The sequence below is a fragment of the Bradyrhizobium liaoningense genome (assembly GCF_018130825.1).
GTDB lineage: Bacteria > Pseudomonadota > Alphaproteobacteria > Rhizobiales > Xanthobacteraceae > Bradyrhizobium > Bradyrhizobium liaoningense_B.
Genome location: NZ_JAFCJS010000001.1, coordinates 1 through 54,528, shown reverse-complemented (window position 1 = coordinate 54,528; position 54,528 = coordinate 1). Strand labels below are relative to the sequence as shown.

Below are 54,528 nucleotides of genomic sequence, written 5' to 3'. Positions count from 1 at the left end.
TCGCGCGCGAGGACGAATGGAAGCTGCTCGCCGAGCACGGCTTCCTCCAGCGCACCGACCAGCAGTTCCACTGGCACAACCAGGGTTTTGCGAGCTTCGACGACTTCCTCGCAACGATGAACTCGCGCCATCGCAAGTCGATCAAGCGCGAGCGGCGCGACGCGCTGGCGGCCGGGATCACGATCCACTGGCTGACCGGCAAGGACATCACTGAGGGCGCCTGGGACGCCTTCTTCGAATTCTACATGGAGACCGGCTCGCGCAAATGGGGCCGGCCCTATCTCACGCGCGAGTTCTTCTCGCTGATCGGCGAGACGATGAGCGAAGACGTGCTGCTGGTGATGGCCCGCCGCAACGGCCGCTGGATTGCGGGCGCGATCAACTTCATCGGCTCCGACACGCTGTTCGGCCGCAACTGGGGCGCGGTCGAGCATCATCCCTTCCTGCATTTCGAGGTCTGCTACTATCAGGCGATCGATTTCGCCATCAAGCGCGGCCTCACCCATGTCGAGGCCGGCGCGCAGGGCGAGCACAAGATCGCGCGCGGCTACCTGCCGCGCACGACCCATTCCGCTCACTTCATCGCCGATCCCGGCCTACGCCGTGCCATCGACGATTACCTCAAGCGCGAGCGCGCCTATGTCGCCGAGGCCGGCCGCGAGCTTGCCGAGCTCGGCCCATTCCGCAAAGGCATCGACGAGGCGCCTTGACGCCTCGCCGTCGCTGGTGACAGTAAGCGGAAAATTCCAAGCTTGAAATTCTCGGGAGCCGCCGCCATGACCGCCTACGACACCAACAACATCTTCGCAAAGATCCTGCGCGGCGAGTTTCCCTGCCACAAGGTCTATGAGGACGAGCACGTCTTCGCTTTCCTCGACATCATGCCGCGCGTGCCCGGCCACACGCTGGTGATCCCGAAGGCCCCTGCCCGCAACATCCTCGACATCAAGCCGGACGACTACGCCCATGTCGCCCGCGGCGCGCACAGGATCGCCGCCGCTGCGATGAAGGCGTTCAACGCCGATGGCATCACGGTGCAGCAATTCAACGAGCCCGCCGGCGGACAGGTGGTGTTCCACCTCCACATGCACGTGATGCCGCGCCACGACGGCGTTGCGATGCTGCCGCCCGCGAGCCGCAAGGAAGACGTTAAGGTGCTGGAGGAGAACGCGACCAAGCTGATCGCGGTGTTGAAGGCGGGCTGAGATCCGTAGCCCGGATGGAGCGAAGCGCAATCCGGGACTTTCCCCGCATTCCGCTGCGCTCCATGCGGGCTACGATCCCGGCCCCTCACTCCGTCTCGAAATCGCCCTTCTGCGGCGCGGCCAGCGGGGTGAACTCGCAGCGATCGGGCTTGATGTCGATCAGCGGCGTGTTGTCGATGCAATCGAGGCCGCGCACCAGAATGGCATTGCCCTCGATGCCAACCAGCTTGACGATCGAGGTGCCGATCGGATTGGGCCGCACCGGCGAGCGCAGCGAAAACGTGCCGCGGGTCTTCTCGTTGTTCTTCGGGCTCTGCAGGATGATGTCGCGGCGCGACTTGTCGAGCCAGTACAGCACTTCGAGATTGCTGTAGAAATCGACGCCCTTGATGGCCGGCACGAACGGCTCGAAGATCTCGAGGCGGCAGATCGGGCCGTCCTGGCGCCCCTGTCGCGGCGTTTCCAGCCGCGAGGTCCAGGGCGTGCGGATGCGGCCGATGAAGACGAGGCCGGCATCCTCGGTGGATGGCAGCTCGATGGCGACCTCGCCTTCGCGGAGCTCGTTTTCGCGAACCATAATTCCTGTTCCTTGGCTGTTCGCCGGTGGTTTTAGCCCAACCACCACTTGCCGGCCAGCATGAAGACTTCGCCGGTGACGACGCCGGCGAAGATCGAGCGGCGGGTCAGCAGAAAGACGACGAGACCGGCCGCCACCGCGCCATAGCGCAGGACATCAGGTACGCTCGCAAGCGCCCCGGGCGGCTCGACCACGATCTGGGCGATGACGCCGGCCAGGATCGCGGTGGCAACCGCCCTCACCCAGACCAGCAGCTCGGAGCCCTCGTCGATGCCGCCGCCGAACCACAGGCCCAGCATGCGCCAGATCTGGTTGGGAACAACGCCGGCGACGAACAGGACGGCCAGCGCATGCCAGTCGCCGATGAGTTGCGCAAGGCTCATGCGGGCACCTCCCGCCACCAATGCACGCCATAGGCGATCGTGCCGGCCACCACGCCGCTCACGAGGATGTCGAGACCCGAGTTCATCTTGGCCGCCAGCGGATAAAGCAATATTCCGAGCGTCAGCGCGACGACGTCGGCGACCTCGCGGCTGTTGCGCGCGGTCGAGAACAGGAACGACAGCGGCGTCAGCAGCAGGATCGCCGCGCCAAGCGTCTGCGTCAGGTTGGCGGCGAGGAGATATCCGACCGTGTTGGCGGTGAGGCACACCGAGACCAGGCCGCAGCCGAGCCCATGCACGAAGGCGATGCGCCGCTCGCGCGGCACCTGCGGCAGGAAGCGGTGGCATTCGACCCACAGCGTCACCGCCGTGAGGTGCGCGGCGAAGATAAGCTCGCGCCGTTTCGTCGTCGGCGTGCGCATCAGCGGCAGCACCGAGACCACCATCGGAAACAGCCGGATAGCGCTGACCGTCACCGCGATCGCCGACTGGATGATCGTGGCGCCCGAGCCGAGCGTGGTGATCAGGATGATCTGCGCCGGACCTGCCCAGACGAACAGCGTCGAGCACAGCGCCCAGAGCAGGCTGAAATGGGTGTCATGGGCGAGCGCGCCGATGCCGAGATAGGTCACGAACAGCACGATGGTGAGGATCGTCTGCGTGATCGAGCGCAGCCCCCACGCAAAGGCGCGCCACGGACTTTGCCATTGAGGTGAATCGAGCGGAGGGAGCGCCACGGGAGTGTTGGCCGAGGTTGCGGAATCGTGGCTGCATAACGGGCAATGCGGCGCCTCGCGTCAAGGAAGCGCGCGGCGGGGCTGGCATGCGCACGAGAGACGCCTCCTACCCCGCCACACCCCGATTCCTTAGTACGAAGCAGGCGCCGCCGGCCTTGCGGATGCGGTTGCACAGATCATCCGCCTCGGCTCGCGTATCGGCCCCGATGCGCACCTGGTAGAACGCACGCGTGCCACGGCTGCGCATCACCGAGCTCAGCAGGCTCGGATCGCGCTCGCCGATCACCGCGCTCAGTCGCGTGACCGCGCGGGAATACATCGCCAGCGCCCTGTTGCGGTCGAAGCCGGCGGCGAGCTGCACGCCCCAGATCTTTGCCGCGGCAAGCTCGACATGCTGCTCGAGCTCGGCGACGAACGGATTTGGCGCGCGCTTCAACAGGGCCATGAGGTCGCGGCAGCTCGTCGGCGGCGAACTCGGCGGGCCCTTGCCGGTGCTGCCCGCCTTGGCCCAGGCGTCAACGCTCGTGCCTGTGATAGCGTAGACGTAGTTGCGGGTCTGCTCCGGCATCGGCCCGGTGCCGGCAAGCCACTCCTGCACGCGGCGCGGGCCGGCGTTGTAGGCGGCTGCGGCAAGGCCGAGATTGCCGAACTGGTTGCGCAGCTCGTTCAGGAATTCGGCCGACTTCGGTAGCGCCTGCACCGGGTTGAAAGGATTGAGCAGCCCGCGCTCGCTTGCAGTCCCCGGCATGAACTGCGCGATGCCCTGCGCGTGCTCGCCGCTGCGCGTCATCGGCCCCACCGCATCGGCCTGGAAGCGGCTTTCCTGCCAGATCACGCGGGCGAAGAATTCCAGCGGCAGATTGGCATCGCGCGCAGCAGCCTCGACGATCAGGCAGATCGACTCCCGCGTGTCGCTCTCGCGCCCAGCCGCCGGCTTCTGCGGCGGCATCGCAAGCTCCTCGACGCTGGGGACGGCGATATCAGTTTTCGCGGGCGAGCTGTCCCATGCTGCAGCCTGCGTCGCCGACGCGACCAGTGCGACAACGGCAAGTGCTGCAATTCGCGCCAACGCTGCCCAAGCATCGCTGTGGCGCGTGCCGGCGCGGCATGCGACAAGTTGTTCTGCCATGTGGCATCGTGCCATGGTTCGACGAGTTGCCAATATATGCTGCCTGACCTGCTTCTCCCAATGCGTTCCCCCGCCAGACGGATCCGCGCGATCCTGGCCCTCGCCGCCCTCGTCCTGTCCGCCGCGCCGGCCCTGGCGCAGGTCAGCTGGCGGATGACCACGGAATACCCGCAAAACAACATTTCCGGGATCGGCCTCACCACTTTCGCCGATCGCGTCGCGGCGCGCACAAACGGTTTCGTGACCGTGACGGGCGCCTTCGACAACGAGCTCAAGATCAATTCGGGCGAGATGCCGCGCGCGGCGCTGGATGGCCGCATCGCCGGCGGCGATGCCTTTGCCGGCGCGCTGTCCGGCCTCGACCCGGTGCTCGGCCTCTCCACCCTGCCCTTCCTGGTGCAATCGGTCGACGTCGCCCGCGCCACCAGTGCGCGGGCGCGCCCGCTCTACGAGAAGGCGTTCGCCGCCCGCGGCCTGAAGCTGCTCTATCTGACGATCTGGCCGGCGACCGGCCTCTGGTCCGATCATGCGCTCGCAGGCGCCGACGATCTGCCGAAGCTGAATTTGCGCGCCTACGACGCCAATTCGAGCGCGGTGATGCGGACCGCCGGAGCCAACGCGCAGTTCCTGCCGATGGACAAGGCGCTTGCCGGGCTGAAGGAGCACCAGCTGAACGCATTCCTCACCTCCGGCGATGGCGGCGCAGGACGCAAGCTCTGGGACTTCCTGCCGCATTTCACGGCCATCAATTATGCGATGCCGATCTCGATCGCCTTCGTCCGCAGCGAGGCCTTTGCTGCGCTGTCCGAACCGATGCAGCGCGAAGTGATGGCGGCTGCAGCCGAGACCGAGCAGAGCCAGTTCGCGCTGCTCGCCCATCGTACCGCCGAGAATTATGCGCGCATGCGCGACAACGGTGTCACCATCGCCGAGCCGGCGCCGCCGTCCCTCGTCGCAGTGCTCCGCAACGCCGCGACCAGTACGATCGCCGCCTGGGAGGTCCAGGCCGGCCCGGACGCCGCAGCGATCGTCGCATGGGCCCGGCAGCAATGACGCGACGGGCCTTGACTTGACGCCTGATCCGACTAGCAACGGGCGGCAGTCTCAACGCGGGTTCCGCCCTGATGGCCACAATCTATTTTGACCTCGACGGCACGCTGACCAACCCGAAGCCCGGGATCACCCGCTCGATCCAGTATGCGCTGGAGCGGCTGAACGTGGCGGTGCCGAGCGAGGACGAGCTGACCTGGTGCATCGGGCCGCCGCTACTTGCCAGCCTGAAGAAGCTCACGGGAAGCGACGAGCTCGCCGACCGGGCGCTACTGCTCTATCGCGAACGCTTCTCAGATATCGGCCTGTTCGAGAACGAGGCCTATGCCGGCATCGTGGACACGCTGACAACGCTCGCCGAGACGACGCCGCGCATGTTCGTGGCCACCAGCAAGCCCGCGGTCTACGCCACCCGCATCGTCGATCATTTCGGCCTGAAGCCTTATTTCGAGCGCGTGTTCGGCTCCGAGCTCGACGGCACCCGCGTCGACAAGCGCGACCTGCTGCGCTACGCGCTCGACGAGGCCAAGGTCGATCCCGCCAGCGCCATCATGATCGGCGACCGCAGCCATGACGTGGTCGGCGCCCGCACCAATGGCATGACAGCGATCGGCGTGCTCTACGGCTATGGCAGCGAGGCCGAGCTGCGGGACGCCGGCGCGCATCACATCTGCGCCGCGCATCCGGAGCTGCTCGGCCATTGCGTGGGCATGTCGTGACCGAACTTGAATTGGACGCTTACGCCAAGCTGGTTCACGCTCTGACGTTGACAGTGCGCCAATTCGAAACGTCAGACGAACTTCCAACCGTAAACGAGTCGAACCTGCAGCCGCCTTACGTTTTCACATGGCACACGTCGCTGCTGGAACGAAGCGCAATCTTCTTGTGGAATCTCAAGATCCTCAAGTCCTTGGATAAGGACAACAAAGGACTCGGCGTATTTTTCAAATTCGACTGCAATGTTGACGACGTTCCCGCCCTCGCCAAAGAACATGCTGCAAACGGTCCAACGTTGGACAGTCTGGTGTGGCTTTACATTGAACTAAGATCAGAATTTAGCCGAATGCACCTTGATCAGTCGACACTGTTCTTCGTCAATGGAGTGCCAACTTTTTCAATTTGCGAAGAAGAGATGGCGTCGTTCATAGCCATGAAAGGCCTTGGCTACGTGGAGGCCGTCCCAGGCGGGTACGCCTCCACTTCTAAGACGGACACACTCCTATCCAAGCCTTGGTGGGATGAATGAGTCGTATGTTAGTCTACGAAACTTCCATTCAGTGATCAGCTTGCAGCCGCGGCAATATCCGTGGGCCCGACGGTGTCCACCGGCAGCGCGAACTGCTCGACGCGCTGGTATCGCTTCTTGTTGAGCAGCAGCCGCGTCACGTCGGGCCGCGAATAATGCCCGGCGGGATCGGCCGCGTTCTTGGCGACGCCGATGGCGCCGAGGTCGATCTCGGCAATCAGCAGCCCCTCCTGGTCCGGCGCCAGCTTGTCGCCGATCTGGCTGCCGTCGGGGCCGTAGATCGCGGCAAAGCCGCCGCCGGCATGGAGCAGCGCGTGCTTGTCCGGCCGGTCGCAGAGCTCGTCGATCATCGCCTGCGACACCGTCGCGCAAGGCGCGAGCACGAAGCATGAGCCCTCGACCGCATAGACGCGCGAGGCGGCGTTGTTGACCTCCGCGCCGAGCGCCGGCGCGAAGGGATCGTACAGCGAGAAGCTCGGCCAGGCCGCGACATGCACCTGCTCGTTCTGGGCGTACATCGCGTATTTCGACAGCGGCTGGAGATGCTCCCAGCAGCACAGCGCACCGAGGCGGCCGATATCGGGCCTCGCGTGCACGGCGAGATCGCTGCCGTCGCCCTCGCCATAGACGGTGCGCTCGGCATGGGTCGGACGCAGCTTGCGGCGCTTGGCGATGGTTTCGCCATCGGCGCCGATCAGCCATTGCGCCAGGTATAGGCTGCCGCCGTCGCGTTCGGAGAGGCCGATCACCGCCGTCAGCTTCGCCTTGCGCACGGCCTCGCGCAGACGCTCGGCCTGCGGGCTGTCGTAAGACAGCGAATTGTCGAAATAGCGCTGCACGAAGCCACGGCCGATCGCCCAGGCCGGCGAGTCCATCCAGATGTGCCAGGGGTAGCCGGGGATGAAGGCCTCCGGGAAGGCGATCAGCTTGGCGCCCTTCTCGGCTGCCTCCTTGATCAGCGCGATCGACTTGTCGATCGAGGCGTCGAGGTCGAGCCAGGCAGGGGCCGCCTGCACCACCGCCACCTTGTATCTGGGATGTTCGATGCCCATGGCCGCCTCCATTGCCGGTTGATCGCGGACCTCGTCCGATGCAGTCTATTTGGCCGAGCCCGGCGACCGGGCGCTCGACCATGGCGGCACAAAAACTCGACCGGACTGGATCGCCGCCCCGGTATGGGATTTGCCTGCGGTCAGGCTGGATTTGGCCGATTTGCAGTTTTGCGGGATGTGAAAGGGAGGCTGTCCAAAATGCCAATCCAGTTCACGACGGACGGCAGCCCCGGCTACCGGCGGCTCGCCCTCTGGCAGGACATCGTCTGCGACGTCTTCGTCGGGCTGGACTGCAAGTCCGACCTCGGCAGTGCCTTCCATGGCTCGGTGACGCAAGCCTCGCTAGGCAAAGCCGTGTGCTCCGACGTCTGTTCCGACCGCCAGCACGTATTCCGCACGCCCTCGCGCATCGCGCGCTCGGACCAGGATTTTGTGCTGGTCGCGCTCGGCAATCGCGGCGACGGCGGCGTGATCCAGGATGGGCGCGAGACCGTGATCCATCCCGGCGAGTTCGCGCTCTATGACACCACGCGGCCCTACGAGCTGAAATTCAACGACAGTTTTACCCAGACCATCTTCAAAGTGCCCCGCGAGATGCTGCAGCGGCGGCTCGGCGGCACCGAGACGCTCACCGCGATCTCGTTCGGCGCAGACGCACCGCTCGAGCGGCTCGCCTACGACTTCATCTTCAGGCTCTGCCAGAGCGCGGACCGGCTCGCGCCGAACAATGCGGCCGCCCTGTCGGAGCAAGCCGTCGATCTCCTGGCGATGGCGCTGAGCGAACGGCTCGGCAAGACCTCGCTGCCATCCTCGACCCATCGCTCCGCCCTGCTCTACCGGCTCAAGGCGCACATTCGCGCGCATCTCGCCGATCCCGATCTGTCGCTGGCGGAGACCGCAGCTGCGCTCGGCATCTCGCCGCGCTACGTGAACGATCTCCTCGCCGACGAGGACACCTCGTTTCAGCGCTACGTGCTTGCGGAGCGCCTCGCCCAATGCCGGCGTGACCTCGCTTCGCCCGTGCTGGCCCACCGTCACATCAGCGAGATCGCGTTTGCCTGGGGTTTCAACGACCTCTCGCATTTCGGCCGTGTCTTCCGCGAGCACTTTGGAATGTCGCCGCGGGATTTCAGACAAAGCCAATTGCGGCATTGAGCCATCTTCGCGAGCCTTCGCCCTGAACGAAGGCAGCGCTCGCCAATTCCAGATTGTCTAGTCACGCCGCGTGCATCAGGCTGACACGCATGAGGACTCACACGACGATCAGCGGATCGGAGCTGTTGCTGAGCATGATCGCGATCCGGCTTGCGATGCTGGTCGTGGTGGGATGGGGTTTGACTCTGCTGCCGCAGCAGACTCGCAATAGTGACCTCGCCTGCGTTCCCTCACCCGTTGCAAGGAGCGAGGCTCGGGCCGCAACGAAGCCAGTCGGCTCGCGCATTGCCGATGCGGCATTCGATGACATGCTCCGGCACGACTAGCCCGTTCCGAAGCAAGGCCGGTATGTGAGCGCGTCGTAGGACAACGAGCGTGCTTGCACTAACATTCGGCACCAAGGCCGCACCGATCAATCAGCGGTCAGCCGAGGAGCAGATTGATGGAATACCGACGCTTGGGCCGGTCCGGCCTCATGGTGCCTGCTTTGAGCCTGGGAACGGGCACGTTCGGCGGCGTCGGCCGCCTCGCTGCGTGGGGCACGACGGACGCGACCGAAGCGCGACGCCTTCTCGACATCTGCCTCGAGGCCGGCGTGTCGATGTTCGACACCGCAAACGTCTATTCGCTCGGCGAGTCCGAGCGCGTTCTGGGTGAGGCCATCAAGGGCCGCCGCGACAAGGTGCTGATCTCGACCAAGGCAACCTTCCGCTTCGGAGACGGTCCCAACGACCTCGGCTCGTCGCGCCAGCACCTGCTCGCGGCCATCGACGGTTCGCTGAGCCGGCTCGGCACCGATTACATCGACCTGTTCCAGCTCCATGGCTTCGATGCATTCACGCCGCCCGAAGAAGTGCTTTCAACGCTCGACGTGCTCGTGCGGGCCGGCAAGATCCGTTATGTCGGCGTTTCGAATTTTTCGGGCTGGCATCTGATGAAGTCGCTCGGTGTTGCCGACAAGCACGGCTTCCCGCGCTACGTCGCCAACCAGACCTACTATTCGCTGATCGGGCGCGACTACGAATGGGAGCTGATGCCGCTCGGCCTCGACCAGGGTCTCGGCGCGGTGGTCTGGTCGCCGCTTGGTTGGGGACGCCTCACCGGCAAGATCCGGCGCGGCCAGCCGAAGCCGGAAGTCAGCCGCCTGCCAAAGACTGCCGAGTTCGGCCCGCCCGTGCCGGACGAGCACGTCTATCGCGTGGTCGACGCGATCGACGAGGTTGCAAAGGAGACCGGCAAGAGCGTGTCGCAGATCGCGCTGAACTGGCTGCTGCAGCGCCCCACCGTCTCGACGCTGATCATCGGCGCGCGCAACGAGACGCAGCTGCGCGAAAATCTCGGCGCGGTGGGCTGGTCCCTCACCAAGGACCAGGTCGCAAAGCTCGACGCCGCCAGCAAGGTGACGCTGCCCTATCCCTACTGGCACCAGCGCACGACCTTCACCGACCGCAATCCGCCGGCGGTGTAGCGACCGCCTTGAGCTGCATCAAGCCCGCTTGCGTCGGCCGTGACATCCTGCGGCCTTCGCGAGGCCGCCGATGCGCCGCGGGCTCGCCTCGCTCGCGATGCTGCCGGAATGCCCGGCGCCTTCGACATCGCCTGGCGCATGGCCCTCGCCGGCTTCGGTTTCGGTCTGTTCCAGACGCCGAACAACCGCACCATGATCGCCGCCGCCCCGCGTGAGCGCTCCGTCGGCGCCAGCGGCATACTGGGCACCGCCCGCCTGCTCGGCCAGACCGCCGGCGCCGCGCTGGTCGCGCTGTTCCTCAGCCGCTACCCGCAGGAGGGCACCAGGATCGCGCTGCTCGCCGGCGTCGGCTTTGCCCTGTGCGGCGCGCTGCTCAGCATGCTGCGCCTGGCACCTACGGGCGCGCGGGGCGCCGAGCATGTCCGCATTCAGGACGGGCAGCGGATGAAGGGGGATTAACTCTCCGCCCGGCTGCAATCCGTAGTTTTACGATGCCACGCAAGGAGTATTGCACACGCGCCCTGGTTGCGCTTCTTTGCAACCAAGGCTGGGGGATTCTTTATGAATTATTTTAAGGTTGTGGCGCTTTGCGCAGTGGCGACTACTGCGTCCGGTTGTGCAGGTCGTGCACCGGCCCCGGTTGCAGTAGTGCAGCCTCAAGATCGGTACATGGACTGCGCCGCGATCAACATCGAGGTCCAGACCAACAACGCCAAAGTTCAGCAGCTTGCATCGGACAAGGGATTAAAAGTAGCCCAAAACGTCGCGGCAGGTGTTGCTGGCCTAGTGGTGCCCGTACTTTGGTTCGGCATGGACTTCCAAGGGACAGCGGACACGGAGATACAGGCACTGCAGGCTCGTCAGCAATATTTGGGCGCGCTTGCAGAGCAGCGTCGCTGCGGAGAAGACAACGGAGCACCGCAGAAGGCCGTCGCGGAGTCCTCGAAAAAACCCAAGGCCAAGCCGAAGGCAGCGGCAGCCGCTCCAGATACTACTGACGTGCAGCCCCAGGCCACGGAGCAACAGTAGTTGCCGCCAGAAGGTTCAGCGCACTTATTGCGATGCAAACAAAAAGGCCGGCTTCGCAGCCGGCCTTTTCGATTTCATCATATGCCAATCAAGCCTTGACCAGCGGACCCTTGGAGGTCGGCCCCTTCGAGCCGCCGGGGCCGCCCGGCTTGTTGGACTTGCCCGGCGGACGCTTGCGGGTGCCGGGCAGCTTTTCCTGCTTCGGCGTGACCGGGCCCTCGACGAACTCGAAGCCGATCTTGTCCTTGGTCTCGTCGGCCTCGTCCTTGACGAGAACGACGCGGACGTGGCCGCCGCCCTTGAGCTTGCCGAACAGCACCTCGTCGGCCAGCGGCTTCTTGATGTGCTCCTGGATCACGCGGGCCATCGGCCGCGCGCCCATCTGCTCGTCATAGCCGTGCTGCACCAGCCAGGCCTTGGCAGGCTCGGACAGCTCGATGGTGACGTCGCGGTCGCCGAGTTGCGCCTCGAGCTGAAGCACGAACTTCTCGACGACGGTGCCGATCACCTCGACGCTGAGATGGCTGAACGAGACGATGGCATCGAGACGGTTGCGGAATTCCGGCGCGAACTGCCGGTTGATCGCCTCGTGGTCGTCGCCTTCCCGCTTCGAGCGCGTGAAGCCGAACGCCTGCTTGGCGAGATCCGCTGCGCCCGCATTCGTGGTCATGATCAGGATCACGTTGCGGAAGTTGACCTGCTTGCCGTTGTGATCGGTGAGCCGGCCGTGATCCATGATCTGGAGCAGCACGTTGTAGAGGTCAGGATGCGCCTTCTCGATCTCGTCGAGCAGCACCACGCAATGCGGATGCTGGTCGACGCCGTCGGTGAGCAGGCCGCCCTGGTCGAAGCCGACATAGCCGGGAGGCGCGCCGATCAGGCGCGACACGGTGTGCCGCTCCATATATTCTGACATGTCGAAGCGCAGCAGCTCGACGCCGAGCGTCGCCGCGAGCTGCTTGGCAACCTCGGTCTTGCCGACGCCGGTGGGCCCTGAGAACAGGTAGCAGCCGATCGGCTTCTCCGGCTCGCGCAAACCGGCACGCGCCAGCTTGATCGAGGCGGCGAGCGATTCGATCGCCTTGTCCTGGCCGAACACGGTGCGCTTCAGGGTCTGCTCGAGATGCTTGAGCACCTCGGCATCATCCTTCGACACGCTCTTCGGCGGGATCCGCGCCATCGAGGCGATCGTGGTCTCGATCTCCTTGATGCCGATGGTCTTCTTGCGCTTGTTCTCGGCGACCAGCATCTGCGCCGCACCGGACTCGTCGATCACGTCGATCGCCTTGTCGGGCAGCTTGCGGTCGTGGATGTAGCGCGAGGAGAGCTGCACCGCAGCCTCGATCGCCTCATTGGTGTACTTCAGCCGGTGATAGTCCTCGAAATACGGCTTGAGGCCCTTGAGGATCGCGATCGCGTCCTCGACGGTCGGCTCGTTGATGTCGATCTTCTGGAAGCGCCGCACCAGCGCGCGGTCCTTCTCGAAGTGCTGGCGGTATTCCTTGTAGGTGGTCGAGCCCATGCAGCGGATCGTGCCCGAGGCGAGCGCCGGCTTGAGCAGGTTCGAGGCATCCATCGCTCCGCCCGACGTCGCGCCCGCACCGATCACGGTGTGGATCTCGTCGATGAACAGGATGGCGTTGGGATGCGCCTCGAGCTCCTTCAGCACCTGCTTCAAGCGCTCCTCGAAATCGCCGCGGTAGCGCGTGCCGGCAAGCAGCGTGCCCATGTCCAGCGAGAACACGGTCGCGGCCGCCAGAACTTCCGGCACCTCGCTGTCGACGATGCGCTTGGCGAGGCCTTCGGCGATCGCGGTCTTGCCGACGCCGGCTTCACCGACGAACAGCGGATTGTTCTTCTGCCGGCGGCACAGCACCTGGATCGCGCGGTTGATCTCGGAATTGCGTCCGATCACCGGGTCGATCTTGCCGTCGCGCGCCTTCTTGTTGAGATTGACGCAATAGGTCTCGAGCGCCTCGCCCTTCTTCTTGGCGTCCTCGCTGCCCTTGGTCTCGGTCTCCTCGTCGACGCCGCGCACGGGGCGCGCTTCGGAGACACCCGGCCGCTTGGCGATGCCGTGGCTGATGTAGTTGACCGCGTCATAGCGCGTCATGTCCTGCTCTTGCAGGAAGTAAGCGGCATGACTCTCGCGTTCGGCGAAGATCGCGATCAACACGTTGGCGCCGGTCACCTCTTCGCGACCCGACGACTGCACATGGATCACCGCGCGCTGGATCACGCGCTGGAAACCGGCGGTCGGCTTGGCGTCATCGGCGCCATCCGTCACCAGGTTCTCGAATTCAGTCTCAAGATAATTGACGAGGCTCGTGCGGAGCTTGTCGAGGTCGACGCTACAGGCGCGCATGACCGCGGCTGCATCGGAGTCGTCGATCAGAGAGAGCAAGAGATGCTCGAGCGTCGCGTATTGGTGATGACGCTCGTTTGCGATCGCCAGCGCACGATGCAGGGATTGTTCAAGGCTTTGGGAAAAAGTCGGCATTCGCGTCCTCTATGGCCCCCACCATCATGGTCGTGATCGCCCGGTCAGGCAACAACAACCTTTGTCACATATAGTTATACAAGATCGCGGCGAAAGACCGGTTCCGCGACTCCGCAGCTAGCCACCTGGGCTATTTTCAATGCAAAACCCGTTCCGATTTGGGCGGGACCGGCGCCGGTGCAGAATTCCCTAAATCCTGCCGGCCGCAACAGACGTCGCGCGCAGGTATCACGCGACAATCACATTGCGACAGATACGAGAGCCGGCCTCAAGACGCGCCGTAAGGCGACTTACTTCTTTTCCATCACGCATTGCAGCGGATGCTGGTGCTTGCGGGCGAAGTCCATCACCTGCGTCACCTTGGTCTCGGCAATCTCGTAGGTGAACACGCCGCACTCCCCGATACCGTGATGGTGAACGTGCAGCATGATCTTGGTCGCCGCCTCGACGTCCTTCTGGAAGAACTTCTCCAGCACGTGGACGACGAATTCCATCGGCGTGTAATCGTCGTTCAGGATCAGCACGCGGTACAGGTTCGGTCGCTTGGTCTTCGGCTTGACCTTGGTGATGACAGAGGTGTTCGGACCCGTCGGACTGCCCGAACGGTTCTCGTCATTGCTCATCCGGGGAGCGAGGGCGGCGGTAGCCGCGGACAGGTCGAGTCTGGACAACAGTTGCGGCATGGCTCAGGCGTTCAAATTCCCCACGGAAGCGTATGACGGTCCGCCGCAAAGCCCAGCCTTCGGAGCTTCGCACAGGCGCGCCGCCTCGTTGGATCGCCGCTTCCAACCGGTCCGGTCCAAGCCGTATCGGTCGTCAACAATATGGGCCCGCCCCCGGCTCGCCGCAAGCGTGCAAAGGTCCGGCCTATGCGGCCGCGACGGTCCCGATTCCCGATCCGGACGATCCTGACCGAGGTTAATCAATCCGGACCCGTTTGACAAAAATTTCCGCGCCGCCTGGTTAGAACATATTGATCAGGAACCGGCCGGGCATTGAGCTGCGACGGTTTCGCGCGGGATCATCTCCGGACTTCTACGGTCCAGTCGAGCTGCCGTTTGAATCGCGTGGCGCAAAATCGGGCAAGGAAGAAGCTGTGTGAAACGCCGGGACCCGCGAGCATCATAATCTTCGTGCAGGTGAACACCGGCAGCTAATCTTGCGCGAGCAGCACCATCAAGTTCGTCCGAACACGCTGGTGCGCCGAGACGAACCCGTCGCGACAAACAAAAAGCCCGGCTGTGCAGCCGGGCTTTTACTTCCAGGATATCCGGGAAAGCTTAGTTGGCGGCCGGGGTGAACTTCGACACGATGGTCTCGACCGGCTTGAACGCCTGCTTGGCGAGGTCGTTGTAGAGGCCGGCGATCTTCTGCGATTCCGCGACGAAGGTCTCGTAGGCGGAACGGGCGAAGTCGGTCTGGGCTTCCATGGCCTTGTCCAGCGACTTCACGCCGGAAAGCTTCTCGACGAAGGACTTGGTGTCTTCGAACGACTTCTTGGTGTAGTCGCCATAGGCGCTGGCGATCGCCTGGAGGCCGTGCTGCACGGAGGTCGCGGAGGCAACGCACTGCTCGAAGTGCTCTTTCCCGTAGTTCTGAAAGTCTTCAACCTTGAACATTTCGGAATCCTTTTCCCTGGCTCTCGTCGGGAAGCCCCGGCTCCCTGACTGTGCCCATAATTAGTGCAACGCACAATAAAGTCAAGAATCTTGTGCGACGCACAAAAACTAGATGCAAATCGCGGAGATTCCCGGGGTTTCCCGCAAGGGTTCCTTAAGCTTTTGGAAACCGCGGGCCCCTACCCTGATTCCCTGGACGTGTTCAGCTTCTGCAATCGGCCAAAGCCGTTTGAGAACATCACCTTAGCCAGAACAGCGGCTCAGGCCCAACGTCCCCCGCAGCGAACACCCGCGGAGGGACAGCCTGAGCAGGTAATGATCCCGGGCCCCATGGGCACAATTTCGCCTCACGGGCCGGTGATCAAGTCAGAAACGGGGACGGGGTTCCATGCTTCGTAAAAACTTGTCTTCCTCGCGCTTGGCGCGGGTTGGCGTTTTCGGGCTTCTTACGGTCACCACCGCAGTCATCTTCACCACCGATGCTGCCGAGGCGCGGCGCCATCGGCGCCATTACGCGCACCACCGGGTGCAGCGCGATGTGTCCGAGAGCTCCAGCCCGAAATTCGCGTCCATCATCGTCGACGGCAATTCCGGCGCGGTGCTCCAGTCGAACAGCCCCGACGGTATCCGCCACCCCGCCTCGCTCACCAAGATCATGACGCTCTATCTGCTGTTCGAGCGTCTCGAGTCCGGCAAGATGAAGCTCGACACCGAGATGCCGGTGTCCCAGCACGCCGCCGACCAGGATCCGACCAAGCTGAACCTGCGTGCCGGCCAGACCATCCGGGTCGAGGACGCCATCAAGGGTCTCGTCACCCGCTCCGCCAACGACGCCGCCGTGGTCATCGCGGAGGCGATCGCCGGAGATGAAGACGACTTCGCCCAGATGATGACGCGAAAGGCGCGCTCGCTCGGCATGTCCCGGACGGTCTACCGCAATGCCAACGGCCTTCCCAACGACGAGCAGGTCACGACCGCGCGCGACCAGGCCACGCTCGGCCGCGCCGTCCAGGAGCGCTTCCCGCGCTACTATCGCTATTTTGCCACCTCGACGTTCAACTGGCGCGGCCAGTCGATCCACAACCACAATCACCTGCTCGGCAGCGTGGAAGGCGTGGACGGCATCAAGACCGGCTACACCCGCGCCTCCGGCTTCAACCTCGTCACCTCGATGCGCCGCGGCAACCGCCATTTGATCGGCGTGGTGCTGGGCGGCCGCAGCGGCGGCTCGCGCGACGCCATCATGCGCAACCTGCTGGCGGAGAACATCGAGAAGGGCGCGACCACTCACACCGTCGCCGCAGTCACCGAACGCAATGGCGCTGACGCCTCTGCCGAGGTCGCGGACGCCTCGGACACGCCGGCCCGCCCCGCTCCGCAGGTCCAGGCCGCCGCGCCTGCTCCCGAGGCCGCCCCGTCGCGTCTCGCTGCGCGCCTGTCGACGCTAGCCGCGGCGACGGCCGCGGTGCCGCCGGCTCCGCCCAAGCCGGAAGCCAGCAAGCCCGAGGTTCGGCCGACTGAATCCAAGATCGAGCCCGCCCCGCTCACCAATGGCGTGATCTCGAGCCAGCCGCTCTCGATCATCCCCGGCTCGTCCGAACCGATGAAGCCGGTCCGGGTCAAGACCGTTCAGGTCAAGGCCGGCGCCGTCAAGGTCGCCTCTGCCGCCCCGGCTCCGGTCGCACCGCAAGTCACGAGCACGATCGCCTCCCGCTCCGATGTCGCGGAAACTTCTGGCGCCGTCGTCGCCCGCGCCGATCTGATCAACAAGCCCGAGCCCCAAAGCCAGCCCGAAGCGCCGAAGGCCGACGTCGCCCGTACCGAGCTGCCGCGCCAGCCGGCCGGCTTCGGCACCGGTAACGGTATCCTCGGCGTGCTGCCGGCCTCAACCGCGACCGCGCCCGCCCCGGCCGCTCCGAAGCTTGCGTCCGCCGATCCGGCGCCGCAGCCGATCCAGATGAGCGCCACCACCAAGCCGGCCGTCCACAGCGGCTGGATCGTCCAGGTCGGCGCGCTCGAGAGCGAGAACGAAGCCCAGCAGCGCATCGACGCTGCGCGCAACTCGGCCCGCGGCCTGCTCAGCAAGGCCGATCCGTTCACCGAGCCGGTCGTCGCCAAGGACAATCGCAAGCTCTACCGCGCCCGCTTCGCCGGGCTCGAGCGCGACCAGGCCGAAGCCGTCTGCCGCGCCCTGAAGCGCGCCGACATCTCCTGCATTACGGTCCGCAACTGATCGTCTGCACCGCTCCAATCGAAATGCCCGCGCCTTGCGCGGGCATTTTTGTTTTGGGGATGCGGCGAGGCCAGTTCCGCGACAACCTCTCGTCAACGATTTACGGTTAAATTTTTACTCAACGGATCGACCACGCCGACAATGGCGGGCATCGGGGCGACGACAGACAGAGCAACGGAGCTCACGCGGTACGGGCGTTTGTAGCGTGGTGCCGGAGTTAGCCGTTATGCGTGCGAAGCAGAGTATCCTTGGCCTCGTTTACCCGGGCAGCGAGATACGTCGAGCCCCCCTGGTCGGGATGGAGTTTCTTCATCAGGGATTTGTGGGCCCGGCTGATGTCGTCACGCCCCGCTCCCGGCTGCAGGCCAAGGATCTGATAGGCTTCCTCCGCCGTCATTTTGCCACTCGCCGCCGTGCGGCGCTGCCGCCCTGCCGCATCGCCCTGCGCGTTCTGACGCCAAGCGGGAAACCGGCGGTCCAGATAGCTTTCAAGTAAGGCCACGCTCTCGGCGTCGAACGCCGGGACCATCGCCAAGAGGCCCGCGAGATCGAACTCGTCGAGATCGCGCCCGGCGTGGGGACCGGCGACGATCCGGCCTCCGAGCTGGCCGGAATCGTGGTCGAGCCGCATGTCGAGGAATTGCGAGCGCACGCGCGAGGCCTGCCCGGACGCGGGCGCAGCGCCGCCCCCAAACAGCCCGCCGATATTGCCGAAGCCGGCGTTCGCCAATGGCGTCCAGCCGAGCAGTCCGGCACCGAAAATTCCGAGCGGGATCGCAACCGCCAGCTCGCCCCGCAAGCCCGTGAAGGCCGCGACCGCCAGCGCCAGCACGCCGCCGCCGAATTTGATGGTGCGCGCCAGCACCGCCGGATTGGCGGAACGGAACATCTGAAGCAGCAGATAAAGCGTGATAACGGCGACGGCGCCGGCGATCAGGGTCATGACCGGAATATAGTCGGCCTTGCGCCAAAATGCATGGCGTTCGCCGACGAAGGCCAGCCTGAGCGCTACTTCATCTGGCCGATCAACATCGCCGCACCGTTCGCGGTCTTTGCCAGCTGCAGCAGTGCCTCGCGACCGCCGGCAGCGTAGGCCGCAGCTGCGCGCAACAGCTCTCGCAGCTGCGCCGCAGCACCGGGATCAAACCGGCACCAGGCACCGCCGGTCAGGCGCGCGATCTCGCGGAAGGCCTGCTCGGCCACGGCATCATGGCCTTCCTGAAACACGAACACGGGCACCTTGAGCATGCCGAGCTCGCCGGCCTTGGCACAGAGCTCGTCGACCTTCTCCTCCACGGCATCGCCGACGAAGACGACGGCGCGCACACCGGATGCGACCGCCTCGCGCCGTGCCTCGCTCAATACCTTGCCGATCTGGGTGTCGCCGCCGCGGCAATCGATCTTGCTCATCAGCGTCGCCAGCTTGGCGCTGTCGGAGATCCAGCGCGAGGCGCGGCATTCGTTGAAGCCGCGATAGTAGACCAGGCGGATGTCGAGACTGCCGAGCGCCGCGGTTTCGCGAAACATGTCGGCCTGAAGCGCGCAGGCCATGTCCCAGGTCGGCTGCCGGCTCATCGTCGCATCCAGCGCAAAGATCAGTCGCCCCTTCGCACCGGGCGCATGCGGCGACAGCGCACGTGCCTTGGCGACGAAGGCGGCAATGTCCTCCGACGTCGACGTGCCGGCCTGCGGCACTCCGCCGGCCTTCGTCGAAACGGCGTCACTGCGCGGCTTGATGGGTTCGCCCGACATCGCTGCTCAACCAAGCGTGGGCGATTAATGTGGCGAGCGCAGGCAGCCCGGTCAATGTGCAAAGCCCCCGCCGGCGGAGGGCCAGCGGGGGCTTTGAAGATCGTGCCTGCCTACGAGAGACGTCAGCTCTTGGCGGGTGCCATCAGGGCGACCGGACCGGGCTCGAGGATCTTGGGCGGGGACGACTGCGTGTCGACCGGCGCAACCTCGCTGTCCGTCGCGCTCAGGAACTTGTCGAGCATGCCCTGGATCGAGTTCTTGGCCGCGTCCGGGCCGGTGTCGCGCATGTCGTTGTGCTGGAATTCAGTCTTCACGACCTGAATGCCCGCCTTCTCGCATTCCTCGTCCGTCGGGATCACGCCCGCATCGGCCTTGAACTGCGGATCGGTGGAGCGGAACGACAGGATCTTGAACTTGCCGGCGGTGACGAAGGGCACGCGCAGATTGTCGAGCGTGACGACCTTCTTGACCTCGTCCGGATACTGCTTGGCGAAATACATGGTGATGTCGCCGCCCATGGAGTGGCCGACCATCGTCACCTTGTCGTAGTCGGCGTTGGGCAGAACCTTCTTCATCTCCTGCATGGCGAGATGGATGTTGGCGACGCCCCGCAGGATCTGCGGCAGCCGGCCGACATAGAGCTCGCCGGGCTTGGTCACCATCGGAGGATCGGTCGGCAGGTCATGCTGCGGGCTGACGACCATGTAGCCGCGCGCAGCGAAGATGTTGGCGAGGAAGCCGTACTCGGTGTTCTTGACGGTGTTGCCGTGATTGATCACGGCGACCGGCAGCGTGATCATGCCGGCATTGGCCTGCATTTCCTTGTCGCGGCGCACCGCGATATCGACAGGCACGGGACGGTTGTCGCGCGAAGCGTCGTAGAAGGTGATGGTCTCGTGCTTGATGGCCCACTTGCTCGCCGTGAAATAGGCGATGCCGCAGAGGGCACTGACCGAAACCAGAACGGCAATTCCACGCTTCATTTTCGTCCTCAGCCTCAGGCTCTTGCGGCCTGAATCCCTGTTGAAAATCGTGTTCTTCCGAGGCTCTTCGGCCCCTGGTCGCCTATTCCCTAATATATGTCACAGCAGCGTGACAGGAAGGCTAAATATTGTGAACCGCCAGCCCTTTCATTGTGCGGCGCACTCGTTTCTTGGGCACCCCATTCTCATACCGCTACGTCAGGGTGCGGGTCCCCATCCGACGCAACCGGGCGCGATGGGGTTCAATTTCGCAGTAAACATGCGGTGAAACGGCCGAGCGCCAGCTTGGTTCCGGGCAGGAACCGACCTCTAGATGGACCGGAAGTAGCGATATACCGCCTCAGACGCCGAGGATGTCGTGAACCTCGAGCGGCTTGTCGACCTGACTGAACCATTCGGCGCGATTTGCCGCACGTCGTCGACCGCGCTCGTCGAGCGGCAGCTTGAGCTGGCGGAGCAGGCTCGTCACCTCCTCCCGCGCGGTGAGATGGCCGAGATTGGGCCGCATGCCGAGCGTGGCCTCGTCGATCTCGTCGAGGGCGGTCAGGCCGCGCGGGAAGAATTCGCGGTAGACGACGCGCTCGGCGAAGCCGTCGACATAGCGGAAGCCGAGCCGCAGCGACAAATCCTTCAGGCCCTCGGCAACGAGCTGCTTGTTGCGGGAGCCGAGCATGGACAGACGGTTGCGCACCACGATCCAGTCGGTGGTCGACCCGTCGAGCTGGCGGCGCTTGCGCCTGACGTCCCGCACCATCTCGGCATAGTGGCTCTCGCCCGTCACCGCGTAGTTGGCGGGATCGACGGTGCCGAGCACGTCGAAGTCGAGGAAGCTGTCGTTGATCGGCGTGACCAGCGTGTCGGCCATCGAATGGGCGAGCCGCATCAGGTAGCTGTCGGTGCCGGGCGTATCGATGACGATGAAGTCGAAGCTGCTCTCGACCGCCGAGACCGCCTCCATGAACTGCTGGAACTCGGAGTTCTCGTTGTCGGCAATCTGCATGGTCTCGCCGAGCTTGATGCAGCGATGCACCGGCAGCTCGAGGTCGAGCTTGGTGCGGCGGGCCCAGGCGGCGCGGTTGTCGACGTAGTGGGTGAAGCTTTGCTGGCGGCAATCGAGGTCGATGGTGGCGACGCGCTGACCGGCCTTGAGTAGCGCAACGGCGATGTGCAAGGCGGTGGTCGATTTGCCGGAGCCGCCCTTCTCATTTCCGAGCACGACTACATGCGCCGAGCCTGACTGGCCTTGGCTAGCTTGCAAGAGCATAGCGATCCTCAACACCCTGACGAATATCTTCGAGTTGGCCGCGTCTGCGGTCAAGTGAAATGCGTGACAGGTAATGCAAATCGCAGCGCGCCGTTCTTCATGATGACGCGCGACGCCATTTATCGTCTGTGATCCAGCCCACAATCGCGACATCGCGCGTGGCTTTGCGCGGGATGCTGTGCCGCATCCCTGCGCATGGCGTCCACGACTGCCGCTTGTTAAGGTTAGCCGGCAAGGCGCCGAGCCGTTCCGCGCTGATTCCCAACCCCCGTCGAGTCCTGATGTCGTCAAGTCCCCTGATCGCCCGCACGGTCCCCGCGCTCCGGCGCACCCTCGACAATCTTCGCAAGCGAAAGGCCACGATCGCGCTGGTCCCGACCATGGGGGCGCTCCATGACGGGCATGTGTCGCTGGTGCGCCTCGCCAAGCAGCGGGCCAGCCGCGTCGTGGTGTCGATCTTCGTCAACCCGACCCAGTTCGCTCCGACCGAGGACTTCGGTGCCTATCCGCGCACCTGGAAGTCGGACATCGCCAAGCTCGCGGCCGAGGACGTCGATATCGTCTGGCATCCCGGCGTCGAGGCCATGTACCAGGAAGGCTTTGCCACCCGCATCGTGCCGGAGGGCCCGGCGCTCGCCGGCCTCGAGGACCGTTTCCGGCCGCACTTCTTCGGCGGCGTCGCCACCGTCGTCGGCAAGCTGTTCACGCAATGCCGGCCGGATGTCGCGATCTTCGGCGAGAAGGACTTTCAGCAATTGCGGGTGGTGACGCAGATGGCGCGCGACCTCGACCTCGGCGTGAAGGTGATCGGCTCCCGCACCGTGCGCGAGCGCGACGGGCTCGCGATGTCCTCGCGCAACGTCTACCTCTCGGCCGAGGAGCGGCAGACCGCGACCACGCTCTACCGCGCCATGAAGGAGAGCGCAGGCCGCATCCGCGGCGGCGAAGCCATCGCGCCTGCGATGGCGCGCGGCGCCGAGATGATCAAGGCGGCCGGCTTTGCGCTCGACTATTACGAAGCCCGCCATGCCGCGACGCTGGCACCGGTCACCGCGCGCAAGGACGGCCCGTTGCGGATCCTTGTCGCAGCCAAGCTCGGCACGACGCGGCTGATCGACAATATCGCGGTTTAGAGCAGCCCGAGATCCCGCAGCTCGCGCCGCATCGGCTCCGGCATGGCCGCGATCGAGCCGGCGGCGGATTTGCCGAGATCGGCCGGCACGGAATCCTCGGTCAGATAGCGCCAGCCCTGGAAGGGTCGCATCGGCCGCGGCGAGACCGAAATCACCTTCGGCTGCATCACGATGCGGCAGCGTCCGATGCCGTCCTTGTCGCGGAACGGCTCGATGCCGATGATCTTTTCGCGTGCGGCGATCTCGCCCTTGATGACCCAATAGAGCGACCCGCCGGCGAGGATCTCGGCGTCACGCTTGGGCACCATGCGGGTGATGTGGATGTGGTGTTGCGGCAGACCCTTCTTCTTGGCGGTCTGCATCCGTTCGGCCACCCACTCCTTCAATTCCTTGACGGAGTCGCAGCCGACGGCGAGCTTGATCAGATGGAGTGGCATGCCCCAGCATTAGCCGGGCCGCCACGCATTTGGAATGCCGAACTACTCGTTATCCGCAGCCGGAGCAGCCGGCGCGGAAGCCGGTGGCGCGAGCGGAACCGGTGCTGCAGCGGGCGCACGCGCGGCCTTCGGCGCCGGCGGCTTCTTGGCGGCCGGTGCCGCGGGTGCCGCAGCCTGCGCCGAGGTCGCGGCCGGCGCGCGCGGTGCTGCCGGCGCAGCGCCAGCGGCAGGCGCCGCCTGCTTCGTCGCCGCAGTGGGCGGCTCCGGATTCATGATGCTCACCGGAGGCGTCGACGAGGCGCTCGGGAACTCCGCATTGGTCGGCTTGCCCGTCGGCATCGACGGCGGCAACCCCGCGAGCGTGGCGGTGGCAGGCATTGCCGGCGCCGCCCCGGGCGCATTCCAGGTCGGCGCATAGCGTGCGACCAGCGTGTCGTACAGATGGGACTCCATGTTGGCGGCGACCTGCTGCTGATCGGTCAGCGAGCGGAAGGCGGCACAATCGAACTGCGTGCAGCCGTCGCGCGCGACCAGCACCTGCGCGACGAGGCCGTAGCGATCACGTTCCAGCGACTTGCGCAGCACCTTCATGTCGAGCGTCAGGCTCTTGTCGGCGGTCGCGGCATCGCCGAGCGCGGTGAGGCGGTCGATCCTCGCCGCGGTGTAGGCAACGGCCGCCGCGGCTGTGTCGGGTGCGCCGAACAGCGCCTTCTCGCAGCCCGTGGCTACGGCATCTCCGGCGAGCCCATCGAGACAGGACAGCGCCGGCAGGCTCGCGGTGACCGCGGCCTGTGCGCGCGACTCGGCCGGCGCGTCTTGCCCCGCCGCTTCATAGACGTGAACCATGGCAGCCCCGGCGATCGCGATGGACAGCAGCGTAATCACCGTCAGCGCGCCGTTGGCGAGCGACTTCTCGGCGCGAAGCAGCGTGATCAACAGGATCAATCCGAAGAATCCGGCCGCGACCAGCGTCATCCACATCGGAAGGGCCGGCGAGCGCCAGATTTGGTCGAGCGAAGTGGCCGATGCCCAGTTCATGCGCGACGTCCCCTCACGCGAGCAAAGAGCGAATGGTCAAGCGAGCACCGCGAGTCGGCAACTGCCCCCGCCCCACCCTGTGAAGGCGAAGCGGGCCTTTTGACGGCGAGCGGAGCAGATTTGTCCGCGATAGCAACGGGCGCGATCGACGGCGCGTCAGGTCAGCGCCAGCTGACTTTCCTTGGCGACGCGCTCGAACGCCTCGGTCGAGCTCTTGATCCGGTACTGGCAGTCGTCGCCTTCCGTCGGCAGCAGGCGGATGATCTCATACGAGCCGCTGGCAGCGGGGCGCGCGACGTTGCTGGCCGTGAACAAAACGCGCGTTCCAACGGGGAATTTGTGCTTCAACACCCTCTCCATTACTCAAACAACGCCTGCCTCGCCCATGGTCCCACTGCGATGGCCGGCCGGAAACCCGGGTGCTGTATAGCATGCATGCGGCGTTTTTGACCAGCCTCATGCAAGCCTGGCAAATACACGAATTTTGAAGTCTTTTCAGGACGATAACGGGAACAGCGGCCCACCTTGGCAGTGCTTGAGCGGAGCCCTAGGCGGTATGGGGCAGATGGCCTTGCGGGCTGGCCTGGTCGACGGCCTTGGGCAGCTCCTGGGCGAGGATCTGACCCAACTGGTCGACCGGGATGTTGTAGCGTGCGGCGAGCTGTCGGACGGTATCGTTGCCGAGCACGGCGCGGAGCTGGTCGGCCGAGATCGGCAGGTTGTGGCCGTTGCCGAGCCAGGATTTGACCTGGTCGCCGAAGCCGGCCTGCTGGAGTTTTGCGACGATCGCGCTGAGGCCGCCCTGGTTGTTGCTGCCGAGCACCTCGTTGAGCACAGCCGGCAGCACGGCGGCACCGAGCTGACCGAGTGCGCTGCGCAGCGCGGGATTGTTTTCCAGCGAGTCCAGGATTCCCATGGCGCCCTCTCCCAAGCCGTCGTTGCACCGTGATTGAGCGCCGCCGTGCGGGGAACCGTCAAGCCACGCCCAATCACTTGCGCGGGTTAGGCGTCCTCGAACTTCGCGATGAGAAGCGTTTCGGCGATCCCCTCGCGAGTCCATTCCTGGAACGCCGGCAGCGCCATCATCGTCTCCATGTACGCCTTCGTGTCCGGCGCCACCTCGATCGCATAGGTGCGGAAGCGGTGCACGACCGGGGCATACATCGCATCCGCCCCGCCGAAGCGGCCGAACAGGAACGGTCCCTTGGTGCCGTAGCGCGCGCGGCACTCGCGCCAGATCTCCTCGATGCGCGCGACGTTGGCCTTCGCATCGGCCGACAGCGCCACGGCGCGGATCGGCCGGTGCAGGTTCATGCCGCATTCGCTGCGCAGCGGCACGAAGCCGGAATGCATCTCGGCACAGACCGAACGGGCATGGGCGCGGGCCGCGGCGTCGTCCGGCCACAGCTTCTTCTCGGGGTAACGTTCGGCAATGTATTCGATGATGGCGAGCGAATCCCACACCGTCACGTCGCCGTCGACCAGCACGGGCACCTTGCCGGCGCGGCTGAAGGACAGGATCTGCTCCTTGTCGGCGGGATTGTCGGTGTAGAGCGGGATCAGGGTTTCCACGAACGGGATATCGTTCGCGCGCAGCGCGAGCCAGGGCCGCATCGACCATGACGAGTAGTTCTTGTTGCCGATCGCGAGCTTGAGCGTTGCCATGTCACTGATCCTTCCCGAGACGTCTTGAAGCGAGCTGCTTTTAACGCCATCGCCTGCCGCCAATCAATCGTTGCTGCGCCCGGCCATGCGTGGCAATCGTTGCGATCCCAAGGGAGCAAGACATGAGCAGGCACTGGGTCGACATCACCGCGGTCGGCTTCTTCATCATCGAATGGCTGGCCTATGCCCTGACGCTGGAACACTCGGCCTACGGCCGCGACAGCCTGTCGGCGCGCATGAACCGCTATCGCGAGGTCTGGGTGCGCCGCCTGCTCGACCGCGAGACGCGCATGGTCGACATGCAGATCATGGCCTCGCTCCAGAACGGCACCGCCTTCTTCGCCTCCACCAGCCTGTTCGCGCTCGGCGGCGCGCTGGCGCTGCTGCACGCCACCAACGATGCGATCACGATTCTGAGCAAGCTGCCGATCGACCTCAGCACCTCGCCCGCGATGTGGGAGCTGAAATGCGTCGGCCTCGTGCTGATCTGCGTCTACGCCTTCTTCAAGTTCGCCTGGGCCTATCGCCTGTTCAACTATGTCGCGATCCTGTTCGGCGGCATGCCGCCGGCATCGCAACGCGATACGCCGGCGGCCGAAGCCCACGTCATGCGCACCACACGCCTGTTCGAATCCGCAGGCCGCCATTTCAACCGCGGCCAGCGCGCCTTCTTCTTCGCGCTCGGCTATCTCGGCTGGTTCGTCAGCCCCTGGCTGCTGTTCGTGACCACGGCCGCCGTGGTGGTCGTGACATGGCGGCGGCAGTTCGCCTCCAGCGCCTGGGCGGCGATGGCGCCGGAGGTGGTGGCGAGTGACGAGGGGATGAAGAAGCGCGGTCATTGAGGCCGGCTCTCTCCGCCTCGTCATTGCGAGCGCAGCGAAGCAATCCAGGGTCTTTCCGCAGAGGGATTCTGGATTGCTTGCAAGCCTCGTAGCCCGGATGAGCGAAGCGACATCCGGGAATCCTTGCGAGCGGTTTTCCCGCGTATCGCTCCGCTCACCCGGGTTACGGGAGCCTCAGCCGGCCTTCGCGGCCTCGAACTTCGCCCGAGCGGCTTCCATCGCCCGGCGGTTGCGCTGAGCCCAGGCTGCGATGGCCTGCAATGGTTCGATCAAGGAGAGGCCGAGCCTGGTCAGTTCGTACTCCACCTTCGGCGGGATCGTTGCATAGGCAGTCCGCTTCACGAGCCCGTCCCCTTCGAGGGCACGCAGCGTCAATGTCAGCATGCGGTGCGACGCCCCGGTCATGCGCAGGATGGCATTGAAGCGCATCGGACCGTCAGCCAGCGCACCGACGGCCATGACCGTCCATTTGTCTCCGATCCGATCGAGGACCTTGAGCACGGCGCGGCAGTCGTCGGGGTCATCCCATCCGGGCCTTGCCATCCGAGGCTGAGGCTTGAAGCGCTTCATCGTCCTGTCCCTTGAATCCACACACGATCAAATCTGTTCGTGGCGCATCAAATTGTGCGTTCTTGCGGCTCTATTCGATATCGAACATATCGTCACGAACAAATTGTTCGTTACACGGAAGGACATCGAATATGCAGATCGGCGTCAGCGGAGCGAGTGGTCATCTTGGCAAGGCGGCGGTGGCCGAATTGATCGAGCGAGGCGGCGGGCACCACATCGTCGGCATCTCCCGCACTCCTGCAACAGTCCATGCGGCGGTCGAGGCGCGACATGGTGACTACGACCAACCCGAAACGCTGATCGCGGCCTATCGGGGCCTCGACCGGTTGTTGATCATTCCGAGCTCTGACGTTCAGCCAGGCCGGCGCGATCGCCATTTCGTCAGCGCAATCGACGCTGCCGTAAGGGCCGGCGTCGGGCACGTCGTGATGATGTCGATCGCGGCCGCCCGGGAGGTCGACGAGCGCGATATGTACGCAGCCTATTTTACGGGCGAGCAGCATCTGATGAGAGCCGCCGGGCGGTGGACCATCTTGCGGATGAACTACTACGCTGAATCATTTGCGCAGGTGGCCGCGATGTCCGCGGCCTCGGGCATCGTGCCGGGGCTCGGCGAGAATCACGTCGCTTTCGTCTCGCGCGACGACGTGGCGGCCGCGGCGGCCGGTATCCTGCTTGGCGATGGTCACGCCGGCGCAATCTACAATGCAACGGGTCCGGCTGCGATCAGCGCCAGGGAACGCGCCGATCTGCTGTCGGATATCACCGGCAAGCCGACCCATTTTGTCGTCATGGATGAAGCGCAGCTTCGCGATGGAATGATCCGGGCGAAGATTCCGCAAGAATACGTCGCGGCGCTGATCGATGTCGAGCGGCGCTTCGCGGCGGGAGACTTCGACATCGTGACCGGCGACGTCCAGCGCCTGGCGGGTCATGCGCCGCGACCGCTTCGTGCGGTTTTGTCGAAGCAGTTTGGGTAGCTATCCGCCGAAATCCCGCGGCGAGAACGGCAGGTCCAATACCTTCCATTCCTCGTATTTGTCGGCCGGCAACATCTTGTAGGGCTGGCAGGCCTGCAGTGCGCTCGTTGCGGACTTCACGATGGCCACGCCCTTGGCGGATGGCGGGGCCGCCATGAGGATCGGCTCGCGCGCCAGCGTGCCGTCGGTGGCCAACACCGCGCGCAGCTTGATGTGGACGTTGTCGGTCGGATCGACCCCGGCCGGCAGCTTGGCGCAGCTTCTCAAATGGCGACGCAACGCCGCGATGACTTCGGCCGGCAGCTTGGCTGCAATTGAGTCCTTGGCGTCACCGCCATCGTCCTTGGGGGCGTCTTTCGGTAGCTCGGTCGGCAGTTCGGGCGGCAGCCCGAGCATGACGCCATACTTGACGGTGACGTCAGGCTCCGGCGCCTGATAGGCCGGCGGCGGCGCGGCCGGCGGCTGCTGCATCGCCTGTGGCGGCGGCTGCACCGGCGGCTGCGGCATCGCCTGAGGTGGCAGTTGGGGCTGCGGTTGCGGCGGCGGCTGTTGCGCCGGCTGAGGCTGGGGCTGCACGTTGGCCTCGCGCTGCTTCGGCGGTTGCGAGGGTGCCGGCTGTTTCTGCTGCGCTGGTTGCTGCGGTTCAGGCGATGGCTGCGGCTTGGCGGACGGCTTCGCCGTCGCGTCCGCCTTGTCGGTGACATCCAGCTTCGGCAGCTTCAGGTCGGGGAGCGGCTCCGGCGGCTTCTCTTTCTCTTCCTTTTCTTGGGCCTTGGCCTCCTCCTGCTTCACCTGCTCCGGCGTGACGATGTCGACCGAAACGGTCTCGGGCGCAGCGGCGTGAAACGGACGGACCTCGCTGATCACGATGATCAGCGCCACCAGCGTCAGATGCGCGATCGCCGACGCTGCAATGTCCGTCCGTATGATCTTCCGCGGTTCCATCGCCCGATCTTGGGTTGCCGCCCTGCTGTTAGCATACCGCTGTCTCCCCTCAATCCCATTTCGGTGCGAAGCCGAAATCGGTCAGTCGCCCCTTGGGGCTGGCCAGCGCGGCGATCTGCGCCGTCTCGTCGTCCGAGAGCTCGAAATCGAAGATATCGATGTTCTCCGACAGGCGTTCGACGCGCGAGGTGCGCGGGATTGCCGCAACATTCTGTTGCACCAGCCAGCGCAGACAGACCTGCGCCGGCGTCTTGCGATGCGCGCGGCCGATGGCAGCGAGCGTCTGGTCGGACTTGATGCGGCCCTTGGCGACGGGGCTGTAGGCAACCAGGGCGAGCCCGTGCCGATCGCAGGCCGCCCTCACCTTCGTCTGGTCGAGATAGGGATGGTATTCGACCTGGTTGCAGACCAGCGGCTCGCCCGACAGCGCGATCGCCTGCTCGATCAGCGCCACCGTGAAATTGGAGACCCCGATGTGGCGGGTCAGGCCCATGCGCTTCGCGTGCGACAGCGCGCCAAGCGTCTCCGCCAGCGGCACATGCGGATTGGGCCAGTGCAGCAGCAAGAGATCGACGGAAGGAAGCCGCAGGCGCGCGAGGCTCTCCTTGACCGAGCGCTCGAGATCGTGGGGCGCGAAATGGTTGGTCCAGACTTTCGTCGTGAGGAAGACGTCGTCGCGGCGCACGCCGGAGGCGCGTAAGGCATCGCCGACCTCGCGCTCGTTGTCATAGACCTGGGCGGTGTCGATGTGGCGATAGCCGAGCCGCAGCGCCTGCTCGACCACGCGGGCGCAGGTTCGTCCTTCCAACTCCCAGGTCCCGAGTCCGATCGCCGGGATCCGTGCGCCATTGGCCTCGACGAACAGCATGAGGAATCCTCTCTGTTACGTAGCCCCGGTCGACATTATGGACCTCGCCCGTGATGGTTGCCAACGGACGTCAGTGCCATCGGGACGGATATTCAGGGCAATGCTAACAGGCGGTTCGCGCGTGGCTTCCGGCCTTGACGTCACGCCTTGGCCAGCGCCTGGAACACGGTGTCGGGCGCATGCGCGATCACCGCGAGCAGCGCACGGGCCGGCCCCCGGGGCGCCCGCTTGCCCTGCTCCCAGTTGCGGATGGTCTCGACGGGAACGCCGAGCTTGGCGGCGAACTCCATCTGGGTCAGGCAGGCGCGGCGCCGCAGGTCGCGCACCGCGAGCGAACTGGCGTCGCCAGGCGCGGCCGCCGGCTGGACCGGAAATTCTTGTCCATCCCGCAACTCGACGATCCGCCCGTCCGCCTTCAGCCGCAACCGCATGTCCATTCCCCCAAGCACGGGCGATGATGCGGCAGGCCGCTTAAGTTCGAATTAAAGATAGTTGCCCGTAGCCCGGATGAAGCGAAGCGTAATCCGGGGCAGCTCTCGCGGCGATGCAGCGGTCCCGGATTACGCTGCGCTCCATCCGGGCTACGGCCCCACCGCGCCCCCTACTTCAACCCGAACCAGAGCGTCGCAATCCCGAGGAAGGAGAAGAAGCCGACGACATCCGTCACCGTGGTGACGAAGGTGCCGGAGGCCACCGCCGGGTCGGCCCTCACGCGTTCGAGCGCCATCGGGATCAGGATGCCGCCGAGCGCGCCAGCGACGAGGTTGCAGATGATCGCAAGCCCGATGACGATGCCGAGGCCCGGGATCTTGAACCAGGCCACCGCCGCGATGCCCGTGATCACGGCGAAGGCGAGCCCGTTGACGAGGCCGACCAGCGTCTCGCGCATCACCACGCGCCAGGCATTGGAGGAGCCGAGCTCGCGGGTGGCGAGCGCGCGCACCGCGACCGTCATGGTCTGGGTCGCGGCATTGCCGCCCTGGCTCGCCACGATCGGCGCCAGCACCGCGAGCGCGACCATCTTCTCGAGCTGGCCCTCGAACAGGCCGAGCACGGAGGACGCCAGGAACGCGGTGGCGAGGTTCACCAGCAGCCAGTTGAAACGGCCGCGGGCGATGGTGAGGAACGTGTCCGACAGTTCTTCGTCGCTGGTGACGCCGCCGAGCGCCTTGAGGTCCTCGTCCGCCTCCTCCTCGATGACGTCGACGACGTCGTCGACGGTGATGACGCCGACGAGGCGGTCCTGGGTGTCGAGCACGGGGGCTGCGACCAGATTGTACTTGCCGAACATGCGCGCCACCTCCTCCTGGTCCTCCAGGACGGAGACGCGGCGGCGGTCCTCGTCGGTGAGTTCGGTGAGCGGCACCGGACGGCGGGCGCGCAAGAGCACGTCGAGGGGGACTGCGCCCTGCCAGTGCTGGTCCTTGTCGACGACGTAGATCTCGTAGAAGCGGTCGGGCAGATCCGGCGTCTCGCGCATGTAGTCGATCGCCTGCCCCACGGTGAAATCCTGGGGCACGGCGATGAACTCGGTCTGCATACGGCGGCCGGCGGAATTCTCCGGATACAGCAGGCTGCGCTCGAGCGCGACGCGCTCCTGCAGCGGCAGCTTCTCGAGGATCTCCTCCTGCTCGTCCTCGTCGAGGGTCTCCAGCAGCTCGACCGCGTCGTCGGATTCGAGTTCGCGGACGCCTTCCGCCACCGTCTCCGGCGGCAACTCCTCGAGGATCTCCTCGCGGACGGCCTCGTCGACCTCGTTCAGCGCCGAGAAGTCGAAGTCGCGGCCCGTGAGCTCGACCAGGCGGACGCGGTCGTCGGGCGCGAGAGCGCCGATCAGGTCGCCGAGGTCGGCCTCGTGCAGCTCGGCCACGCAGGCGCGCAGCGCCGCGCTGTCGCCGGCTTCGATCGCACGGGCAATTTCCTCGACGAATTCGTGACGAATTTCGCCGTCTTCATTGCGCATCGGCACGTGGTCGAGTACCGAATCCGCGGCGGATGGAGCACCGTCCATATGTTCATCCATGGTGCGCCTCGCCGTTTGACAGGTTGGAACGAGTGGTCTGAGCTGATGGTTCAGGCAATACCCACAAGGCGACTCCAAGCGCAATGGCAAAGATGCTTCGGCTGAAATGGACATCGATGTCGGCGGGGGCCGTCCTTGCGGGCCTCACCGGCATGGCCTCGACGGATGCCGCCGAGTGCCCGCGCAAGGATGCGCTCGGCACGTCGCGGATCCTGAGCGTCGACGCCAGGACCACGCCGCGCGTCGGCTTGAAGAGCTTCCCGCAGACGCTGGCGCTCGCCGATCACGAGGTCGTACTGACCTTCGACGACGGCCCGCATCCGCCGACGACGTCGAAGGTGCTGGCGGCGCTGGCGCGGGAATGCGTGCGCGCGACGTTCTTCCTGATCGGCCTGCACGCCTCGCAGCACCCCGAGATGGTCAAGCGCATTGCGCGCGAAGGCCACACCATCGGCCATCACACCTTCTCGCATCCGTTCATGGCGCGAATCCCGATCGACAAGGCGAGGAGCGAGATCGACCGCGGCATCGCCGCCGATGAGATGGCGCTGCACGGGGTCTCGACGACGACGCCCTCGACGCCGTTCTTCCGCTTCCCCTATTTCGAGGCGACGCAAGCCGAGCTCGATCTGCTGCAATCGCGCGGCATCGTCGTGTTCGGGGCCGACCTCTGGGCCAGCGACTGGAACGAGATGACGCCGGAGCAGGAACTGAAGCTGGTCACCGAGCGCCTCGCTGCGAGCGGCAAGGGTATCATCCTCTTCCACGATCCCAAGGCGCGCACGGCGGCGATCATGCCGGCCTTCCTGCGGTACCTGAGGGAGAACGGGTTTCGCGTGGTTCACGTGGTCCCGCCAGGAACGTCACAGAAAAGCGCCGATGCGCGCTGATGCCGGAATGTCACGGCGGCGCAAAATGGGGTGATTTTGGCCCTATTAACACTCTGTTCATGCTACGGAATGCAAAGATGGAAGGGTATTGCGCCTGAACCGTTTCCAGGCGTCTCAGACCTACTATGGCGGCAAGCGTATGAGGGCAGACGGGATTCATGATCGGAGGTAGCGTTGTGGTTCGGACGCGATCGTGGATCGTCCTGTGTCTTGGATTGTTGACCGCGGGCGCACCGGCGGCCTATGCGGCCGACTGCCCCGGCCATCCGGACGCGCTCGGCACGTCCCGCACCCTCGTGGTCGATCCGCGCGAGCATCCGCGCATCGGCACCATGCAGTACCGCGAGACGCTGCCGCTTAGGGATCACGAGGTCGTCCTGACCTTCGACGACGGTCCGCTGCCGAAATATTCCAACCAGGTCCTCAAGATGCTCGACGACGAGTGCATCAAGGCGACCTTCTTCATCATCGGCCAGCAGGCCAAGGCGAACCCGGAAGGCGTGCGCAAGCTGGTGGCGGCGGGACACACCGTCGGTACCCACAGCATGAGCCATCCGCTGACGTTCGACCGGATGCCGGTCGAGAAATACGAGCCCGAGATCAACGGCGGCATCGAGTGGACCTCGGCCGCAATGACCGATCCGTCAAAACTCGCGCCGTTCTTCCGCATTCCCGGCCTGATGCGCGCCGAGGGCGTCGAGAACTATCTGATCTCGCGCGGCATCCAGGTCTGGAGCGCCGACTTCCCGGCCGACGACTGGCGGCACGTGTCGTCCGACCGCGTCTATCAGCTCGCGATGCAGCGGCTGGAGGCCAAGGGCAAGGGCATCTTGCTGCTGCACGACATCCAGGCGCGAACGGTTGCGGCGCTGCCAAAAATCATCCGCGACCTCAAGGCGCGCGGCTATCGCATCGTGCATGTGGTGCCGGCGACCGCGGACCGGCCGGCAACGCCGACCACGCCGGTAGAATGGCTGCTGCATCCGCCGACCGAGACGACACCGATCGCACGCTGGCCGGCCGTTCCGAATTTCGTGTTCACCGAGACCCGGACGTTGCCGGCGCCCGCGCTGGCCGACCTCAATGCGCTGACCGAGCACCAGCCGCTGCTGCCGCGCCGGACCAAGGCGCAGACGAATATCGCATCCACCCTGGCCGTGCCCGGCCGCGACCTGTTCGCGATTCCGGAAGGCTCGGTCGAGGTGCTGCTGTCCACAACCTTGTCGCGGCGCGCCGCGACGCGGATGGCGATGGCGGCCGAGACGCCTCACACGGCCAAGGACAAGGCCGCAAAGGGCAAGGCCGGCAAGATGCACGCTCCCCGGACCGCACATGCGGCGCCGGCCGGCCCCAAGCATGCCGCGCAGGCCAAGAACACCGCCCCCAAGAGCACGACGCCGACCCGCCTCGCGACCGGCGTGAAGAAGCGCGCCTAAAGCGGTTATTGCCGCATGATCGCGGCGACGCAGAGCAGCACGATCAACGCAAGGAAGAACAGGTCCATATAGGACTTGAGCTCGCCGTCGCGGCGCAGCCGCGCAACGTCGGCCACGATCTGCTTGCGCGCATTGGTTCCACCCGAGCCGTCATTGATCGGGGCCTGAAGACGCTTCGTCTCGACCTCCAGCTTCTCGATCTTCTGGAAGAAGTAGAACGCACGCAGCGTCGAGGCGGCGCGCATGCCGGCATAGACCAGCACCAGGATCGCGAGGATCGCCCGGTTCGGATACTTCTCCATGAAGTTCAGACTGAAATAGACCACCGCCAGGAACGAGAAGTTGGTGACGAAGCGGTAGACGAAGCTGAGAAAGACCATGCTGGGCTTGAGCCTTGAGGGTGCGCAACCGGATCGTGCTGCGGAGACGGGATCAGCGGATCCGGACCGGAACTGCCGGGCAGGATCGCGTGCAGGCGCCCGTCTACGCCAATATTGTTTCAACAAAGATACCACGGCCCTGCAACTTGCCGCCTTTTAGCCACGCGCCGCCATATAGCAAGGCCGCCCCTGCCGGGTGCGGGCCGTCCGCAACGGCTCAATGGCGATTTGGCGGAAGTCGCGATAGACTGTGCAGCGCCGCCATATGTGGGGTCTGCCGATGCCGAAGAAGGGAATCACGGGCCACGACGAATGGGTTCTGACCGAGGCCCTCGCGACCGCGCTGGTCGCGCTGGAGCAGCTCGCACCGAAGCACCAGCCGAGCGCGCATATGGACGACATCCGCAAGATGCTCGCGAACGGCAAGGAGCCGGCGGCGGTGAGCCTGCACCTCGCCCAGGCCAAATGCCGCCTGTTTCCGGAAGTCGATCCGCTCGAGATCTACAAGGAGTACGGAATCGGCGAGGAATACGGCTGAGGGCGGCCGAGCGCGCGAGCTAGGGCCCGCCCGCGACCGATCCCGCGATCACCATGACCAAAGCGGCAAGGTCGATCTTGCCGTTGACGATCAGCTCTTCCGAGCGGTTCGCCTCGCTTGCGCCCTGGAGCTTCAGCGCTTGCGGCCGGTCGGCCGCCTGCCGTTCCAGCTCGCCGATGATGGCTTCCTTGAGCTTCTCTTCCAGCATTGGCATCACCTCAGGCCGCCATTGCGCGGCAGGATTGGGCGCAGGAGCGGCACATCGCGACGCATTCGTCCATGCCTCCGATCCGTTCGCAATCTTCGGCGCATTCGCTGCAGATCTCGGCGCATTCGCCGCAAGTATGCCGGTGATGCGGCGTGTTGATCAGCATGAAATGCGCCGCCGTCCGGCACATTTCGGCGCAGGCCATCATCAGGCGGAAATGCTTGGGCTCGACGTGCCTGCCGCCGGTCTCGAGGCAATGGTTCATCGCCGTGCCGAGGCAGGTCTGGTAGCAACCCATGCACTGCGCGATGCAGCGGGTCATGTCTTCGGATTGAGTCATGCGGTTACTCCAGTTCGGCAGACGTCGCCCACGCCCGCTCAACCAAGGCCAGCCACCGCGCTTGGTTCCTGGTTCCCCACGATTGTGAGACTTGACCAGAGATCGGTCAGGCCAGGCGCCGCGGCAGACTGTGATGGATCGTGCAGGCGGCAACCGCCGCGTGGCCGAACGCGACCGAGATCTGGTGCAGGTCGGTGACGACGTCGCCGATGCCAAAGAGCCCATTGATCGAGGTGCGCTGTTGGTCGTCGACCTTGAGGTAGCCCTCCCCGGTATGCTCGGCGCCCAACGACATCGCGAGCTGCGAGCGCACCTCCGCTCCCATCGCGGGATAGACCACGTCGAAGCGCGCCGTCCGGCCACCGGCGAAGACCGCTTCAAGGCTGTCGTCGCTTCGTCGCAAACGCAGGTCGGGCGCAACCACGACCTGGACCCCCGCCTTGGCCAGTTCTGAACTTGCGGCCTCGTCGTCATCCCGCCGGGTTGCGAGCAGCGTCACATGACGCGAGTAGCCGCGCAGGAACAGCGCCTTGCCGGCGGCACGGTGAAGCGGGCCGACGACGCCGATGCGGCGGCCGCGCGCCTCGAAGGCGTCGCAGACCGGACAATAGCGCAACAGCCCGTCGGTGACCGCGGCACGCCATTGCTCGAATGGCGGATGGGTATCGACGATCCCGCAGGCGAGAATGACGGTGGCGGCACCGTGCGCACCGCCGTTCCAACTCGCCTGAAAACCGCGGTCGTGACGTTGCAACGCCGTGATCTCGGCCTCCACGCGCATGACGGCGAGTTCGTCCAGTTGCGCCGACATGCGCGCGATCAGCTCGTCACCGGACAGGCCGTGGACGAAGCCGGGGACGTTGTGACTGCGCGGGATCAGCGCGGCGCGGCTCGCACCTGCGTCCACCACGCAGACGCGGCGACGGAAGCGCGCCAGATAGATCGCGGCCATCAATCCGGCCGGGCCGCCCCCGATGACGATGCAGTCGAACACCTGCGTGCCGCTCATGAGGGGGATGAATCCTGAAGTCTTGCGCCGGTCCTCTCGCGGCTCGTCCTCGCTACGCGCGTGGCGTTTTGCGCCAGCGGCAGGCTGACGGGCCGCATTCCATCGCGAAGGTCGATCACCATCATGCCGGCTCCTCGCCAGATCGATACCCGTGTGACCAACCTTGAGGTGCGGCTCGCGGTTCCAAGCGCGCGATGAACCGGGCTGCGGGCCGCGATTATCACCTGCTCCCGCCGTAACTCCGTCCGCGGTCAATTCTCGCCGCATGTCAGCGTGTTTTTGACCTGCGAGGTAATCGACCAAGCGCGGTCTCGTGAAGCACTCTTCCCGGGCAAGACCGACGCCCCGGGGACACCGGTGCGTCCGCCGCCAAGCACATGCCAAGGAGAAGCACCATGCCGGTCACCTACGTCATCAAGTTTGACGTCGTGCCCGAGCAGCGCACGAATTTTCTGCGACTGCTCGGGGCGGTGCTCGACGCGATGAGAAACGAGCCGACGTTTCATCAGGCGGTCCTGCATCGCGATCCGGCGTCCGAAAATCGCTTCATGCTCTACGAGACCTGGGAGAGCCATGACGAGGTCGTGAACGTTCAGATCAAGCGATCCTATCGAGACGCCTGGCATGAGGCGCTTCCCGCACTGCTCGCACGCGATCGCGATATCGAGGTTTGGGAGCCGCTGCGGAGCGACCATGCTGGAAGTTTTCTGAGTGCCAATTGACGACGCCACCGCGCCGCCAGGGGGACTCTACAGCACGAGCGCGCCGTGCCATCCGGCTATCATTCCCGGCTCAGCCGCCATACTGCTGCTTCATGTATTTCAGGTAGTTGCCGAGGTGGTGCTGCCAGAAATAGTCCAGCTTCTGGCATCCCGGCGTCCCATCGGACGGGTTGCCGCCCGGGATGGCGAAGAGCGGCAGCAGCGCACCGGCATCAGCATAGTTCAGCGAGGCCTGAATCTGGTCGAGGATCTGCTGGATCACATCCGAGATCGTTGATCCCGTGATCGGGGCGGCGGTTGCCGCGCCGAGATCGGCGGCGTTCAAATGGATCGTCTCGGATGTCAGTCTCCGAGAGAGACTCTCGACCCGTTGCTTGAGCCGCCTCACCGCATCGTCGCGAACGCGATTGACCGCGCTCTCACCGTCGGTGACCACGCTGCCGAGCGCGATCATTGCCTCAGGATTGGGACTGCCGTTGAACCCGCGCAACGGATTTGGCGTGTTGAGGTCCGATATCCACTCCAGGGCAAACGGCGCCTGCGGCACCCAGTCCTGCGTTGACGTCACCGCCCAAGCGTATCCGTCAACCGCGGCAAGCCGCGCGTGATCGTATGCGTAATGGTCGTTGCCGGCCTTGGCGGGCGCGAAGGTATAGGTCTTGTAGGACGGCCCCTTGAAAACATCCGTCGAGTGCCGGACCAGCGAGGTGAGCAGCGTCGCGATCGAGGCACCCTGGCTGTGCCCGGTGATATAGACGTCGCTGCCCTGCTCCGCGAGCAGCCCCAACGTCACGAACAACGGGCTATCGGTGGTGAAGAGCATGAGCAGCAAACTCAGAGCGAAGCCCGAATGCACACCGGCCTTCACCGCACTGTCACCCTCATCGCGGGCGAGATAGAACGGCAGCGAGATCGAACCGAGCGTCACGTCAAAGCGCGCGTTGATCAGAGGGAACAGCAGGTCGGCCAGCACGCTGGACGCACTGGCGACCGTGCCGCGCACTGCGATCGCGTATTGGGTGGTGTCACTCTGGTTCTGCCAGACCTGCCAGTAGTTATCCAATAGCGTGGCACTCGTCGGGGTAAGGTCCTTGCGGATCGCCCAATTTGGGCTCGGATTGGGCACGGGGGGCACGCCGCAGGTTGCCACCGCTTCGGTCAGCGATGGCGTGCCGGCGTAGGCATGCTGCGCCATCTCGAGCAGAAGTTGCGCCTCCGCGAATTGGAATCCCGACTTGAGCGTCATGCTGCCCTCCTTGCAAAGGTGCTCGACTCCAGCCGCCCGCGTTCGGACCCGGAAGCCACCGACCGATATTTCGCATCTCTTGGAGTTGATCAATTATAGGGTGTAGTAGCAGATAAATGCAATATGAAGATGTCGATCGGCCAGCCTTCGCGATCAAATCTGGGCATCGGGTCGGAACCGCGGGCGCGTCCGTCATTCGAAATTCGGCAGCACGTCGATCGTGGCGATCGACTATCTCAATCCCGATTGGGCGACTTCGACAAAATCGATTGGGGACCGCCGCCGCGCCAGGCTGCCGTGGCCAATCTCGGCAAATCAGATTGGTTGAGTCGCTTCGCCCAGAGGCATCTGTCGTCCGATGCCACCACTTGCGTGATCAGATCATTGATTTCATCTGCGAGAGTATTTCGGCGGAAACAGTCCGCTACCCCGGCCAAAGCGGCGCGATCCGCCGTATGGTGCGCTCGGAGGGACTCGAACCCCCACGGTGTTACCCACTGCCACCTCAAGGCAGCGCGTCTACCAGTTCCGCCACGAGCGCTAGGAGATGCCGGCCTGAGGTCGTTCGGGTGGCCGGATCAGCGGCCGCCGATCTAACAAATCCATCAGGGGGATACAAGCCTGCAAAGGCCCTGAATTCCACAAGCTTGGCAGGAAAAATCCCCATCCCTGCCCGGATCGGTCCTATCGGGTCCCCGGCGAGCGCGGCAGCATCTGCTTGACCTCGACCGCGATCCGGTTGCGATCGACCAGCACGACGCCGGAGGCTACGGGGAGATTATTGGCCAACACCCTGACCTCGTCGGCCTCGGTTGCGTCCAGCTCGATGATGGCGCCGCGGGAAAGACGTAATACTTGATGGATCGGCATCGTGGTGGTCCCGAGGACGACCATGAGATCCACGGTGACTTTATCGAGAGTGGGCACTGTCAGGACCGCCGCAACTTGGGACTTGCGCCAAAGGACTTGGCATTTGCTCCCGAGATCATCACCACGTTATGGTTAGCCAATGGTTAATTCGCCCCAAAACCCCCGCCAAGACCTCGATTTGACGTCGTTTTCCGCCTCAGACGCCGCGCCCGTCGAGTGGCGAATCTCGGACACGCCGGTGCCCTATCCCGAGGCCGTGGCCGCCATGGAGGCGCGCGTTGCGGCGATTGCCGCGGGCGAGGCCCCCGAGCTGGTCTGGCTGCTCGAACACCCCCCGCTCTACACCTCCGGCACCTCCGGCAAGGAATCAGACCTGCTCGATGCCCGATTCCCGACCTTTGCCACCGGGCGCGGCGGGCAGCTCACCTATCACGGACCCGGACAGCGGGTGGCCTACATCATGCTCGACCTCAAGCGCCGCCGCCCTGACGTGCGGGCCTATGTCGCGAGCCTGGAGGAGCTGATCCTGAAGACGCTGGCCGCCTTCAACGTCCGCGGTGAACGGCGCGAGGACCGGGTCGGCGTCTGGGTGAAACGGCCCGACAAGGGGCCCGAGCACGAGGACAAGATCGCCGCGATCGGCGTCCGGCTGAAGCGCTGGGTGTCGTTCCACGGCATCGCCATCAATGTCGAGCCGGAGCTGTCGCATTTCGCCGGCATCGTGCCCTGCGGCGTCGCCGACCCGCGCTACGGCGTCACCTCGCTGGTCGATCTCGGCCAGCTCGTGACCATGGCCGATGTCGACGTCGCGCTGCGCCAGGCGTTCGAGCAGCTGTTCGGGCCGACACGCGCGCTGCTGCCGGAGACGGCCGCCTAGGCGCTTTCCTGTTCGCCGTGCACGGCTCTCGTTCTCTGCGGCGGCGGAATCAGCTACGCTTTGTTTCGGTGCCGCCCACGCCTCCCCCCTCCGCCGGGAAAGCAGACCTCATGCCGGGCGAGTTGATCATCGGCCGACTGTTCGAGCGCCAGGCATAAGGAGGGGTTGCGATCCATGCTCGCAATGGGAGGTTTTTACGATGAGACTGTCTGCGCCCATCTACCATCTGAAGCGCAAGGCGAAGCGCCTGTCCCGCGAAGCCAGCATTCCGCTCCACGACGCGCTTGACCGCGTCGCCGCGACGGAAGGCTTTTCCGCCTGGAGCATGCTCGCGGCCAAAGCAGCCGCACTGACGCCGGCGAGCAAACTGTTTCCGCAATTCCGGCCGGGCGATCTGGTGCTGGTCGGGGCGCGTCCCGGCCAGGGCAAGACGCTGATGAGCCTCGAACTTGCCGTCGAAGCCATGAAGTCGGGCCATCGCGCCGCGTTCTTCTCGCTCGAATATACCGAGCAAGACGTCCTGGATCGCCTTCGCGCGATTGGCGTGGAGCCGGCACAATTCGATAAATTGTTCGAGGTCGATTGCTCCGACGCGATCAGCGCCGATTACGTCGTCAAGCAGATGGCTTTGGCGCCGCGAAGCACAGTCGTGGTGATCGACTATCTGCAACTGCTCGACCAGCGGCGGGAAAACCCTGACCTGACTGTTCAGGTCCGCGCATTGAAATCCTTCGCGCGCGACAAGGGGCTGATCGTCGTTTTCATCTCGCAGATTGACCGATCGTACGATCCATCGGTCAAGCCCTGCCCCGATATCAGCGATGTCAGGCTGCCGAACCCGCTGGATCTAAGACTGTTCGACAAGACCTGCTTCATCAACAACGCCGAAGTTCAGTTCCGCGCGGCGAGCTAACGACAAGGCCGCGGGTGAGATTGCTCACCCGCGACCTCCCACGTCACGCCGCCTTCAGCGCGACCTCGAGCTTGCCGGCGATGTAGCGCCGCTCCTGGGTCAGGCCACCAAAACCGTAGGCGTCGCCCTTGACCTCGTCGACATGAAGATAGGTTTCGGGATGCAACGGCCCCAGGATCTCGGCCATGCGCTTGAACATGGCGGCGAGATAGGCGGCCTTCTCGTCCTTGGTGTTGGTGCCCTCGGAGACGTGGATGTCGATCCAGTAGCTGGCGAGCTTCTGCTCGGCGAGGGACCTGCCGCCGGCGAACCAGTCGCCGGCATCGACCGACTTCACGATGATCGCGGTCACCCCTGGATCCTTGTGCAGGATTTTTGCGGTGAGCTCGGACACGGCGCCCGCGATGTCGGCCTTCAGCGAGGCCGACTGGCGGGAAGAGCTATAGGACACGGTGATCAGGGGCATGGTCGTTCTCCTCGATATGCTGCGCGACTTGCGCGGCGTTGGTGAGAAACTAGACCTGCCGCTGTCATTTTGGTATCTTATCTATACTGATACCAGTGATAACCATATATAATGACAGCAACACTCGACATCGCCACCGTGCAGGCGTTCCTTCTGGTCGCCGACCTCCAGAGCTTTACCCGCGCCGCCGAAGCGCTCGGCACGACGCAGGCGGCGGTCAGCCTGAAGCTGCAGCGGCTGGAGACGCTGCTGGGCAAGCGGCTCGTCGAACGTTCGCCGCGCGCAGTCCGGCTCACCGCCGACGGCGCGGCGTTCCTTGATCGCGCCCGCGCGCTGATGGCGGCGCATGACCGCGCGCTGTCGGGCGAGGCTCCCGTTGCGCCGTCGCTCTCGCTCGGCATCTCCGATCACGCGGCGGGGCCCGAACTGGTGCCGCTGCTCGAACGGCTGCACGCGATGTCGTCAAACCTCACCCTCGCCGTCACCATCGGCTTCTCGCGCGAGATGCAGGACGCCTATGACGCGGGCGAGCTGGATGCGGTGATCGTCCGCCAGGAGGGCAGCCGCCGCGGCGGCGAGAAATTGGCCGAGGACGAGTTTGGCTGGTTCGCGTCACGCCGCTTCACCCTGCCGAAGGGTGAACCGCTGCCGCTCGCAACGCTCGCCCCGCCCTGCGGCGTCCGCGCCGTCGCCATACGCGCGCTCGACAAGGCCGGCCTCGCCTGGCGCGAGCGCTTCGTCGGCGGCGGCGTCACGGCGGTGGTCGCCGCTGCGCTTGCTGGGCTTGCGATCGCGCCGCTGGCACGGCGGATCGCGCCGCCCGGGCTGATCGACATCGGGCCTGCGCACAGGCTGCCGAAACTCGGCAGCTCCAAGGTAATGCTGCATTCGAAGGTCAGCGATCCCGCCAAGCTGGCAGCGCTACGCGTGTTGGCGGCGACGTTCCGGAGCGCAGCCACCACCTGAAGTCTCACAAAATCGCCTCGAACGCACTGCGCAGCGTCTCGTGCCGAAAGACAAAACCACGGCTCAGCGCCTTGTTCGGCAGCACGCGCTGACCGCCGAGCAGAAGCTCGTCGGCAAAGCCGCCGCCGATCCGGCGCAGCAGGCCGCCGGGAATGCGGAACACCGCGGGCCGATGCAGGCGGCGACCGAGCTCTTCGGTGAACTTTGCGTTGGTGACGGGGATAGGCGCCGTGGCGTTGACGGGGCCTGAAAGGTCGGGCGTTGCGATCACATAGGCGATCAGCCGGATCAGATCGTCGCGCTCGATCCAGGACATCCACTGCCGCCCCGTTCCGAGCGGGCCGCCGAGGCCGAACTCGAACGGCGTCAGCATGCGTGTGATGAAGCCGCCCTCGGTGCCGAGCACGAGGCCGATGCGCAAATAGACCACGCGCACGCCGAGCTCCTCCGCCGGCCGCGCCGCTTTCTCCCAGGCCGCGCACAGCTCGTGGCTGAAGCAGGCATGGGACTTCGCCGACTCCGTCAACACCTGGTCGGCCCACAATCCGTACCAGCCGATCGCGGAGCCGCTGACCAGCACCTCGGGCTTGCGCTCGAGCCGCGCGATCAGCTTCACGACCTCGCCGGTCATGTCGATGCGCGAGCTGATGATCCTCGCCCGCTTTGCCTCGGTCCACAGGCCGTTGCCGATCGGCTCGCCGGCGAGATTGACGATGGCATCGATTGGCGTGTCTGCGGCGAGCTGATCGAGGCTGGTGATCAACGTCACCGGCGGCGGCAGCATGTCGGCCTTGGCGGGGTTGCGGATCAGCGCGATGACGTGATGCCCCGCCCCGCTGAGGCTCGCGGCAAGGCGGCTGCCGATGAAGCCGGTGGCGCCCGTGATCAGCACGGTCTTGCGGCCGTGCAGCTTGTCGACAAGTCCGGCCGACGGCACGCTTCGCATGCGGCCGAGCCGGCGCATCGCCGCAAAATCCCTGACGCCGCACAGCGCCGCGCCGACCGCACAGGCGGTTGCGGCGATGCTGAGCAGGCCCTGATTGACGACGGTCACGCCGACGGGCTGCATCGCCCAGGCGATCAGCACAGGCACCAGCAGCACAAGAATGGCACCGTAATTGATCGCAAGCAGCGTATGATTGATGCGCTCGCTCGGCGGCAGCTTTCGGCTCAGATCCTCCTCGACGAAATCCATCAGCGTGATGACAATCTCGGCGACCAGGACAACAACGATCAGCAGCGCCAGCACGCCATGGACCTCGAGCCAGCCGAGCAGCAGGAACAGCAGCGCATAAAGCATGTTGCGGATGCCATGCAGCTTCAGCTCGAAACGCTGAGACGGACGCCAGGCCAGGCGCTCGGTGAATTCATGGTGATAGAAGGTGTCGAACACGCCCATCACGATCTGGATGGCGATGAGGGTCCACAACAGCGGCGTCATGATACGGCCTCCCTGAAGGTGGCGGATTGGTGGATCAGCGCGCCGTAACGCGGGTGAGTGACATCGAGGGTGAAACGGAAGGCGCCCTCGCCGAGATCACTGTGCGTCACCGTGAGGTCGCCCGGCGTGAGCCATTGCGGCAGCGGGATCCACAGACGTCCGAGCTGCAGGCCGTAACCGGCGCTGCGGAAGGTCAGCGCCTGGCCTTCGACCGCGATGCGCAGCGCCATCGACACGCCGAAGCCGACATATTCCTCGAGCCCCGTCGGGCCTGCGAAGCGTTTCGCCGAATGGATCACCTGCGGAAAGCCGCGCTTGCGCGCACAGATGCGCGTCCAGGTCTGGCCGCCGGTGGCGCCGTCCTCGGTGACCGTCACGATCATGGGCACACCGGTGTCGCGGCCGGTCGGCAGCGGCCCGCCGATCAGGCGCGCGACCTGCGCGAACCACCAGCCGATGTCGCTGAAGGCGACCTCGTCGACTACGCCGACATAGACCACGCTATCGCCATCGGCGACGCGTTTGGAAAAGCGCCGCCAGGTCGCGAGCGGCAGGCGGCCCCAGTCCTCGTCGGACAAGAGCGAACGGAAGCGGCGATCGTCGAGCAGTTTGGTGTGAGCGGGGGGAGATGCGCCTAAGCCTGGTAATCGAGCCGACGTCATCGCACCCTCCTCAAGAACTATTTGACCTTGCCCAGCGGCAGCAGGTTGGCGATCTTCTCGCCAAGCCGCATCAGGGCGACGAGCCGCGGCCGCGGCACCTTCAGCATCTGCATGAACCAGTGATCGGCGAGCTCGGTGAAGGCGAGCATCTCCTTCAGCCGCTTGCTCGCGACCGGATTGATGGTGGAATCCTCTGCGGCATCGGACACGCAGGCCCTCAGCGCCGCGATGGCCGGATCGAGCTCCCGCTCCTTGCGCCGTGCCGCGATCCGGGCCGCGACCTCCCAGATGTCGGTCTCGGCCTCGTAGTGATCACGGCGATCGCCGAGGATCGGCACCCGGCGGATCAGGTTCCAGGCGAGCAGCTCCTTGAGCGAATTGGAGACGTTGGAGCGCGCCATCCCAAGCGTGTCGGCGATATCCTCGGCCGTCATCGGCGCCTCGGACAGATAGAGCAGCCCGTGGATCTGACTGACCGAGCGATTGACGCCCCACCCGTCGCCCATGTCGCCCCAATGCAGGATGAAGCGCTCGACGGCGGCGGGGAGTTTCTTCTTTCCGGTTATTTCTGTCATGACAGAAATATCTGACAAATGCGATTGCGTGTCAAGGGCGCTTGCCCGGCGGCCCTCCTGCATACCGTCTGCGGCATTTGCCTAAAAAGTTCCCAGAGAGCCGGAACCAAAACGCCGGCCTGAGCGTTTGCTCCCGTCGAGGCGGGGTCTAAGAATGGTAAAAAAGTTCAGTCAGCAGAGAGACTTGTTCGAAAGCGAGCGCAGTTTCCGGCTGCTGGTTGAAGGAGTTGCTGACTACGCCCTCTACATGCTCGATCCCAGCGGCACGATCACCAGCTGGAACATCGGCGGCGAACGCATCAAGGGCTACTCGCCCGAGGAAATCCTCGGCCAGCATTTCTCCCGCTTCTACACCGAGACCGACCGAGCCAACGGCAAACCCGCGCGAGCGCTCGGCATCGCGCGCGAAAAGGGCCGCTACGAAGAGGAAGGCTGGCGCGTTCGCAAGGACGGGACATTCTTCTGGGCGAGCGTGGTGATCGATCCGATCTACGAGGATGGCACGCTGGTCGGCTTCGCCAAGATCACGCGCGACATCACCGAACGCCGCAATGCCCAGCTCAAGCTCGAGGCGATGCAGAAGCAGCTCGCCGAATCCCAGAAGTTCGATGCGCTCGGCCAGCTCACCGGCGGCGTCGCCCATGACTTCAACAACCTCCTGATGATCATCAGCGGCAGCCTCCATGTCCTGAAGAAGGGGGACATCGATGACGCACGGCTTCAGCGCGCGATCTCCGCGATCGAGACGGCGACCAGGCGCGGCGCCGCGCTGACCAACCAGCTCCTCACCTTCGCGCGGCGACAGAGCGTCAACCCGCAGGCGATCGATCTCGCCGAACGCATCGCGGCGATTCGCGCGGTGCTCGACGCCGGCGTCGGCAGCTCCGTGCGCCTCACCTTCGACATCGATGCCAAGGTCTGGCCGGTCAGGGCCGACGTCTCGGAGCTCGAGACCGCGTTGCTCAATCTCGTCATCAATGCCCGTGATGCGATGCCCGACGGCGGCACAGTGACGATCAGCGCCCGCAACGTGGTGCTGGACGAGGAGACGCTCGCCGGCGAGTTCGTGGCGATCGACATCATCGACACCGGGCTCGGCATTCCCGCCGACGTGGTCGACAAGATCTTCGAACCGTTCTTCACCACCAAGCCGATCGGCAAGGGCACCGGCCTCGGGCTCTCCCAGGTGCACGGCTTCGCCCATCAGGCCGGCGGCACGGTGAAGGTCGCAAGCGAGCTCGGCAAGGGCACGACTTTCACCATCCTGCTGCCGCGCGGCACGGATGCGCCGGCACGGGACACCGTGGAGGCGATGCCGTTCCGCGGCAGCGGCACGGTGCTGCTGGTCGAGGACAATCCCGAGGTCGCTCTCGTCAGCATCGGCCTTCTAGAGCAGCTCGGCTACCAGGTGCGCCGGGTCGCCGACGCCGAAGCGGCATTGCGCGAGATCGAGACCAACGGCGTCGACTTCGTGTTCTCGGACATCGTGATGCCCGGCAAGATGGACGGTATCACCCTCGCCCATCGCCTGCGTCAGCTCCACCCCGGTCTGCCGGTCCTGCTCGCCACCGGCTACAGCGAGGTCGCCGCCGACGTGCGTGGCGACTTCCCGATCCTGCGCAAGCCGTATGAGATCCACGAGCTCAGCGAAGCCATCGCCAAGCTGCCGAGGTGAGAACTTTCTCTTCGCCTCTCCCCGCAAGCGGGACGAGGGAACAGACCGACCTACACCGTAGGCAACACCGAGAATGCTTCCCCTGCCCTGCGCAGATTCAGCTCATCCACGTCTGCGGTCTCGCTGGTGACGCTGTCGACGCGCGAGGATGGCGGACCGTGGCGGCACAACGCGACCATGTCGGCGACGTGGTTCGGCGCGCCCGCGAACAGCGCCTCGACGCTGCCGTCGCGGCGGTTGCGGACCCAGCCTTCGAGCCCGCTCGTAGTGGCCTGGTATTCGACCCAGGCGCGATAGCCGACGCCCTGGACGCGGCCGCGGATCATGACCTGGAGGATCGCCCGGCTCATGTCTTCAGCCCGAGAACATCGGCGCTGCGCGCCTTCGTCTCGGCCTCCCGCATGACCCGGCCTGTCAGCTCGGCGGAAGCCAGGCCCTTGAGCGCCTTCGGCAACGTGCCTTCGCGGAGCGCCTTCAGCGTGTCGTGGACGGCCTGCGTCGCCGCGCCGATCGGCGCATGACCCTGGAGCGCGATGCGCACGCGCTGGGAGGCAAGATAGTCGAGCGCGCTCAGCTCCTCCGGCGCGCCGCCGAGCACGATCGGCAGGCGCGTCGCCGATACGACCGCTTCCAGCTCGGCACGCGACTTGATGCCGGTGAAGAACAGCGCATCGACACCGGTGGCCTCATAGGCCTTGGCACGGCAGACCGCATCCTCGATCGAGGTGATCGAGGCAGCACCGGTGCGGCCCATGATGACCAGCGACGGATCGCTGCGGCCGCTGAGCGCGGCCTTCATCTTGCCGACGCCCTCCTCCAGCGAGATCAACTGAGTCTTCGCTTCACCGAAGGCGGCCGGCAACAATGTGTCCTCGATGGTGAGGCCGGCAGCACCGGCGGTCTCCAGCTCCTGCACCGTGCGGCGCACGTTGAGCGCATTGCCGTAGCCGTGATCGGCATCGACCAGCACGGGCAGCGTGGAGGCCCGCGACATCCGCCGCATCTGCTCGCAAAGCTCGGTGAGCGTGATCAGGGTGATATCGGGGTCGCCGAGCACGGCGAGCGACGCCACCGAGCCGCCGAACATGCCGAGGGGAAAGCCGAGATCCTCGGCGATCCGGATCGAGATCGCGTCATAGACCGAGCCGGGATGGACGCAAGTTGCGCCCGACAGGATGGAGCGCAGTTTCTCGCGGCGGGAACGAAAGGCCATGGTGCTGTCTCGGTTAAGTCACGGAGGCCGCAGCATACTCCGTCATTGCGAGCGAAGCGAAGCAATCCAGAGTCTTTCCGCAGAGGCAGTCTGGATTGCTTGGCTGCGCTCGCAATGACGGTGTTCGTGGGGCCCGGCGAGAGCCCCACTCACACCTTACGCAAACTCCAAAATCAGCGCGTCCACCGCGAGCGTCGCGCCGGCGCTGGCGTGGATCTTCTTCACGGTGCCGTCCTGCTCGGCGCGCAGCACGTTCTGCATCTTCATGGCCTCGACCACGGCGAGCGTCTCGCCGGCCTTAACCTCCTGCCCCTCGCTCACCGCGATCGAGACGACGAGGCCCGGCATCGGACAGAGCAGCTTCTTGCCGGTGTCGGAGGCCGCCGTCACCGGCATCAGCCGGGCAGACGTCGCTTCCGTCTCGGTCCAGACATAGACCGGCACCTCGACGCCCTGATGCGCGAGGCGGATGCCGTTGGCAATCGGGCGCGCCTGCACCGCAACGAAGTGCCCGTCGATGGTGCCCTGCCAGACCGGATCGCCCGGCTTCCACGGCGACTGCAGCAGATGCGGATTGCCGGCCTTGCCCTCGGCATCGACGAAGCGGATCGCGATCGCATCACCCTCACGTCCGACCTCGAGCTGGATTTCCTGGCGGTCGAGCCACACCGCGCGGCGGCGTTCGCGCTGCACGACGCGCCCGCCCATCTGGCCCGAGATCTGCCGCTTGCGCTCGCCGAGCACGTGATCGATGGCGGCGCCGACGGCGGCAATCCGCCGGGCGACCTCGCCTTCGGGCACGCGCACCGCAAAACCCTTGGGGAATTCCTCGGCGATGAAGCCGGTCGACAGCCTTCCCTCGCGCCAGCGCGGATGATGCATCAGCGCCGACAGGAACGGGATGTTGTGCCTGATGCCGTCGACATAGAACGAGTCCAGAGCGGTGGCCTGCGCCTCGATCGCGGCCGCACGCGACGGCGCGTGGGTGACGAGCTTGGCGATCATCGGATCGTAATGGATCGAGATCTCGCCCCCCTCCTGCACGCCGGTGTCGTTGCGCACGGTGATGCCGTCCTGGCTGGCTTCCGCCGGCGGGCGATACTTCACGAGACGCCCGATCGAGGGCAGGAAGTTGCGGAACGGATCTTCGGCGTAGAGGCGCGATTCTACGGCCCAGCCGGTGAGCGTGACGTCCTTCTGCGCGATGGCGAGCTTCTCGCCGGCGGCGACGCGGATCATCTGCTCGACGAGGTCGATGCCGGTGACGAGCTCGGTGACGGGATGCTCGACCTGGAGACGCGTGTTCATCTCGAGGAAGTAGAAGCTCTTGTCCTGGCCGGCGACGAATTCGACCGTGCCGGCGGAATCGTAGTTCACGGCCTTCGCCAGCGCGACGGCCTGCTCGCCCATCTTGCGGCGGGTGGCTTCGTCGAGCAGCGGCGACGGCGCCTCCTCGATGACCTTCTGGTTGCGGCGCTGGATCGAGCATTCGCGCTCGCCGAGATAGATCACGTTGCCGTGCTTGTCGCCCAGCACCTGGATCTCGATGTGGCGGGGATCGACGATGAACTTCTCGACGAAGACGCGGTCGTCGCCGAACGAGGCCTTGGCCTCGGCCTTGGCGAGGTTGAAGCCTTCCGCGACCTCGGCCTTCGAGTGCGCGATGCGCATGCCCTTGCCGCCGCCGCCGGCGGAGGCCTTGATCATGACGGGGTAGCCGATCTCGTCGGCGATGCGGACCGCGTGCTTGTCGTCCTCGATGACGCCGAGATAGCCCGGCACGGTCGAGACTTTTGCTTTTGCGGCGGCCTTCTTGGACTCGATCTTGTCACCCATTGCGGCGATCGCGCCGGGGTTCGGGCCGATGAAGACGATGCCGGCGGCTTCCAGCGCGCGCGGAAACGCCTCGCGCTCGGACAGGAAGCCGTAGCCGGGATGCACGGCCTCGGCGCCGGTCTTGCGACAGGCCTCGACGATCTTCTCGATCACCAGATAGCTCTCGGCCGCGGCCGGCGGGCCGATCAGCACCGCCTCATCGGCCATCTCGACATGGAGGGCATCGCGGTCGGCCTCGGAATAGACCGCAACCGTTTGAATTCCCATCTTGCGGGCAGTCTTGATGACCCGGCAGGCGATTTCGCCGCGATTGGCGATCAGAATGCGTTTGAACATGCTTTTCTTGAGTCTCGACCTTGGGCGGGACCCTTCCCCGGCCGTTGGGGCCTATGGGACGGGCCGTGTGGCTCCCGTGGTACAGCAAAATGGGCCGGAGGCAACGGTCTAAATCCAGGCCCTTCTGGCGTACCAGCGCAAGACCGAAACAGGCGTGAGGAGCCCTTGGGAGGGCCTAGGCCTTCCCCGCCTTGGCCGCGTCCCGGACCAGGCCGTGAATGAAGCCCAGTTTGCCGACCACCGCCGGCGACAGGATGAAGGGATAGAGGTCGCGCAGGCCCATGGCCCGGTTGACGCTGTTCATGGCGAAGGTGAAGGGCAGCCATGCGTCGATGAGCGCCTGGACGTCCCTTGCCTCGTACGGGTTGAAGCGGATGCGCGCCGTCAACTCCCCGTCGCGATCCACCTTCGGGCGCACCTCCATGCCGAACTCAGAGGCCATCTCCAGGGTGTCGACGATGTGGAGGTAGTGCGCCCAGGTCTCGGCGAAGTCTTCCCAAGGATGTGTCGTGGCATAGGCCGAGACGTAGTTCTGCTGCCAGTCGGCCGGGGCGCCTTCGGCGTAGTGGCGCTGCAGGGCCTGGCCGTAATCGGCCGTATCGTCGCCGAAGACCGCGCGGCATTCGTCGAGCTTGCCGCCGCCCTGAACCAGTACGTCCCAGAAGTAATGTCCGACCTCGTGGCGGAAATGCCCGAGCAGGGTCCGGTAAGGCTCGCCCATCTCCAACCGGCGTCGCTCGCGCTCGATGTCGTCGGCCTCGGTCAGCGCGATCGTGATCAGGCCGTTGTCATGGCCGGTCATGATCCTCGTGCCGCTGTTCGGATCGTCGGCGAGGAAGTTGAAGATCAGGCCGTGCTCGGGATTGTCCTGACGGTTCTGGAGCGGCAGCTTCCAGCGGATCAAGGAGTAGAACAGCCGGTGTTTTGCCACCTCCAGCTCGCGCCAGCCGCCGAGCTGCGCCGGGTCCGACAGGTCCGGCACCATGCCGTTGTGGCGACAGGCGCGGCAATAGCCGTTTCCGTCGCCGGTGTCGGTCAGCCAGTTGCAGGCGTCGTACTCGGAATTGCGGCACAGCATGCGTCCCCTGCCCTTGTCGGCCAGGGTCGTCCAAGTCCCGCTTTGAGCCTCTCCGTCGGGCTCGAGCGCCGACATCGTCTCCTTCTCCGGGAGGAAGGCGACGCGGTGACCGCAACGTCCGCAGGCGCGGTTCTCGAAATAGAGGACATTGCCACAGGACTGACAGACAAAGAGCTTCAAGGTTTAGCCTCTTCGAAAAGGGAGTCTTATGAATGGAGGTTGTGGCGCCTCGCGAAGACGCGTCCGCAGCCGCATCGTTCCAATATCAGGAACAAATTGCCAGAGCGGGCGTTGGTTGACCGCATTTTCCCGCCTTCTGGCTGGCCGCGGGTCCTTCCAGACAGTCAATTTCCTGTAAGCAATGGCCATCGCGCTCCGTCTGTGTGAATATCAGTCCGGCACGTGCGCACCCGCATGACAACGGCCGACGCCTTGAACGATCCTTTGCCCGAGACCATCGCCGCCGAAAGGCTGCGCCAGCACCTCGAAGACGTCGCGCGCGAGCGCGACAACGCCTATCGCGTGCTCCAGGAGCGCGAGGCCGAGCTCGCGCGCATCCAACGCATCGGCAAGGTCGGCGGCCTCGAGGTCGACTTCCGCGAAGGCTTCAAGAACCGCCGCTCGCCGGAATATCTGATGATCCACGGCCTGCCGCCGGAGGCTGCCGACGAGACGCACGAGGACTGGGTCAACCGTATCCATCCTGATGACCGCGACGCGGCGGTGAAACACTTCTTCGAGGCGCTTTCCGGGACCAGCGAGGATTATACCGCCGAATACCGCATCATCCGTCCGAGCGACGGCGAGACCCGCTGGATCCGGGTCGTCGCCAAGTTCGAGCGCGACAAGGACGGCCGTGCCATCCGCCTCGGCGGCGCCCACATCGACATCACCGACCAGATGCTGGCGCGCGAGACGCTGCGGGAGAGCGAGGAGCGCTTCCGGCTGATCGCCGACAGCGCGCCGGTGCCGATCTGGGTCACGAAGCTCGACCGCAAGCGCTCCTTCGCCAACCAGGCCTATGTCGACTTCGTCGGCCTGCCCTATGACCAGGCCATCGATTTCGACTGGCGCAAGGTGCTGCATCCGGACGACCTGCCGCATGTGCTGCAGCAATCGGTGCAAGGCGAAGCCTCGCTGAAACCCTTCGTGCTGGAAGCGCGCTACCGGAACGCCAGCGGCGAATGGCGCTGGCTGCGCTCGGAATCGCAGCCGCGCTGGGATCCGACCGGCAAGCATATCGGCTTCATCGGCGTCGCCCACGACATCACCGTCGCCAAGCAGGCCGAGATCGAGCTCCGGCGGCTCAACGAGACGCTGGAGGAACGCATCGCCGAGCGCACCGCAGAGCTCGAATCCAACGAGGCCCGGTTGCGCGCGATCCTGGAGACCAGCAACCAGTATCAGGGACTGGTCGATCTCAAGGGCGAGCTGCTCTACGCCAACAAGACCGCACTCGACGGCATCAACGCCGAGGCGCGGGATGTCATCGGCAAGCCGTTCTGGGACACGCCGTGGTTCACGGCAACGCCCGGGATGAGCGATGTCGCGCGCGACGCCTTCAGGACCGTCCTCAATGGCGAAGCGGTGCGGCTGGAGATGCGGCTGCGCCTGCCGATCGGCGAACGCGATTTCGACTTCGGCATGCGCCCCGTGCTCGACCGCCACGGCAACATCACCGGCGCGGTGCCCGAGGCCGTCGACATCACCGAGCGCCGCCTCGGCGAGGAGGCGCTGCGGCAGTCGCAGAAGATGGAGGCGATCGGCCAGCTTACCGGCGGCGTCGCGCACGACTTCAACAACCTCCTCACCATCATCCGTTCGGCGACCGACTTCCTGCGCCGGCGCGAGCTGCCGGAAGAGCGCCGCCGCCGCTATGTCGACGCGATCTCCGACACCGTCGAGCGCGCCTCGAAGCTGACCGCCCAGCTCCTGGCCTTCGCCCGCCGGCAGCCGCTGAAGCCGCAGATCTTCAATGTCGGCAGCCAGGTCGAGGGTGTTGCGCAACTGGTCCGGCCTCTGGTCGGCGGCCGCATCGAGATCAGCGTCGAGATCCAGGACACGGATTGCTTCACGGTCGCCGACGTCGCACAGTTCGAGACCGCGTTGATCAACCTCGCCATCAACGCCCGCGACGCCATGGAGAGCGAAGGCCGCCTCACCATCGCGGTCCGCAAGGTCCAGGGGATTCCGAGCCTGCGCGCGCAGTCGGCACGTGGCGGCGACTATGTCGCGATCTCGGTCGCTGATACCGGCAGCGGCATCCCGCCGGAACATCTCCACTCCATCTTCGAACCGTTCTTCACCACCAAGGAGGTCGGCAAGGGCACCGGCCTCGGGCTCAGCCAGGCGTTCGGCTTCGCCAAGCAGTCCGAGGGCGACATTGCGGTGACGAGCACGCAGGGCGAAGGCGCGACCTTCACCATCTACCTGCCGCAGGCTCAAAGCCCCACCGCCGAGAAGGAGGCCGCGGCGCTAACCGGCGAGGCCGCGACTACCGGGCGCGGCTACCGCGTGCTCGTGGTCGAGGACAATGACGATGTCGGCCAGTTCTCGACCGAGCTTCTGGAAGACCTCGGCTATGTCGTCCGCCGCGTCGCCAACGCCAACGCGGCTCTCGCGATCCTCGGCGAGAACGAATTCGCCGTCGACCTCGTCTTCTCCGACGTCATCATGCCCGGCATGAACGGGGTCGAGCTCGCCGGAATCATCCGCGAGCGCTATCCGGGCCTGCCCGTCGTGCTCACCTCCGGCTACAGCAACGTGCTCGCCGAAAACGCCCATCGCGGCTTCGAGCTGATCCAGAAGCCGTATTCGGTGGAATCGCTCTCGCGCATCCTGCGTAAGGCGATCACGGAGAAGCTGTCGGTGGCAAGGTGACGTCTCTCTACCGTCGTCCCGGCGAAGGCCGGGAGGTGGATTCACACTCGAAGTGCAACACTTGGGAGAAGGCCTCTGCCGGGGTCCT

At 65.2% G+C, this 54,528-nt stretch carries 58 protein-coding genes, 1 tRNA gene and 1 pseudogene (1 of these 60 only partly in view); 23 read left to right on the top strand and 37 right to left on the bottom strand.

The annotated features are described in order from the left end of the window. On the top strand, window positions 1-710 hold the 3' portion of the coding sequence (locus JQ603_RS00300; RefSeq protein ID WP_212335816.1) for a GNAT family N-acetyltransferase. It extends 562 nt beyond the left edge of the window; only the last 710 of its 1,272 coding nucleotides appear in the window; its start codon lies off the left edge, out of view; the stop codon is at window positions 708-710. A gap of 66 nt (window positions 711-776) precedes the next feature. After that, window positions 777-1,205 (top strand): HIT family protein, encoded by a 429-nt coding sequence (locus JQ603_RS00295; RefSeq protein WP_212335815.1) that lies wholly within the window; start codon window positions 777-779, stop codon window positions 1,203-1,205. A gap of 85 nt (window positions 1,206-1,290) precedes the next feature. Here the strand turns inward: JQ603_RS00295 and tsaA are convergent, their stop codons facing one another. From tsaA to JQ603_RS00275, 4 genes are all read right to left on the bottom strand, one after another. Continuing rightward, the gene (gene tsaA, locus JQ603_RS00290; RefSeq protein WP_212335814.1) at window positions 1,291-1,782 is read right to left on the bottom strand and encodes a tRNA (N6-threonylcarbamoyladenosine(37)-N6)-methyltransferase TrmO; all 492 of its coding nucleotides are present in this window, start codon (window positions 1,780-1,782) and stop codon (window positions 1,291-1,293) included. A gap of 32 nt (window positions 1,783-1,814) precedes the next feature. Further along, window positions 1,815-2,165 carry an AzlD domain-containing protein gene (locus JQ603_RS00285; protein WP_212335813.1) on the bottom strand — a complete coding sequence of 117 codons (351 nt, stop codon included), beginning with the start codon at window positions 2,163-2,165 and terminating at the stop codon, window positions 1,815-1,817. Continuing rightward, entirely contained in the window at window positions 2,162-2,902 is a 741-nt protein-coding gene (locus tag JQ603_RS00280) for an AzlC family ABC transporter permease (protein WP_212335812.1), read from the bottom strand. The genes JQ603_RS00285 and JQ603_RS00280 overlap by 4 nt, the downstream gene beginning before the upstream one ends. Before the next feature lie 106 nt (window positions 2,903-3,008). Then, window positions 3,009-4,031, bottom strand: coding sequence for a lytic transglycosylase domain-containing protein (locus JQ603_RS00275; RefSeq protein WP_245003332.1), 1,023 nt, complete (start codon window positions 4,029-4,031; stop codon window positions 3,009-3,011). Window positions 4,032-4,067: 36 nt separating this feature from the next. Here JQ603_RS00275 and JQ603_RS00270 point away from each other — a divergent pair, with 36 nt between their 5' ends. The 3 genes from JQ603_RS00270 to JQ603_RS00260 all read left to right on the top strand — a co-directional run bounded on the left by JQ603_RS00270 (window position 4,068) and on the right by JQ603_RS00260 (window position 6,327). Further along, window positions 4,068-5,084 (top strand): TRAP transporter substrate-binding protein, encoded by a 1,017-nt coding sequence (locus tag JQ603_RS00270; RefSeq protein ID WP_212335811.1) that lies wholly within the window; start codon window positions 4,068-4,070, stop codon window positions 5,082-5,084. A gap of 71 nt (window positions 5,085-5,155) precedes the next feature. Beyond that, entirely contained in the window at window positions 5,156-5,800 is a 645-nt protein-coding gene (locus JQ603_RS00265) for an HAD family hydrolase (protein WP_212335810.1), read from the top strand. Further along, a complete protein-coding gene (locus JQ603_RS00260; protein ID WP_212335809.1) occupies window positions 5,797-6,327 on the top strand; it encodes a hypothetical protein in 531 nt (176 codons plus the stop codon). The genes JQ603_RS00265 and JQ603_RS00260 overlap by 4 nt, the downstream gene beginning before the upstream one ends. 35 nt (window positions 6,328-6,362) lie before the next feature. On the opposite strand, the gene JQ603_RS00255 is transcribed toward JQ603_RS00260, so the two are convergent. Further along, window positions 6,363-7,379 (bottom strand): carbon-nitrogen hydrolase family protein, encoded by a 1,017-nt coding sequence (locus JQ603_RS00255; protein ID WP_212335808.1) that lies wholly within the window; start codon window positions 7,377-7,379, stop codon window positions 6,363-6,365. 198 nt (window positions 7,380-7,577) lie between these two features. Here JQ603_RS00255 and JQ603_RS00250 point away from each other — a divergent pair, with 198 nt between their 5' ends. The 5 genes and pseudogenes from JQ603_RS00250 to JQ603_RS00230 all read left to right on the top strand — a co-directional run bounded on the left by JQ603_RS00250 (window position 7,578) and on the right by JQ603_RS00230 (window position 11,031). Further along, window positions 7,578-8,534, top strand: coding sequence for a helix-turn-helix domain-containing protein (locus tag JQ603_RS00250; protein ID WP_212335807.1), 957 nt, complete (start codon window positions 7,578-7,580; stop codon window positions 8,532-8,534). Window positions 8,535-8,668: 134 nt separating this feature from the next. Beyond that, window positions 8,669-8,860: a hypothetical protein gene (locus JQ603_RS00245; RefSeq protein ID WP_245003423.1), complete on the top strand. Its 192-nt coding sequence runs from the start codon at window positions 8,669-8,671 to the stop codon at window positions 8,858-8,860. Window positions 8,861-8,976: 116 nt separating this feature from the next. Beyond that, window positions 8,977-10,002: an aldo/keto reductase gene (locus tag JQ603_RS00240; protein WP_212335805.1), complete on the top strand. Its 1,026-nt coding sequence runs from the start codon at window positions 8,977-8,979 to the stop codon at window positions 10,000-10,002. 79 nt (window positions 10,003-10,081) lie between these two features. After that, window positions 10,082-10,461: pseudogene (locus JQ603_RS00235) on the top strand (MFS transporter); the annotation flags it as partial. Between the two features lie 210 nt (window positions 10,462-10,671). Next, window positions 10,672-11,031 (top strand): hypothetical protein, encoded by a 360-nt coding sequence (locus JQ603_RS00230; RefSeq protein WP_212335804.1) that lies wholly within the window; start codon window positions 10,672-10,674, stop codon window positions 11,029-11,031. An 88-nt stretch (window positions 11,032-11,119) separates the two neighbouring features. Here the strand turns inward: JQ603_RS00230 and clpA are convergent, their stop codons facing one another. The 3 genes from clpA to JQ603_RS00215 all read right to left on the bottom strand — a co-directional run bounded on the left by clpA (window position 11,120) and on the right by JQ603_RS00215 (window position 15,150). Further along, entirely contained in the window at window positions 11,120-13,531 is a 2,412-nt protein-coding gene (clpA, locus tag JQ603_RS00225; protein WP_212335803.1) for an ATP-dependent Clp protease ATP-binding subunit ClpA, read from the bottom strand. Window positions 13,532-13,821: 290 nt separating this feature from the next. Continuing rightward, complete coding sequence (clpS, locus tag JQ603_RS00220; RefSeq protein ID WP_027548135.1) at window positions 13,822-14,154, bottom strand: ATP-dependent Clp protease adapter ClpS; 333 nt, start codon at window positions 14,152-14,154, stop codon at window positions 13,822-13,824. Between the two features lie 657 nt (window positions 14,155-14,811). After that, window positions 14,812-15,150 (bottom strand): phasin family protein, encoded by a 339-nt coding sequence (locus JQ603_RS00215; protein WP_018647402.1) that lies wholly within the window; start codon window positions 15,148-15,150, stop codon window positions 14,812-14,814. 388 nt (window positions 15,151-15,538) lie between these two features. On the opposite strand from JQ603_RS00215, the gene JQ603_RS00210 reads away from it, so the two are divergent. Continuing rightward, window positions 15,539-17,383, top strand: coding sequence for a D-alanyl-D-alanine carboxypeptidase (locus tag JQ603_RS00210; RefSeq protein ID WP_212335802.1), 1,845 nt, complete (start codon window positions 15,539-15,541; stop codon window positions 17,381-17,383). A gap of 217 nt (window positions 17,384-17,600) precedes the next feature. Here JQ603_RS00210 and JQ603_RS00205 read toward each other — a convergent pair whose 3' ends face one another. From JQ603_RS00205 to JQ603_RS00190, 4 genes are all read right to left on the bottom strand, one after another. Next, window positions 17,601-18,326: a DnaJ domain-containing protein gene (locus tag JQ603_RS00205; protein WP_212335801.1), complete on the bottom strand. Its 726-nt coding sequence runs from the start codon at window positions 18,324-18,326 to the stop codon at window positions 17,601-17,603. 65 nt (window positions 18,327-18,391) lie between these two features. Further along, entirely contained in the window at window positions 18,392-19,135 is a 744-nt protein-coding gene (locus JQ603_RS00200) for a VWA domain-containing protein (protein ID WP_212335800.1), read from the bottom strand. Window positions 19,136-19,257: 122 nt separating this feature from the next. Further along, on the bottom strand, window positions 19,258-20,118 hold the full coding sequence (locus JQ603_RS00195; RefSeq protein WP_212335799.1) for an alpha/beta fold hydrolase: 861 nt from the start codon (window positions 20,116-20,118) through the stop codon (window positions 19,258-19,260). A gap of 340 nt (window positions 20,119-20,458) precedes the next feature. After that, a complete protein-coding gene (locus tag JQ603_RS00190; protein ID WP_212335798.1) occupies window positions 20,459-21,382 on the bottom strand; it encodes a division plane positioning ATPase MipZ in 924 nt (307 codons plus the stop codon). Window positions 21,383-21,663: 281 nt separating this feature from the next. Between JQ603_RS00190 and panC the strand changes: the two genes are divergently transcribed. After that, entirely contained in the window at window positions 21,664-22,515 is an 852-nt protein-coding gene (gene panC / locus JQ603_RS00185; RefSeq protein WP_212335797.1) for a pantoate--beta-alanine ligase, read from the top strand. On the opposite strand, the gene JQ603_RS00180 is transcribed toward panC, so the two are convergent. From JQ603_RS00180 to JQ603_RS00160, 5 genes are all read right to left on the bottom strand, one after another. After that, window positions 22,512-22,952 carry a DUF1489 family protein gene (locus tag JQ603_RS00180; protein ID WP_018647395.1) on the bottom strand — a complete coding sequence of 147 codons (441 nt, stop codon included), beginning with the start codon at window positions 22,950-22,952 and terminating at the stop codon, window positions 22,512-22,514. The genes panC and JQ603_RS00180 overlap by 4 nt on opposite strands. A gap of 42 nt (window positions 22,953-22,994) precedes the next feature. Further along, window positions 22,995-23,990 carry a hypothetical protein gene (locus JQ603_RS00175; RefSeq protein ID WP_212335796.1) on the bottom strand — a complete coding sequence of 332 codons (996 nt, stop codon included), beginning with the start codon at window positions 23,988-23,990 and terminating at the stop codon, window positions 22,995-22,997. 156 nt (window positions 23,991-24,146) lie between these two features. Beyond that, window positions 24,147-24,350 carry a hypothetical protein gene (locus JQ603_RS00170; protein WP_212335795.1) on the bottom strand — a complete coding sequence of 68 codons (204 nt, stop codon included), beginning with the start codon at window positions 24,348-24,350 and terminating at the stop codon, window positions 24,147-24,149. A 187-nt stretch (window positions 24,351-24,537) separates the two neighbouring features. After that, on the bottom strand, window positions 24,538-24,906 hold the full coding sequence (locus JQ603_RS00165) for a YidB family protein (protein ID WP_210249445.1): 369 nt from the start codon (window positions 24,904-24,906) through the stop codon (window positions 24,538-24,540). A gap of 86 nt (window positions 24,907-24,992) precedes the next feature. After that, window positions 24,993-25,655 (bottom strand): glutathione S-transferase family protein, encoded by a 663-nt coding sequence (locus JQ603_RS00160; protein ID WP_212335794.1) that lies wholly within the window; start codon window positions 25,653-25,655, stop codon window positions 24,993-24,995. Window positions 25,656-25,777: 122 nt separating this feature from the next. Here JQ603_RS00160 and JQ603_RS00155 point away from each other — a divergent pair, with 122 nt between their 5' ends. Further along, window positions 25,778-26,497, top strand: coding sequence for a DUF599 domain-containing protein (locus JQ603_RS00155; protein WP_212335793.1), 720 nt, complete (start codon window positions 25,778-25,780; stop codon window positions 26,495-26,497). Window positions 26,498-26,671: 174 nt separating this feature from the next. On the opposite strand, the gene JQ603_RS00150 is transcribed toward JQ603_RS00155, so the two are convergent. Beyond that, window positions 26,672-27,067: a winged helix-turn-helix transcriptional regulator gene (locus JQ603_RS00150; RefSeq protein ID WP_245003331.1), complete on the bottom strand. Its 396-nt coding sequence runs from the start codon at window positions 27,065-27,067 to the stop codon at window positions 26,672-26,674. 131 nt (window positions 27,068-27,198) lie between these two features. On the opposite strand from JQ603_RS00150, the gene JQ603_RS00145 reads away from it, so the two are divergent. Beyond that, window positions 27,199-28,047: an NAD(P)H-binding protein gene (locus JQ603_RS00145; RefSeq protein WP_212335792.1), complete on the top strand. Its 849-nt coding sequence runs from the start codon at window positions 27,199-27,201 to the stop codon at window positions 28,045-28,047. Here JQ603_RS00145 and JQ603_RS00140 read toward each other — a convergent pair whose 3' ends face one another. The 4 genes from JQ603_RS00140 to mgtE all read right to left on the bottom strand — a co-directional run bounded on the left by JQ603_RS00140 (window position 28,048) and on the right by mgtE (window position 31,883). Further along, the gene (locus JQ603_RS00140; protein WP_212335791.1) at window positions 28,048-28,992 is read right to left on the bottom strand and encodes a hypothetical protein; all 945 of its coding nucleotides are present in this window, start codon (window positions 28,990-28,992) and stop codon (window positions 28,048-28,050) included. It abuts the gene before it with no gap. Window positions 28,993-29,041: 49 nt separating this feature from the next. Next, window positions 29,042-29,860, bottom strand: coding sequence for an aldo/keto reductase (locus tag JQ603_RS00135; protein WP_212335790.1), 819 nt, complete (start codon window positions 29,858-29,860; stop codon window positions 29,042-29,044). 140 nt (window positions 29,861-30,000) lie between these two features. Continuing rightward, entirely contained in the window at window positions 30,001-30,297 is a 297-nt protein-coding gene (locus JQ603_RS00130) for a helix-turn-helix domain-containing protein (RefSeq protein WP_212335789.1), read from the bottom strand. 164 nt (window positions 30,298-30,461) lie between these two features. Beyond that, a complete protein-coding gene (mgtE, locus tag JQ603_RS00125) occupies window positions 30,462-31,883 on the bottom strand; it encodes a magnesium transporter (protein WP_212335788.1) in 1,422 nt (473 codons plus the stop codon). 83 nt (window positions 31,884-31,966) lie between these two features. On the opposite strand from mgtE, the gene JQ603_RS00120 reads away from it, so the two are divergent. Together JQ603_RS00120 and JQ603_RS00115 are read left to right on the top strand one after the other, a co-directional pair. Beyond that, window positions 31,967-32,773 (top strand): polysaccharide deacetylase family protein, encoded by an 807-nt coding sequence (locus tag JQ603_RS00120; protein ID WP_433996614.1) that lies wholly within the window; start codon window positions 31,967-31,969, stop codon window positions 32,771-32,773. 158 nt (window positions 32,774-32,931) lie between these two features. Continuing rightward, a complete protein-coding gene (locus JQ603_RS00115) occupies window positions 32,932-34,209 on the top strand; it encodes a polysaccharide deacetylase family protein (RefSeq protein WP_212335787.1) in 1,278 nt (425 codons plus the stop codon). 5 nt (window positions 34,210-34,214) lie between these two features. Here JQ603_RS00115 and JQ603_RS00110 read toward each other — a convergent pair whose 3' ends face one another. Beyond that, entirely contained in the window at window positions 34,215-34,589 is a 375-nt protein-coding gene (locus JQ603_RS00110; RefSeq protein ID WP_212335786.1) for a hypothetical protein, read from the bottom strand. Between the two features lie 280 nt (window positions 34,590-34,869). Between JQ603_RS00110 and JQ603_RS00105 the strand changes: the two genes are divergently transcribed. After that, entirely contained in the window at window positions 34,870-35,127 is a 258-nt protein-coding gene (locus tag JQ603_RS00105) for a hypothetical protein (protein ID WP_212335785.1), read from the top strand. A 19-nt stretch (window positions 35,128-35,146) separates the two neighbouring features. Here JQ603_RS00105 and JQ603_RS00100 read toward each other — a convergent pair whose 3' ends face one another. The 3 genes from JQ603_RS00100 to JQ603_RS00090 all read right to left on the bottom strand — a co-directional run bounded on the left by JQ603_RS00100 (window position 35,147) and on the right by JQ603_RS00090 (window position 36,684). After that, on the bottom strand, window positions 35,147-35,335 hold the full coding sequence (locus tag JQ603_RS00100) for a hypothetical protein (protein WP_212335784.1): 189 nt from the start codon (window positions 35,333-35,335) through the stop codon (window positions 35,147-35,149). A gap of 10 nt (window positions 35,336-35,345) precedes the next feature. Continuing rightward, window positions 35,346-35,675 (bottom strand): four-helix bundle copper-binding protein, encoded by a 330-nt coding sequence (locus JQ603_RS00095; RefSeq protein ID WP_212335783.1) that lies wholly within the window; start codon window positions 35,673-35,675, stop codon window positions 35,346-35,348. A gap of 106 nt (window positions 35,676-35,781) precedes the next feature. Continuing rightward, complete coding sequence (locus JQ603_RS00090) at window positions 35,782-36,684, bottom strand: NAD(P)/FAD-dependent oxidoreductase (protein WP_212335782.1); 903 nt, start codon at window positions 36,682-36,684, stop codon at window positions 35,782-35,784. A 395-nt stretch (window positions 36,685-37,079) separates the two neighbouring features. On the opposite strand from JQ603_RS00090, the gene JQ603_RS00085 reads away from it, so the two are divergent. Further along, window positions 37,080-37,406, top strand: a complete 327-nt coding sequence (locus JQ603_RS00085) for a putative quinol monooxygenase (protein ID WP_212335781.1) — start codon at window positions 37,080-37,082, stop codon at window positions 37,404-37,406. A gap of 70 nt (window positions 37,407-37,476) precedes the next feature. On the opposite strand, the gene JQ603_RS00080 is transcribed toward JQ603_RS00085, so the two are convergent. The 3 genes from JQ603_RS00080 to JQ603_RS00070 all read right to left on the bottom strand — a co-directional run bounded on the left by JQ603_RS00080 (window position 37,477) and on the right by JQ603_RS00070 (window position 39,579). After that, window positions 37,477-38,652, bottom strand: a complete 1,176-nt coding sequence (locus JQ603_RS00080; protein WP_212335780.1) for a lipase family protein — start codon at window positions 38,650-38,652, stop codon at window positions 37,477-37,479. A 456-nt stretch (window positions 38,653-39,108) separates the two neighbouring features. Next, window positions 39,109-39,193 (bottom strand) — tRNA-Leu (locus JQ603_RS00075). A gap of 143 nt (window positions 39,194-39,336) precedes the next feature. Next, window positions 39,337-39,579, bottom strand: coding sequence for a FliM/FliN family flagellar motor switch protein (locus JQ603_RS00070; RefSeq protein ID WP_212335779.1), 243 nt, complete (start codon window positions 39,577-39,579; stop codon window positions 39,337-39,339). 82 nt (window positions 39,580-39,661) lie between these two features. Between JQ603_RS00070 and lipB the strand changes: the two genes are divergently transcribed. Further along, window positions 39,662-40,399, top strand: a complete 738-nt coding sequence (gene lipB / locus JQ603_RS00065) for a lipoyl(octanoyl) transferase LipB (RefSeq protein WP_212335778.1) — start codon at window positions 39,662-39,664, stop codon at window positions 40,397-40,399. 199 nt (window positions 40,400-40,598) lie between these two features. Beyond that, a complete protein-coding gene (locus JQ603_RS00060) occupies window positions 40,599-41,312 on the top strand; it encodes a DNA helicase (RefSeq protein ID WP_212335777.1) in 714 nt (237 codons plus the stop codon). A 43-nt stretch (window positions 41,313-41,355) separates the two neighbouring features. Here JQ603_RS00060 and JQ603_RS00055 read toward each other — a convergent pair whose 3' ends face one another. Further along, complete coding sequence (locus JQ603_RS00055; protein WP_212335776.1) at window positions 41,356-41,778, bottom strand: tautomerase family protein; 423 nt, start codon at window positions 41,776-41,778, stop codon at window positions 41,356-41,358. A 111-nt stretch (window positions 41,779-41,889) separates the two neighbouring features. Between JQ603_RS00055 and JQ603_RS00050 the strand changes: the two genes are divergently transcribed. Then, entirely contained in the window at window positions 41,890-42,744 is an 855-nt protein-coding gene (locus JQ603_RS00050; RefSeq protein ID WP_212335775.1) for a LysR family transcriptional regulator, read from the top strand. A 4-nt stretch (window positions 42,745-42,748) separates the two neighbouring features. On the opposite strand, the gene JQ603_RS00045 is transcribed toward JQ603_RS00050, so the two are convergent. The 3 genes from JQ603_RS00045 to JQ603_RS00035 are packed head-to-tail and all read right to left on the bottom strand — an operon-like array spanning window position 42,749 to window position 45,422. Then, the gene (locus JQ603_RS00045) at window positions 42,749-44,185 is read right to left on the bottom strand and encodes a TIGR01777 family oxidoreductase (RefSeq protein WP_212335774.1); all 1,437 of its coding nucleotides are present in this window, start codon (window positions 44,183-44,185) and stop codon (window positions 42,749-42,751) included. Next, a complete protein-coding gene (locus tag JQ603_RS00040; protein ID WP_212335773.1) occupies window positions 44,182-44,847 on the bottom strand; it encodes a DUF4166 domain-containing protein in 666 nt (221 codons plus the stop codon). Before JQ603_RS00040 ends, JQ603_RS00045 begins: the two co-directional genes overlap by 4 nt. A 17-nt stretch (window positions 44,848-44,864) precedes the next feature. Further along, window positions 44,865-45,422, bottom strand: a complete 558-nt coding sequence (locus JQ603_RS00035) for a GbsR/MarR family transcriptional regulator (RefSeq protein WP_212335772.1) — start codon at window positions 45,420-45,422, stop codon at window positions 44,865-44,867. Window positions 45,423-45,576: 154 nt separating this feature from the next. On the opposite strand from JQ603_RS00035, the gene JQ603_RS00030 reads away from it, so the two are divergent. Further along, window positions 45,577-47,097, top strand: a complete 1,521-nt coding sequence (locus JQ603_RS00030; RefSeq protein ID WP_212335771.1) for a PAS domain-containing sensor histidine kinase — start codon at window positions 45,577-45,579, stop codon at window positions 47,095-47,097. Window positions 47,098-47,147: 50 nt separating this feature from the next. Here the strand turns inward: JQ603_RS00030 and JQ603_RS00025 are convergent, their stop codons facing one another. The 4 genes from JQ603_RS00025 to JQ603_RS00010 all read right to left on the bottom strand — a co-directional run bounded on the left by JQ603_RS00025 (window position 47,148) and on the right by JQ603_RS00010 (window position 51,740). Further along, window positions 47,148-47,447, bottom strand: coding sequence for an acylphosphatase (locus JQ603_RS00025; RefSeq protein WP_212335770.1), 300 nt, complete (start codon window positions 47,445-47,447; stop codon window positions 47,148-47,150). Continuing rightward, window positions 47,444-48,310, bottom strand: coding sequence for an isocitrate lyase/PEP mutase family protein (locus JQ603_RS00020; protein WP_212335769.1), 867 nt, complete (start codon window positions 48,308-48,310; stop codon window positions 47,444-47,446). Before JQ603_RS00020 ends, JQ603_RS00025 begins: the two co-directional genes overlap by 4 nt. A 156-nt stretch (window positions 48,311-48,466) precedes the next feature. Beyond that, entirely contained in the window at window positions 48,467-50,482 is a 2,016-nt protein-coding gene (locus JQ603_RS00015; RefSeq protein ID WP_212335768.1) for an acetyl-CoA carboxylase biotin carboxylase subunit, read from the bottom strand. Between the two features lie 175 nt (window positions 50,483-50,657). Next, window positions 50,658-51,740 (bottom strand): zinc-binding metallopeptidase family protein, encoded by a 1,083-nt coding sequence (locus tag JQ603_RS00010; protein ID WP_212335767.1) that lies wholly within the window; start codon window positions 51,738-51,740, stop codon window positions 50,658-50,660. Window positions 51,741-51,962: 222 nt separating this feature from the next. Here JQ603_RS00010 and JQ603_RS00005 point away from each other — a divergent pair, with 222 nt between their 5' ends. Further along, window positions 51,963-54,440, top strand: coding sequence for a PAS domain S-box protein (locus JQ603_RS00005; RefSeq protein ID WP_212335766.1), 2,478 nt, complete (start codon window positions 51,963-51,965; stop codon window positions 54,438-54,440). Window positions 54,441-54,528: the final 88 nt, after the last annotated feature.

Coding starts and splice junctions, on each gene's coding strand:
- clpS (WP_027548135.1), bottom strand. CDS start 14,154: ATGAGCAATGACGAGAACCGTTCGGGCAGTCCGACGGGTCCGAACACC.
- JQ603_RS00200 (WP_212335800.1), bottom strand. CDS start 19,135: ATGTCGGGCGAACCCATCAAGCCGCGCAGTGACGCCGTTTCGACGAAG.
- JQ603_RS00135 (WP_212335790.1), bottom strand. CDS start 29,860: ATGCTGTTCGTCGAGGCCAATGGCGCACGGATCCCGGCGATCGGACTC.
- JQ603_RS00130 (WP_212335789.1), bottom strand. CDS start 30,297: ATGGACATGCGGTTGCGGCTGAAGGCGGACGGGCGGATCGTCGAGTTG.
- JQ603_RS00015 (WP_212335768.1), bottom strand. CDS start 50,482: ATGTTCAAACGCATTCTGATCGCCAATCGCGGCGAAATCGCCTGCCGG.
- JQ603_RS00110 (WP_212335786.1), bottom strand. CDS start 34,589: ATGGTCTTTCTCAGCTTCGTCTACCGCTTCGTCACCAACTTCTCGTTC.
- JQ603_RS00170 (WP_212335795.1), bottom strand. CDS start 24,350: ATGGAGAGGGTGTTGAAGCACAAATTCCCCGTTGGAACGCGCGTTTTG.
- JQ603_RS00030 (WP_212335771.1), top strand. CDS start 45,577: ATGGTAAAAAAGTTCAGTCAGCAGAGAGACTTGTTCGAAAGCGAGCGC.
- JQ603_RS00105 (WP_212335785.1), top strand. CDS start 34,870: ATGCCGAAGAAGGGAATCACGGGCCACGACGAATGGGTTCTGACCGAG.
- JQ603_RS00275 (WP_245003332.1), bottom strand. CDS start 4,031: ATGGCAGAACAACTTGTCGCATGCCGCGCCGGCACGCGCCACAGCGAT.
- JQ603_RS00045 (WP_212335774.1), bottom strand. CDS start 44,185: ATGACGCCGCTGTTGTGGACCCTCATCGCCATCCAGATCGTGATGGGC.
- JQ603_RS00060 (WP_212335777.1), top strand. CDS start 40,599: ATGAGACTGTCTGCGCCCATCTACCATCTGAAGCGCAAGGCGAAGCGC.
- panC (WP_212335797.1), top strand. CDS start 21,664: ATGTCGTCAAGTCCCCTGATCGCCCGCACGGTCCCCGCGCTCCGGCGC.
- JQ603_RS00195 (WP_212335799.1), bottom strand. CDS start 20,118: ATGAAGCGTGGAATTGCCGTTCTGGTTTCGGTCAGTGCCCTCTGCGGC.
- JQ603_RS00190 (WP_212335798.1), bottom strand. CDS start 21,382: ATGCTCTTGCAAGCTAGCCAAGGCCAGTCAGGCTCGGCGCATGTAGTC.
- JQ603_RS00270 (WP_212335811.1), top strand. CDS start 4,068: ATGCTGCCTGACCTGCTTCTCCCAATGCGTTCCCCCGCCAGACGGATC.
- JQ603_RS00160 (WP_212335794.1), bottom strand. CDS start 25,655: ATGGCAACGCTCAAGCTCGCGATCGGCAACAAGAACTACTCGTCATGG.
- JQ603_RS00240 (WP_212335805.1), top strand. CDS start 8,977: ATGGAATACCGACGCTTGGGCCGGTCCGGCCTCATGGTGCCTGCTTTG.
- JQ603_RS00210 (WP_212335802.1), top strand. CDS start 15,539: ATGCTTCGTAAAAACTTGTCTTCCTCGCGCTTGGCGCGGGTTGGCGTT.
- JQ603_RS00295 (WP_212335815.1), top strand. CDS start 777: ATGACCGCCTACGACACCAACAACATCTTCGCAAAGATCCTGCGCGGC.
- JQ603_RS00155 (WP_212335793.1), top strand. CDS start 25,778: ATGAGCAGGCACTGGGTCGACATCACCGCGGTCGGCTTCTTCATCATC.
- JQ603_RS00245 (WP_245003423.1), top strand. CDS start 8,669: ATGATCGCGATCCGGCTTGCGATGCTGGTCGTGGTGGGATGGGGTTTG.
- JQ603_RS00085 (WP_212335781.1), top strand. CDS start 37,080: ATGCCGGTCACCTACGTCATCAAGTTTGACGTCGTGCCCGAGCAGCGC.
- JQ603_RS00025 (WP_212335770.1), bottom strand. CDS start 47,447: ATGAGCCGGGCGATCCTCCAGGTCATGATCCGCGGCCGCGTCCAGGGC.
- JQ603_RS00250 (WP_212335807.1), top strand. CDS start 7,578: ATGCCAATCCAGTTCACGACGGACGGCAGCCCCGGCTACCGGCGGCTC.
- JQ603_RS00055 (WP_212335776.1), bottom strand. CDS start 41,778: ATGCCCCTGATCACCGTGTCCTATAGCTCTTCCCGCCAGTCGGCCTCG.
- JQ603_RS00150 (WP_245003331.1), bottom strand. CDS start 27,067: ATGAAGCGCTTCAAGCCTCAGCCTCGGATGGCAAGGCCCGGATGGGAT.
- JQ603_RS00140 (WP_212335791.1), bottom strand. CDS start 28,992: ATGGAACCGCGGAAGATCATACGGACGGACATTGCAGCGTCGGCGATC.
- JQ603_RS00230 (WP_212335804.1), top strand. CDS start 10,672: ATGGACTGCGCCGCGATCAACATCGAGGTCCAGACCAACAACGCCAAA.
- clpA (WP_212335803.1), bottom strand. CDS start 13,531: ATGCCGACTTTTTCCCAAAGCCTTGAACAATCCCTGCATCGTGCGCTG.
- JQ603_RS00090 (WP_212335782.1), bottom strand. CDS start 36,684: ATGAGCGGCACGCAGGTGTTCGACTGCATCGTCATCGGGGGCGGCCCG.
- tsaA (WP_212335814.1), bottom strand. CDS start 1,782: ATGGTTCGCGAAAACGAGCTCCGCGAAGGCGAGGTCGCCATCGAGCTG.
- JQ603_RS00285 (WP_212335813.1), bottom strand. CDS start 2,165: ATGAGCCTTGCGCAACTCATCGGCGACTGGCATGCGCTGGCCGTCCTG.
- mgtE (WP_212335788.1), bottom strand. CDS start 31,883: ATGGATGAACATATGGACGGTGCTCCATCCGCCGCGGATTCGGTACTC.
- JQ603_RS00175 (WP_212335796.1), bottom strand. CDS start 23,990: ATGAACTGGGCATCGGCCACTTCGCTCGACCAAATCTGGCGCTCGCCG.
- JQ603_RS00040 (WP_212335773.1), bottom strand. CDS start 44,847: ATGACGTCGGCTCGATTACCAGGCTTAGGCGCATCTCCCCCCGCTCAC.
- lipB (WP_212335778.1), top strand. CDS start 39,662: ATGGTTAATTCGCCCCAAAACCCCCGCCAAGACCTCGATTTGACGTCG.
- JQ603_RS00215 (WP_018647402.1), bottom strand. CDS start 15,150: ATGTTCAAGGTTGAAGACTTTCAGAACTACGGGAAAGAGCACTTCGAG.
- JQ603_RS00115 (WP_212335787.1), top strand. CDS start 32,932: ATGATCGGAGGTAGCGTTGTGGTTCGGACGCGATCGTGGATCGTCCTG.
- JQ603_RS00120 (WP_433996614.1), top strand. CDS start 31,967: ATGGCAAAGATGCTTCGGCTGAAATGGACATCGATGTCGGCGGGGGCC.
- JQ603_RS00020 (WP_212335769.1), bottom strand. CDS start 48,310: ATGGCCTTTCGTTCCCGCCGCGAGAAACTGCGCTCCATCCTGTCGGGC.
- JQ603_RS00050 (WP_212335775.1), top strand. CDS start 41,890: ATGACAGCAACACTCGACATCGCCACCGTGCAGGCGTTCCTTCTGGTC.
- JQ603_RS00080 (WP_212335780.1), bottom strand. CDS start 38,652: ATGACGCTCAAGTCGGGATTCCAATTCGCGGAGGCGCAACTTCTGCTC.
- JQ603_RS00265 (WP_212335810.1), top strand. CDS start 5,156: ATGGCCACAATCTATTTTGACCTCGACGGCACGCTGACCAACCCGAAG.
- JQ603_RS00205 (WP_212335801.1), bottom strand. CDS start 18,326: ATGACCCTGATCGCCGGCGCCGTCGCCGTTATCACGCTTTATCTGCTG.
- JQ603_RS00165 (WP_210249445.1), bottom strand. CDS start 24,906: ATGGGAATCCTGGACTCGCTGGAAAACAATCCCGCGCTGCGCAGCGCA.
- JQ603_RS00100 (WP_212335784.1), bottom strand. CDS start 35,335: ATGCTGGAAGAGAAGCTCAAGGAAGCCATCATCGGCGAGCTGGAACGG.
- JQ603_RS00035 (WP_212335772.1), bottom strand. CDS start 45,422: ATGACAGAAATAACCGGAAAGAAGAAACTCCCCGCCGCCGTCGAGCGC.
- JQ603_RS00255 (WP_212335808.1), bottom strand. CDS start 7,379: ATGGGCATCGAACATCCCAGATACAAGGTGGCGGTGGTGCAGGCGGCC.
- JQ603_RS00145 (WP_212335792.1), top strand. CDS start 27,199: ATGCAGATCGGCGTCAGCGGAGCGAGTGGTCATCTTGGCAAGGCGGCG.
- JQ603_RS00095 (WP_212335783.1), bottom strand. CDS start 35,675: ATGACTCAATCCGAAGACATGACCCGCTGCATCGCGCAGTGCATGGGT.
- JQ603_RS00180 (WP_018647395.1), bottom strand. CDS start 22,952: ATGCCACTCCATCTGATCAAGCTCGCCGTCGGCTGCGACTCCGTCAAG.